57 protein-coding genes (1 of these 57 only partly in view) are annotated in these 55,338 nt (G+C 69.0%); 21 read left to right on the top strand and 36 right to left on the bottom strand.

Annotated features, from left to right (window positions below):
* Positions 1-1,661, bottom strand: partial view of a transglycosylase domain-containing protein gene (locus ABZ382_RS33485; RefSeq protein WP_357097494.1) — the 5' portion only. Its footprint begins 514 nt before the window's first position; the window shows 1,661 of its 2,175 coding nt (coding positions 1-1,661); the start codon lies at positions 1,659-1,661; the stop codon falls past the left edge of the window.
* Positions 1,662-2,441: 780 nt separating this feature from the next.
* Positions 2,442-2,855, bottom strand: coding sequence for a DUF5318 domain-containing protein (locus ABZ382_RS33480; RefSeq protein ID WP_357097436.1), 414 nt, complete (start codon positions 2,853-2,855; stop codon positions 2,442-2,444).
* A 194-nt stretch (positions 2,856-3,049) separates the two neighbouring features.
* Here ABZ382_RS33480 and ABZ382_RS33475 point away from each other — a divergent pair, with 194 nt between their 5' ends.
* Both ABZ382_RS33475 and ABZ382_RS33470 read left to right on the top strand, forming a co-directional pair.
* Entirely contained in the window at positions 3,050-3,607 is a 558-nt protein-coding gene (locus ABZ382_RS33475; RefSeq protein WP_357097434.1) for a PadR family transcriptional regulator, read from the top strand.
* Positions 3,600-4,697 carry an inositol-3-phosphate synthase gene (locus tag ABZ382_RS33470; RefSeq protein ID WP_357097432.1) on the top strand — a complete coding sequence of 366 codons (1,098 nt, stop codon included), beginning with the start codon at positions 3,600-3,602 and terminating at the stop codon, positions 4,695-4,697. Before ABZ382_RS33475 ends, ABZ382_RS33470 begins: the two co-directional genes overlap by 8 nt.
* A gap of 129 nt (positions 4,698-4,826) precedes the next feature.
* Here ABZ382_RS33470 and ABZ382_RS33465 read toward each other — a convergent pair whose 3' ends face one another.
* The 6 genes from ABZ382_RS33465 to ABZ382_RS33440 form a co-directional block, all read right to left on the bottom strand.
* Complete coding sequence (locus tag ABZ382_RS33465; protein ID WP_357097430.1) at positions 4,827-5,252, bottom strand: GyrI-like domain-containing protein; 426 nt, start codon at positions 5,250-5,252, stop codon at positions 4,827-4,829.
* A gap of 7 nt (positions 5,253-5,259) precedes the next feature.
* Positions 5,260-5,715, bottom strand: coding sequence for an effector binding domain-containing protein (locus ABZ382_RS33460; protein ID WP_357097492.1), 456 nt, complete (start codon positions 5,713-5,715; stop codon positions 5,260-5,262).
* Between the two features lie 176 nt (positions 5,716-5,891).
* Positions 5,892-8,105, bottom strand: a complete 2,214-nt coding sequence (locus tag ABZ382_RS33455; RefSeq protein WP_357097428.1) for a transglycosylase domain-containing protein — start codon at positions 8,103-8,105, stop codon at positions 5,892-5,894.
* 126 nt (positions 8,106-8,231) lie between these two features.
* Positions 8,232-9,122, bottom strand: a complete 891-nt coding sequence (locus ABZ382_RS33450) for a carbohydrate ABC transporter permease (protein ID WP_357097426.1) — start codon at positions 9,120-9,122, stop codon at positions 8,232-8,234.
* Positions 9,122-10,057 (bottom strand): sugar ABC transporter permease, encoded by a 936-nt coding sequence (locus ABZ382_RS33445; RefSeq protein ID WP_357097490.1) that lies wholly within the window; start codon positions 10,055-10,057, stop codon positions 9,122-9,124. Before ABZ382_RS33445 ends, ABZ382_RS33450 begins: the two co-directional genes overlap by 1 nt.
* Positions 10,058-10,236: 179 nt before the next feature.
* Positions 10,237-11,541: an ABC transporter substrate-binding protein gene (locus ABZ382_RS33440; protein WP_357097424.1), complete on the bottom strand. Its 1,305-nt coding sequence runs from the start codon at positions 11,539-11,541 to the stop codon at positions 10,237-10,239.
* Positions 11,542-11,690: 149 nt separating this feature from the next.
* On the opposite strand from ABZ382_RS33440, the gene ABZ382_RS33435 reads away from it, so the two are divergent.
* Positions 11,691-12,533: a DUF2786 domain-containing protein gene (locus tag ABZ382_RS33435; protein WP_357097422.1), complete on the top strand. Its 843-nt coding sequence runs from the start codon at positions 11,691-11,693 to the stop codon at positions 12,531-12,533.
* 11 nt (positions 12,534-12,544) lie between these two features.
* Positions 12,545-13,057, top strand: a complete 513-nt coding sequence (locus ABZ382_RS33430) for a TIGR04338 family metallohydrolase (protein ID WP_357097420.1) — start codon at positions 12,545-12,547, stop codon at positions 13,055-13,057.
* Between the two features lie 8 nt (positions 13,058-13,065).
* Here the strand turns inward: ABZ382_RS33430 and ABZ382_RS33425 are convergent, their stop codons facing one another.
* Complete coding sequence (locus ABZ382_RS33425; RefSeq protein WP_357097419.1) at positions 13,066-14,043, bottom strand: o-succinylbenzoate synthase; 978 nt, start codon at positions 14,041-14,043, stop codon at positions 13,066-13,068.
* A 761-nt stretch (positions 14,044-14,804) separates the two neighbouring features.
* On the opposite strand from ABZ382_RS33425, the gene ABZ382_RS33420 reads away from it, so the two are divergent.
* On the top strand, positions 14,805-15,158 hold the full coding sequence (locus tag ABZ382_RS33420) for a hypothetical protein (protein ID WP_357097417.1): 354 nt from the start codon (positions 14,805-14,807) through the stop codon (positions 15,156-15,158).
* A gap of 56 nt (positions 15,159-15,214) precedes the next feature.
* Here the strand turns inward: ABZ382_RS33420 and ABZ382_RS33415 are convergent, their stop codons facing one another.
* Positions 15,215-16,384: a thiolase family protein gene (locus ABZ382_RS33415; RefSeq protein WP_357097415.1), complete on the bottom strand. Its 1,170-nt coding sequence runs from the start codon at positions 16,382-16,384 to the stop codon at positions 15,215-15,217.
* 98 nt (positions 16,385-16,482) lie between these two features.
* Between ABZ382_RS33415 and ABZ382_RS33410 the strand changes: the two genes are divergently transcribed.
* Positions 16,483-16,983 (top strand): helix-turn-helix domain-containing protein, encoded by a 501-nt coding sequence (locus ABZ382_RS33410; protein ID WP_357097413.1) that lies wholly within the window; start codon positions 16,483-16,485, stop codon positions 16,981-16,983.
* 30 nt (positions 16,984-17,013) lie between these two features.
* On the opposite strand, the gene ugpC is transcribed toward ABZ382_RS33410, so the two are convergent.
* Positions 17,014-18,084, bottom strand: coding sequence for a sn-glycerol-3-phosphate ABC transporter ATP-binding protein UgpC (gene ugpC / locus ABZ382_RS33405; RefSeq protein ID WP_357097411.1), 1,071 nt, complete (start codon positions 18,082-18,084; stop codon positions 17,014-17,016).
* A 117-nt stretch (positions 18,085-18,201) separates the two neighbouring features.
* Between ugpC and ABZ382_RS33400 the strand changes: the two genes are divergently transcribed.
* The 3 genes from ABZ382_RS33400 to ABZ382_RS33390 all read left to right on the top strand — a co-directional run bounded on the left by ABZ382_RS33400 (position 18,202) and on the right by ABZ382_RS33390 (position 21,576).
* A complete protein-coding gene (locus ABZ382_RS33400) occupies positions 18,202-18,978 on the top strand; it encodes an LLM class F420-dependent oxidoreductase (RefSeq protein WP_357097409.1) in 777 nt (258 codons plus the stop codon).
* Positions 18,979-19,060: 82 nt separating this feature from the next.
* Positions 19,061-20,854 carry an ABC transporter substrate-binding protein/permease gene (locus ABZ382_RS33395; protein WP_357097407.1) on the top strand — a complete coding sequence of 598 codons (1,794 nt, stop codon included), beginning with the start codon at positions 19,061-19,063 and terminating at the stop codon, positions 20,852-20,854.
* Positions 20,851-21,576, top strand: coding sequence for an amino acid ABC transporter ATP-binding protein (locus tag ABZ382_RS33390; protein ID WP_357097405.1), 726 nt, complete (start codon positions 20,851-20,853; stop codon positions 21,574-21,576). Before ABZ382_RS33395 ends, ABZ382_RS33390 begins: the two co-directional genes overlap by 4 nt.
* Positions 21,577-21,591: 15 nt before the next feature.
* On the opposite strand, the gene ABZ382_RS33385 is transcribed toward ABZ382_RS33390, so the two are convergent.
* Both ABZ382_RS33385 and ABZ382_RS33380 read right to left on the bottom strand, forming a co-directional pair.
* Complete coding sequence (locus ABZ382_RS33385; RefSeq protein WP_357097403.1) at positions 21,592-22,266, bottom strand: glycoside hydrolase family 25 protein; 675 nt, start codon at positions 22,264-22,266, stop codon at positions 21,592-21,594.
* 140 nt (positions 22,267-22,406) lie between these two features.
* A complete protein-coding gene (locus ABZ382_RS33380; protein WP_357097401.1) occupies positions 22,407-23,747 on the bottom strand; it encodes a glycogen debranching protein in 1,341 nt (446 codons plus the stop codon).
* A 226-nt stretch (positions 23,748-23,973) separates the two neighbouring features.
* Here ABZ382_RS33380 and ABZ382_RS33375 point away from each other — a divergent pair, with 226 nt between their 5' ends.
* The 3 genes from ABZ382_RS33375 (at position 23,974) to ABZ382_RS33365 (ending at position 26,401) form a co-directional block, all read left to right on the top strand.
* Positions 23,974-24,678, top strand: coding sequence for an SDR family oxidoreductase (locus ABZ382_RS33375; RefSeq protein WP_357097399.1), 705 nt, complete (start codon positions 23,974-23,976; stop codon positions 24,676-24,678).
* A gap of 85 nt (positions 24,679-24,763) precedes the next feature.
* A complete protein-coding gene (locus ABZ382_RS33370; RefSeq protein WP_357097397.1) occupies positions 24,764-25,564 on the top strand; it encodes a polysaccharide deacetylase family protein in 801 nt (266 codons plus the stop codon).
* A 54-nt stretch (positions 25,565-25,618) separates the two neighbouring features.
* Positions 25,619-26,401 (top strand): polysaccharide deacetylase family protein, encoded by a 783-nt coding sequence (locus ABZ382_RS33365; protein WP_357097395.1) that lies wholly within the window; start codon positions 25,619-25,621, stop codon positions 26,399-26,401.
* A 103-nt stretch (positions 26,402-26,504) separates the two neighbouring features.
* Here the strand turns inward: ABZ382_RS33365 and leuS are convergent, their stop codons facing one another.
* Positions 26,505-29,378, bottom strand: coding sequence for a leucine--tRNA ligase (gene leuS / locus ABZ382_RS33360; RefSeq protein ID WP_357097393.1), 2,874 nt, complete (start codon positions 29,376-29,378; stop codon positions 26,505-26,507).
* 161 nt (positions 29,379-29,539) lie between these two features.
* On the opposite strand from leuS, the gene ABZ382_RS33355 reads away from it, so the two are divergent.
* Positions 29,540-29,944 carry an SdpI family protein gene (locus ABZ382_RS33355; RefSeq protein ID WP_357097391.1) on the top strand — a complete coding sequence of 135 codons (405 nt, stop codon included), beginning with the start codon at positions 29,540-29,542 and terminating at the stop codon, positions 29,942-29,944.
* A 1-nt stretch (position 29,945) separates the two neighbouring features.
* Here the strand turns inward: ABZ382_RS33355 and ABZ382_RS33350 are convergent, their stop codons facing one another.
* The 5 genes from ABZ382_RS33350 to ABZ382_RS33330 are packed head-to-tail and all read right to left on the bottom strand — an operon-like array spanning position 29,946 to position 33,002.
* Complete coding sequence (locus ABZ382_RS33350) at positions 29,946-30,377, bottom strand: GNAT family N-acetyltransferase (RefSeq protein WP_357097389.1); 432 nt, start codon at positions 30,375-30,377, stop codon at positions 29,946-29,948.
* A gap of 14 nt (positions 30,378-30,391) precedes the next feature.
* On the bottom strand, positions 30,392-30,814 hold the full coding sequence (locus tag ABZ382_RS33345) for a hypothetical protein (RefSeq protein ID WP_357097387.1): 423 nt from the start codon (positions 30,812-30,814) through the stop codon (positions 30,392-30,394).
* Between the two features lie 27 nt (positions 30,815-30,841).
* Complete coding sequence (locus ABZ382_RS33340) at positions 30,842-31,192, bottom strand: hypothetical protein (protein WP_357097386.1); 351 nt, start codon at positions 31,190-31,192, stop codon at positions 30,842-30,844.
* Entirely contained in the window at positions 31,189-32,067 is an 879-nt protein-coding gene (locus tag ABZ382_RS33335; protein ID WP_357097384.1) for a DUF692 domain-containing protein, read from the bottom strand. The genes ABZ382_RS33340 and ABZ382_RS33335 overlap by 4 nt, the downstream gene beginning before the upstream one ends.
* Positions 32,064-33,002, bottom strand: coding sequence for a TIGR04222 domain-containing membrane protein (locus ABZ382_RS33330; RefSeq protein ID WP_357097382.1), 939 nt, complete (start codon positions 33,000-33,002; stop codon positions 32,064-32,066). Before ABZ382_RS33330 ends, ABZ382_RS33335 begins: the two co-directional genes overlap by 4 nt.
* Before the next feature lie 127 nt (positions 33,003-33,129).
* On the opposite strand from ABZ382_RS33330, the gene ABZ382_RS33325 reads away from it, so the two are divergent.
* Positions 33,130-34,098 carry a bile acid:sodium symporter family protein gene (locus ABZ382_RS33325; RefSeq protein WP_357097380.1) on the top strand — a complete coding sequence of 323 codons (969 nt, stop codon included), beginning with the start codon at positions 33,130-33,132 and terminating at the stop codon, positions 34,096-34,098.
* Here ABZ382_RS33325 and ABZ382_RS33320 read toward each other — a convergent pair.
* Genes ABZ382_RS33320 through ABZ382_RS33305 form a run of 4 tightly spaced genes read right to left on the bottom strand, consistent with a single transcriptional unit; the run spans position 34,052 to position 38,586 of the window.
* Positions 34,052-35,170, bottom strand: coding sequence for an aminotransferase class I/II-fold pyridoxal phosphate-dependent enzyme (locus ABZ382_RS33320; protein WP_357097378.1), 1,119 nt, complete (start codon positions 35,168-35,170; stop codon positions 34,052-34,054). The two genes, ABZ382_RS33325 and ABZ382_RS33320, sit on opposite strands and share 47 nt — an antisense overlap.
* Positions 35,167-36,210, bottom strand: coding sequence for a 3-oxoacyl-[acyl-carrier-protein] synthase III C-terminal domain-containing protein (locus ABZ382_RS33315; RefSeq protein WP_357097376.1), 1,044 nt, complete (start codon positions 36,208-36,210; stop codon positions 35,167-35,169). Before ABZ382_RS33315 ends, ABZ382_RS33320 begins: the two co-directional genes overlap by 4 nt.
* Positions 36,211-36,219: 9 nt before the next feature.
* Positions 36,220-36,879, bottom strand: a complete 660-nt coding sequence (locus ABZ382_RS33310) for an SRPBCC family protein (protein WP_357097374.1) — start codon at positions 36,877-36,879, stop codon at positions 36,220-36,222.
* Positions 36,880-36,882: 3 nt separating this feature from the next.
* Positions 36,883-38,586, bottom strand: a complete 1,704-nt coding sequence (locus tag ABZ382_RS33305; protein WP_357097372.1) for a thiamine pyrophosphate-binding protein — start codon at positions 38,584-38,586, stop codon at positions 36,883-36,885.
* A 192-nt stretch (positions 38,587-38,778) separates the two neighbouring features.
* On the opposite strand from ABZ382_RS33305, the gene ABZ382_RS33300 reads away from it, so the two are divergent.
* The 3 genes from ABZ382_RS33300 to ABZ382_RS33290 all read left to right on the top strand — a co-directional run bounded on the left by ABZ382_RS33300 (position 38,779) and on the right by ABZ382_RS33290 (position 41,139).
* The gene (locus tag ABZ382_RS33300) at positions 38,779-39,294 is read left to right on the top strand and encodes an EXLDI protein (RefSeq protein WP_357097370.1); all 516 of its coding nucleotides are present in this window, start codon (positions 38,779-38,781) and stop codon (positions 39,292-39,294) included.
* A 118-nt stretch (positions 39,295-39,412) separates the two neighbouring features.
* Positions 39,413-40,372, top strand: a complete 960-nt coding sequence (locus ABZ382_RS33295) for an ATP-binding cassette domain-containing protein (RefSeq protein WP_357097368.1) — start codon at positions 39,413-39,415, stop codon at positions 40,370-40,372.
* Positions 40,369-41,139: an ABC transporter permease gene (locus ABZ382_RS33290; protein ID WP_357097366.1), complete on the top strand. Its 771-nt coding sequence runs from the start codon at positions 40,369-40,371 to the stop codon at positions 41,137-41,139. The genes ABZ382_RS33295 and ABZ382_RS33290 overlap by 4 nt, the downstream gene beginning before the upstream one ends.
* Here the strand turns inward: ABZ382_RS33290 and ABZ382_RS33285 are convergent.
* The 3 genes from ABZ382_RS33285 to ABZ382_RS33275 are packed head-to-tail and all read right to left on the bottom strand — an operon-like array spanning position 41,136 to position 42,959.
* Positions 41,136-41,861, bottom strand: coding sequence for a zf-HC2 domain-containing protein (locus tag ABZ382_RS33285; protein WP_357097364.1), 726 nt, complete (start codon positions 41,859-41,861; stop codon positions 41,136-41,138). The genes ABZ382_RS33290 and ABZ382_RS33285 overlap by 4 nt on opposite strands.
* Positions 41,858-42,364 (bottom strand): sigma-70 family RNA polymerase sigma factor, encoded by a 507-nt coding sequence (locus tag ABZ382_RS33280; protein ID WP_357097363.1) that lies wholly within the window; start codon positions 42,362-42,364, stop codon positions 41,858-41,860. Before ABZ382_RS33280 ends, ABZ382_RS33285 begins: the two co-directional genes overlap by 4 nt.
* Positions 42,365-42,404: 40 nt before the next feature.
* Complete coding sequence (locus ABZ382_RS33275) at positions 42,405-42,959, bottom strand: YqgE/AlgH family protein (RefSeq protein WP_357097361.1); 555 nt, start codon at positions 42,957-42,959, stop codon at positions 42,405-42,407.
* Between the two features lie 183 nt (positions 42,960-43,142).
* Between ABZ382_RS33275 and ABZ382_RS33270 the strand changes: the two genes are divergently transcribed.
* Positions 43,143-43,904 carry a lysophospholipid acyltransferase family protein gene (locus ABZ382_RS33270; RefSeq protein WP_357097360.1) on the top strand — a complete coding sequence of 254 codons (762 nt, stop codon included), beginning with the start codon at positions 43,143-43,145 and terminating at the stop codon, positions 43,902-43,904.
* Between the two features lie 3 nt (positions 43,905-43,907).
* On the opposite strand, the gene ABZ382_RS33265 is transcribed toward ABZ382_RS33270, so the two are convergent.
* Positions 43,908-44,231, bottom strand: a complete 324-nt coding sequence (locus ABZ382_RS33265) for a GNAT family N-acetyltransferase (protein ID WP_357097358.1) — start codon at positions 44,229-44,231, stop codon at positions 43,908-43,910.
* Between the two features lie 98 nt (positions 44,232-44,329).
* Here ABZ382_RS33265 and ABZ382_RS33260 point away from each other — a divergent pair, with 98 nt between their 5' ends.
* Entirely contained in the window at positions 44,330-45,445 is a 1,116-nt protein-coding gene (locus ABZ382_RS33260) for a glycerate kinase (protein ID WP_357097356.1), read from the top strand.
* On the opposite strand, the gene ABZ382_RS33255 is transcribed toward ABZ382_RS33260, so the two are convergent.
* Complete coding sequence (locus tag ABZ382_RS33255) at positions 45,442-45,798, bottom strand: helix-turn-helix domain-containing protein (RefSeq protein WP_357097354.1); 357 nt, start codon at positions 45,796-45,798, stop codon at positions 45,442-45,444. The two genes, ABZ382_RS33260 and ABZ382_RS33255, sit on opposite strands and share 4 nt — an antisense overlap.
* Before the next feature lie 75 nt (positions 45,799-45,873).
* Between ABZ382_RS33255 and ABZ382_RS33250 the strand changes: the two genes are divergently transcribed.
* A complete protein-coding gene (locus ABZ382_RS33250; RefSeq protein ID WP_357097488.1) occupies positions 45,874-46,869 on the top strand; it encodes an NAD(P)-binding domain-containing protein in 996 nt (331 codons plus the stop codon).
* Here ABZ382_RS33250 and ABZ382_RS33245 read toward each other — a convergent pair.
* From ABZ382_RS33245 to ABZ382_RS33225, 5 genes are all read right to left on the bottom strand, one after another.
* A complete protein-coding gene (locus tag ABZ382_RS33245; protein WP_357097486.1) occupies positions 46,797-47,000 on the bottom strand; it encodes a helix-turn-helix transcriptional regulator in 204 nt (67 codons plus the stop codon). The two genes, ABZ382_RS33250 and ABZ382_RS33245, sit on opposite strands and share 73 nt — an antisense overlap.
* Before the next feature lie 28 nt (positions 47,001-47,028).
* The gene (locus tag ABZ382_RS33240) at positions 47,029-47,880 is read right to left on the bottom strand and encodes an ABC transporter permease (protein WP_357097352.1); all 852 of its coding nucleotides are present in this window, start codon (positions 47,878-47,880) and stop codon (positions 47,029-47,031) included.
* A complete protein-coding gene (locus ABZ382_RS33235; RefSeq protein ID WP_357097350.1) occupies positions 47,877-48,806 on the bottom strand; it encodes an ABC transporter ATP-binding protein in 930 nt (309 codons plus the stop codon). The genes ABZ382_RS33240 and ABZ382_RS33235 overlap by 4 nt, the downstream gene beginning before the upstream one ends.
* A 159-nt stretch (positions 48,807-48,965) precedes the next feature.
* Entirely contained in the window at positions 48,966-49,403 is a 438-nt protein-coding gene (gene aroQ / locus ABZ382_RS33230; protein ID WP_357097348.1) for a type II 3-dehydroquinate dehydratase, read from the bottom strand.
* 28 nt (positions 49,404-49,431) lie between these two features.
* The gene (locus ABZ382_RS33225) at positions 49,432-50,049 is read right to left on the bottom strand and encodes a hypothetical protein (RefSeq protein WP_357097346.1); all 618 of its coding nucleotides are present in this window, start codon (positions 50,047-50,049) and stop codon (positions 49,432-49,434) included.
* Between the two features lie 337 nt (positions 50,050-50,386).
* On the opposite strand from ABZ382_RS33225, the gene ABZ382_RS33220 reads away from it, so the two are divergent.
* Positions 50,387-52,063, top strand: coding sequence for an NTF2-like N-terminal transpeptidase domain-containing protein (locus tag ABZ382_RS33220; RefSeq protein WP_357097344.1), 1,677 nt, complete (start codon positions 50,387-50,389; stop codon positions 52,061-52,063).
* Between the two features lie 7 nt (positions 52,064-52,070).
* Here ABZ382_RS33220 and ABZ382_RS33215 read toward each other — a convergent pair whose 3' ends face one another.
* The 3 genes from ABZ382_RS33215 to ABZ382_RS33205 are packed head-to-tail and all read right to left on the bottom strand — an operon-like array spanning position 52,071 to position 55,160.
* Positions 52,071-52,454: a DUF3054 domain-containing protein gene (locus ABZ382_RS33215; protein WP_357097342.1), complete on the bottom strand. Its 384-nt coding sequence runs from the start codon at positions 52,452-52,454 to the stop codon at positions 52,071-52,073.
* Between the two features lie 38 nt (positions 52,455-52,492).
* The gene (locus ABZ382_RS33210; protein WP_357097341.1) at positions 52,493-53,638 is read right to left on the bottom strand and encodes a YbhN family protein; all 1,146 of its coding nucleotides are present in this window, start codon (positions 53,636-53,638) and stop codon (positions 52,493-52,495) included.
* 4 nt (positions 53,639-53,642) lie between these two features.
* Entirely contained in the window at positions 53,643-55,160 is a 1,518-nt protein-coding gene (locus tag ABZ382_RS33205) for an adenylate/guanylate cyclase domain-containing protein (RefSeq protein WP_357097484.1), read from the bottom strand.
* Positions 55,161-55,338 lie beyond the last annotated feature (178 nt).

Here is a 55,338-nt window from a genome sequence, read left to right as displayed (position 1 = left end):
CAGGCGTCCTTGTTCTCGATGGTGTCGCCCAGCTGGGCGGTACCGGTCTTGGACGCCGACTGGCGGTCACCCGCGAGCTGGTGCTTGTTCGAGTACTGCGCGATCGGCTTCATCGCGTCGGTCACGTTGTCGGCCACCGCCGCCGCGACTTTGCGCTCACCGGCCACGTCGCCGCGGTCCATCAGCACGGTGCCGTCGGAGGCGACCACCTTGGTCACGAAGTGCGGCGCGTGGTACATGCCCGACGCGGCCAGCGTGGCGTAGGCCGAGGCCATGTCCAGCACGCGAACGTTGTACTGGCCCAGCACGATACCGTTGTTCGGCGACGAGCCGTCCGGCTCCACCAGCGTCTTGCCGATGCCGTCGACGTTCGCGGGGATGCCGAGCCGGTGCGCCATGTCGGCGATTTTCTGTGGGCCGTTGCCCGGCATGTCCAGCATCATCCGGTAGAAGCTGGTGTTGTAGGACCGCTTGGTGGCCTCGGCGATGGTGCACATGCCGCAGTTCTCGTCGGCGACATTGTGGATCTCGATGCCGTTGACCTTGAACGGCGAGGAGCTGTCGTACATGGTCGAGAGCGGCTTGCCCAGTTCCAGGTTCTCGGCCAGGCCGAACACCTTGAACGAGGAGCCCGGCTGCAGACCGGCATTGGCGAAGTCGAAGCCCTGGCCGTCGGAACCGCCGTAGTAGGCGCGCACCGCACCGGTCTTGGGATCCACCGACACCACCGCGGCCTTCAGCTTCTCCGGCTCGCCGTCCATCACCTTGTTCACCGCGTTGACGGCGGCGTCCTGGGCCTTCTGGTCGATCGTGGTGGTGATCTGCAGGCCCTGGGTGTTCAGGTCGTGCTCCGAGATGCCCGCGGCTTCCAGCTCTTTGAGCACCTGGGTCTTGATCAGGCCCTCCGGGCCCGAGTCCAGGGTCTTGTCGTGCTGCGCCTCGGCGGCCGTGATCACCGGCGGGTACTGCATGTTGGCGCGGTCCGCGGCGGGCAGGTTGCCGCCGTCGACCATGCCGTCCAGCACGTACTTCCAGCGGGTCTGCGCGCCCTGCGGATTCTTCTCCGGGTCCAGGTTCGACGGCTGCTGGATGGTGGCAGCCAGGACCGCGCCCTCGGCCACGCTCAGATCCTGCACCGGCTTGTTGAAGTACGCCTTGGACGCCGCGTCGATGCCGTACGCGCCGCGGCCGAAGTAGATGGTGTTCAGGTAGGCGGCCAGGATCTGGTCCTTGGACCACTGCTTGGCCATCTTGGCCGAGATCACCAGCTCACGCAGCTTTCGGGTGAGCGAGTGCTCGTTGCCGACCATCGCGTTCTTCACGTACTGCTGGGTGATCGTCGAACCACCACCGGCGCTCGAATTGCCGGTCAGCTGACCGACGAACGCGCGGCCGAAGCCCTGGATCGAGAAGCCCGGGTTGGTGTAGAACGACCGGTCCTCGGCCGCGATGACCGCGTTGCGGACGTGCGGCGGGATCTGGTCGATCGTCACATCGGTCCGGTTGCCCTCCGGCGGAATGATCTTCGCCAGCACCGAGTTGCCGTCGGCCATGTAGATGGTGGCCACCTGATTGTTCTTCAGGTCGCCGGGCTGCGGCACGTTCACCGTCGAATAGGCGTACAGGAAGACCGTGCTGCCCAGGCCCAGCACCAGCGCCATGCCCACGTAGATGGTCCGGCGGATGATCCGCCAGATGGAGGTCTTGCGGGGCGTGCCCTTGCCGCCGCCCTTGCCGCCCCCGGAACCGTTGCCGCCCGGCCGCCGCGGCGGCGGGCCGGGCGGGGTGCCGCCCTGGGGACGCCGGGTGGCGGGCTGGCCGCCGGTCGGCGGTCGATTGCCCTCGGCCGGGCGGGTCCGCGTCGCCGCGCCCGCGCCCGCCGCGGCGCCCGCGCGGACCCCGTGATCGGCGACCCGCTGGGTGCGGTCCGAGGCGGCGCCCCGGGAGATGTGATTCGGAACCGCCTGTCGCGCGCCGGTGTTCACGCGCTGATCGGCGGCGGGGTTCGGAAGCTTCCGGGTCGCATCCGGATTGCCGGATCTGGGCGGCGGCGACCCGGGCGATCCGGGCCGACGGGCCGGCTGCCCGCCCTGCGGCGCGCCCCCGCGCTGCGGCTGGCCGTTCGGTCCGCGCGGCGGCATCCCGCCGGGACCGCCGCCGTTGCCGCGCTGCGGGCCACCGGGCCCCATGGGCTGACGCGCCCCGGGCGGCGGCCCCGCGGGCCGTCCTCCCTGGGCCGGCGGCGGGTAACCACCGGGGCCGGGTTGCGAACCGCCACGGGGGCGGCCGCCGTGCGGTCCGTCGTCATAGGGCGATGTCACAGCCTGGCTCTCCAATTACTTCTCGATACGGTCCGGGTCCCCGGGCAGGGCTCGATGCGGTCACTGTCGGTGTACCGCGGCGGGCATGGGTGCCCGCGGATCAGCAGTCGACGTGGCCTCTCACTCGGCGGCCGTACGACGGGTGCCGGTGCGGCGTCGGCCCGTCGGCGCCGGGGCTAGGCCCAGCACATAGGACTGCACCAGATGGTTCCAACTACAGGTCCGGCACACCTCGACCACATGCACCGAGAACTCTTCCCGAGTCTCGGCCAACCGGACCAGTTCCTCCGGCGCGCGAGCGGAGCCCGCCACGGCACCCAGGCCGTCGCCGTAGACCCACGAGACGAGTGTCAACTGCTCTTTCCTGCAGATAGGGCATGTGACCTCGCTTCCCCGCCCGTGGAACTTCGCCGCCCGCAGGAGGTACGGATTGGCATCGCACACATCCGCGACGTCCACCCGTCCCGCGTAGACGTCGGCCAGCAGGGACCGGCGCCGAAGCGCATAGTCCACTACCTGCCGCTGTATTCGCACGCGACCCAGAGTACTTGCGGTGGCCCTCGGCCCGCACGCCCCGGACGGACTCTGATCAATTCGCCACACGGCGTAACGCGGCTCACCGCACGCCGCATCGCGGTGGTTCGGTGCGCCGTTTATATCGGCGCGATATAGTTTGTAACTGCATCCATCGGTTAGGTCTGAACACAACAGTCAGGGGGTGAAGCCCGGTGCTGGAGTTGGCAATCCTCGGGCTGCTCCTCGAGTCGCCGATGCACGGCTACGAGCTGCGCAAGCGGCTCACCGGTCTGCTGGGCCCGTTCCGGGCCTTCTCCTACGGGTCGCTGTATCCGACCCTGCGGCGCATGCAGGCCGACGGCCTCATCGCGGAGGAGAGTCCGCAGGGCTTGGCAACGCGCCGTGCGCGGCGGGTCTACAACCTGACTGACCCGGGACGGGAGCGGTTCGCGGAACTGCTCGCCGACACCGGACCCCAGAACTACACCGACGACGGCTTCGGCGTTCATCTGGCCTTCTTCGGCCGCACCCCCGCGGAAGCGCGGATGCGAATCCTGGAGGGGCGGCGGAGGCAGGTCGAGGAGCGCCGAGAAGGACTGCGGGAAGCGATAAAGCGAGCCAGTGGGCAACTGGACCGCTATACCCGCCAGCTCCATCAACTCGGTCTCGAATCAAGCGAGCGCGAAGTGCGCTGGCTCAACGAGTTGATTGCTGCGGAGCAATCGACGAAGGCGGCACCACAGAAAGAGGGAAATATCGGCCATGAGTGAGATCAACACCGAAGTTCGGGTGGCCATCGTCGGCGTGGGTAACTGCGCATCTTCCCTGGTTCAGGGCGTGCAGTACTACAAGGACGCCGACGAGAATTCGACCGTCCCCGGACTCATGCACGTGAAGTTCGGTCCGTACCACGTCCGTGATGTGAAGTTCGTCGCCGCGTTCGACGTCGACGCCAAGAAGGTCGGCTTCGACCTGTCCGACGCGATCTTCGCCAGCGAGAACAACACCATCAAGATCTCCGACGTGCCGCCGTCGGGTCTGACCGTGCAGCGTGGACCGACGCTGGACGGCATCGGCAAGTACTACGCGCAGACCATCGAGCTGTCCGAGGCCGAGCCGGTCGACGTCGTCCAGGCGTTGAAGGATGCCAAGGTCGACGTCCTCGTCTCCTACCTCCCGGTCGGTTCGGAAGAGGCCGACAAGTTCTACGCGCAGTGCGCCATCGACGCGGGCGTGGCCTTCGTCAACGCGCTGCCCGTGTTCATCGCCTCCGACCCGGTCTGGGCCCAGAAGTTCATCGACGCCGGCGTGCCGATCGTCGGCGACGACATCAAGTCGCAGGTCGGCGCGACCATCACCCACCGCGTGATGGCCAAGCTGTTCGAGGACCGCGGCGTCGTGCTGGACCGCACCTACCAGCTCAACGTCGGCGGCAATATGGACTTCAAGAACATGCTCGAGCGTGAGCGCCTGGAGTCGAAGAAGGTCTCCAAGACCCAGGCCGTGACCTCCAACCTCGAGGGCCCGCTCTCGGGCAAGGTGTACGACCGCAACGTGCACATCGGCCCGTCGGACTACGTCGAGTGGCTCGACGACCGCAAGTGGGCCTACGTCCGGCTCGAGGGTCGCGCCTTCGGTGACGTGCCGCTGAACCTGGAGTACAAGCTCGAGGTGTGGGACTCGCCGAACTCGGCCGGCATCATCATCGACGCCGTCCGCGCCGCCAAGATCGCCAAGGATCGCGGCATCGGCGGACCCGTCCTCCCGGCCTCGGCCTACCTGATGAAGTCGCCGCCCAAGCAGTTGGCCGACGACGTCGCCCGCGCCCAGCTCGAGGCCTTCATCATCGACGCTGAATAACTCTCATCGCTCTCAGGGGGCTTCGCCCCCCGAACCCCCGATGGGAGACGTGGGGGCTCCGCCCCCACACCCCCGAACATAAAGGGCGGCATCGCAATCGCGATGCCGCCCTTTATTTGCTTTCCGACGTCAGTCGAGGGAGACGTAGACCTCGACGGATGTGGGGCCGGTATAGCGCTCGATCTCCGCGGCGTGGGAGCGGGTGATGGTGCCCGCGTTCTCGGCCTTGGCGACCTGGGCCCAGGCGGTGCGGAGCAGGTCGTAAGGCTTGTCCGAGACAACGAATTTCGCGTAGCGGCCCGAGGGGATGCGGGTCATCACGTCGCCGGTGTCCAGGTCGGGCAGGCCCGAAAGCTCGTATCCGAGAACGGCTACCGCGTGATCGTTCTGACCGATGTAGGCGGCGACGCGTTCGGCCTTCTTCTCCCGGGCCAGGTAGCGGTCCCAGGTGAAGTTCACCAGGTCCAGGTCGCGGGCGGTGACCTCGCGGCCCGCCAGGGGGATGGTCAGTCCGCCGACCAGGAATTCCTCCAGGGTGACGATTTCGAAGTCCACTGCTCCCCTACCCCTCCGCGCTCGGATTCAGCGCGACGAAAACCTCCACCGTCCGGTTGTCCGGATAGTGCTCGAAATCCCCGGTGTAGGCGCGCACCAGGCTGCCGGCCGCCTCGAGGTCCCAGACCGTCCGCCAGATCGACACGATCACGTCGCCGAGATTGTCGCCGCTGCGAATGAAGCGGGCGAAAACGCCGCCCGGGATACGCGCCAGTACATCGCCGGGCAATAGGTCGTCCGGATTCTTGCATTCGTAGCCGACGATATGGGTCAGATACGAACCGATCTCGGGTGCGTGATCCACGTACGCGGTCGCGGGCGGGCCCGGCAGATCGCGGGCGATCGTTCTTTTCCAGGCCTCCTCGACCTTCGCGCGGCGCGGCCCTTCGACCGCGAGTGCCGGGCTGCGTAGCACCGTTCCGGCTACCAGCGTTTCGTGGCGTTCAACAACATTGAATTCCACCGGCGTCGCCCCTAATGTCTCGTGCTGTCTCCGACCCCACCCTGCTCCCAACCCGCATCCTGCCACCGGCATTCGGAGTCGCTGAATCCGGTAGCGGGTTCCACAATATCCGCGGCCGCGCGCGGATGGAGCAGTAGGCACGAAACATGATCAACAGGACATGAATGTTATGAACGCTACCCGGGGACCGGGACGTTGATGCCGGGGAAGATCTCGACCTCGCGGGGCGTGGGAGCGGGCGGGATGACCAGGACCGGTCCCGGCGCGGGGGCCGGGGTCGGCGGGTTCAGGATGTCGTAATTGCTGTTGGCCGGGGGATTTCCGGCGACCGGCGCCGGACCGGGGAACTGGTCGACCGGCGTTCCGGCCAGCGCGGCGTCCATGGTCTGCTTCCAGATGTCGGCCGGCATGCCGGAACCGTAGATGGCGGCGCCGCGGGCGGTCCGGATCGGTTGGGGCTGTTCGGTTCCCACCCAGACCGCGGTGGACAGGGCCGGGGTGAAGCCGACCATCCAGGCGTCCTTGTTCTGGCCGGTCGTGCCGAGCTGGGTGGTGCCGGTCTTGGCCGCGGACGGGCGGCCTGCCAGGCCGTGGCCGTTGGAGTAGGCGGCGATGGGGAGCATGGCCTGGGCGACGGAGTCGGCGACGCCGGCCTGGATGCGCTGCTCGGACGGGCCGGGCGCGGCGTCGCGGTCGAGCAGCACCCGGCCGTCGCCGGTCACGACCTTCTGTACGAAATGGGGTGCGCGGTAGGCGCCGGAGGCGGCCAGGGTGGCGTAGGCCGAGGCCATGTCGATCGGGCGCACCGAGTACGCGCCCAGCACGATGGCGGGCAGCGGCGGGCCGCCGCCGTCCTCGGCCAGGGTCTTGCCGGACACGCCGGGGATCTGGTCGGGGATGCCGGCCTGGTGGGCCGCGTCGGCGATCGCCTTCGGACCCTCGAACAGGGTTCCGGACAGCCGGTAGAAGCTGGTGTTGAGCGAGCGTTTGAACGCTTCCCCGAGCGAGCAGGTGCCGCAGGATTCGCCGTCGACGTTCTGGATCTTCTCGCCATTGACGGTGAGTGGCGCGCTGTCGAGCTGGTAGCTCAGTGGAATTCCCTGTTCCAGCGCGGCGACCACCGCGAAAGTCTTGAAGGCGGAACCGGTTTGCAGCGGGGCCTGCGCGAAATCGAAGCCGATGCCGTCGGGGCCGCCGTAGTAGGCGCGCACCGCGCCCGTGCGCGGATCGACCGACACCACCGCCGAGCGCAGTTCGCCCGGCTGCCCGGCCAGCGCTCTGCCGACCGCGGTCAGCGCGCCCTGCTGGGCCTTGGCGTCGATGGTCGTGGTGATCTGCAGGGCGCCGGTATTCAGTTCGCGCTCGCTGATCCCGGAGGCGCGCAGTTCGCGCAGCACCTGGGCGCGGATCAGGCCCTCGGGTCCGCGCGAGGCGCCGTCGTCCACCGCCGTGGCCGGGATGACGATCGGGAACTGGGTGGCGGCGCGGTCGTCGCGGGTCAGCGTGCCCATCTCGACCATGCCGTCGAGCACGTAGGCCCAGCGGGCGCGCAGGTGGTCGAGGTGGGTCTCCGGGTCCAGCAGCGAGGGGGTGCGGATGACCGAGGCCAGCACCGCGCCTTCGGCCAGGGTGAGTTCGGGGGCGGACTTGCCGAAGTAGGCGTGGGCGGCGGCGGAGATGCCGTACGCGCCGCGACCGTAATAGATGGTGTTGAGGTAGGCGGCGAGGATCTCGTCCTTGCTCCATTCGCGGGCCATCTTGGCGGAGATGATGAGCTCGCGCATCTTCCGGCTCAGGGTGCGTTCCGAACTCAGGAAGGCGTTCTTCACGTATTGCTGGGTGATGGTGGATCCGCCGCCCGCGTCGTCGCGGCCCAGCAGGTTGTCGCGGGCCGCGCGCAGGAACGCCGAGGTGGAGTAGCCGGGATTGGAGTAGAAGTTGCGGTCCTCCGCCGAGAGCACGGCCTGGCGCACCGGTAGCGGCACATCGGTGAGCGGTACCGGCATTCGATTACCGTCCGGCGGAACGACCTTCGCGATGACGGTCGCGCCGTCGGAGGTGAAGATGGTGGCGATCTGGTTGGTCTGCACCGCGTTCGGGTCCGGGATCTCGGCGCTCCAGTAGGCGACGCCCAGCAGGGTGGTCGGCATGACCACCAGGACCAGGAACAGTGCGAGGGCTAGTCGCCGGATCTGTTGTCCGCGAGTGCGCTGTGTCGGAGCGCCCGGTTGATCGGGGTTGACGGGCGGCTTGGCCCGCCGCCGTGGGCGGCTCGGCGAGGGATACCGCTGCCGATGGGATGCGCTGGCCGCCAGCTCGTTCCACTCCGCCCGGGTGACGGACGCCTCCGGTTCTCCTGCCTGCCGGTCGTGGGACGAGCTCACGAGCATCTCCTTCCGGAGCGTCGACAAAGCGCGGTTCGACCCCACCCGGGTGGGGAGCACACGAAAACCCCGCAGCACCGGCCGCGGTGGGACTCATGCTAATCGACGTCCCCCGCGGCTCCGCCCATTTGCCTAGCTCTTGACGCCGCCCGCGGTGAGGCCGGAGATGATGCGGCGCTGGAAGAGCAGCACCATGATGACCAGCGGAATGGTGACGATGGTGCCCGCCGCCATGATCGCCGTGTACGGCTGGACCAGCGGGTTGTTGCCCGAGAAGCGGGCCACCGCGACGGTCACCGGTTCGGTCTTGTCACTGGAGAGCAGTCGCGCCAGCAGGTATTCGTTGACCGCCGCGATGAACGCGAGGATGGCGGTGGTGAACACGGCGGGCGCGGCCAGCGGCAGCATGATCAGGCGGAACGCCTGGAACCGCGACGCGCCGTCGATCCGCGCGGCTTCTTCGAGTTCCCAGGGGAGTTCGGCGAAGAAGGACGCCAGGATGTACACGGTCATGGGCAGCACGAACGAGATGTTCGGGATGATCATGGCCTGGTAGTGGCCGATCCAGCCGAGGTCGGTGAACAGCTGGAACAGCGGGGTCACCAGCACCACCACGGGGAACATGGAGGCGGACAGGATGAGTCCGGACACCAGGTACTTGCCCTTGAAGGTGAGCCGCGCCAGCGCGTAGGCGGCCATGATGCCGATCAGCAGCGCCACCACCGTGGTGGCCGCGCCGATGATCACGCTGTTGCCCAGTGCCCGGCCGAAGTTGTTGCCGCGGCTGGTGTCGAAGGCGTTGCGGAAGTTCTCGAACGTGACGTGGGTGGGCCACGGCGTGTTGTCGAAGGTGTAGGCCGGATCGCGCAGCGCGGTCACGACCATCCAGTAGAACGGTCCCAGACCCCACACCAGCACGATCAGCGCGCCCAGGTAGACGCGGCCGGACGCGAGTCGCTTGCTCCACGGAACCGCTTGCGGCGCGGGCTTGTTCGCGGCCCGCTCGACGACGTTGGTGCTCATCAGTGGGCCTCCCGCTGTTCTTCCTGGGTGCGAACGGCGTTCGCGCCCAACACCTTCACCAGGAAGAACGCCACGGTGAAGATGAGCAGGAAGGTGATCACCGACAGCGCCGACGCGCTGTTCGGGCCCTGGCGCACCTGATCCACCACCAGCATGGAGATGGTGCGGGTGGCCGGGTTGGACTGGGTCATGATCGCGGGCAGGTCGTACATGCGCAGCGCGTCCATGGTGCGGAACAGCACCGCCACCAGCAGCGCCGGCTTCAGCAGCGGCAGGGTGATGTGCCGGAAGCGCTGCCACGCGGACGCGCCGTCCACGCGCGCGGCCTCGTACACGTCTTCCGGAATCACCTGCAGGCCGGCGAGGATCAGCAGCGCCATGAACGGGGTGGTCTTCCACACGTCGGCGGCGATGACCGCGAAGCGGGCGGGCCACGGGTCGGCGGTCCACAGGATGTGGGTGCCGAAGATGCGGTTCACCACGCCGTCGTACTGGAACATGAACTCCCACAACCGCGCCGTGACGGCGGTCGGGATGGCCCACGGGATGAGCACGGCGGCGCGCAGCAGGGCGCGGCCCTTGAAGGTCTTGCCCATGATGACCGCCATGCCGAGGCCGATGGTGGCCTCCAGCGCGACGGTCACGACGGTGAACAGCAGGGTGACGCCGATGGCGGCCCAGAACTGCGAACCCAGGTTGCCGGTCGGGCAGTCCACCGTCTCGCCGAGCGAGTTGGTGCACTGCTGCAGCAGCCAGTGGGTGTAGTTGCTGAAGCCCGCGCCGCCGCCCTCGACGAACATGCCGGTGGACTTGTCCAGGCCGGAGTCCTTCTGGAAGGACATGATCAGGGCCCGGACCACCGGATAGCCGATGACCACGGCCAGGGCGAGCAGCACCGGCGTGACGAACACCCATGCCCGGGCGGAGACGCCCAGCCGATCACCCCGGCGCTTGGTCTGCGGCGCGTTGTTCTGTGGCGCTACGGATTTCACGCTCGGCTCCGTACGGTCGGGCGACTCGATATCGGTCGCTCCCGAAGGACGTGACACCTGTTCTCTTCTCCTACGGGACTCAGCCCTTGATCGTTCTCCGGGGCTTCGCCGTCGAGCACGCCCTACGATCCGGCGGTCTCGATGCCCTTCTGCATGCCCGCGATGGCATCGTCGACCGACTTGTTTCCGGTCAATGCAGCATAGGCGTTGTCCTGGATGGCCTTCGACACCGCGGGGTAGAAGGGAGTCACCGGCCGCGGCACCGCGGAGGCGATGGATTCCTTCAGTGCGGGAAGATACGGCATCTTGGCGATCAGCGCCGGGTCGTCGTAGACCGAGGCGCGGACCGACGGCAGCGCGCCGGAGGCCACGATGTGCTGGGCGTCCTCGCTGATCAGGAAACGCAGGAAGTCCAGCGCGGTGGCCTTGTTCTTGGAGAAGGCGCTGATCGCGGCGTTGTAGCCACCGAGGGTGGAGGCGCCGACGCCGTCCTTGCCGGGCAGCGGGGCGACGCTGAACTTGTCCTTCACGGCGGAGGCGTCGGAACCGGCGTCACCGAAGGTGGACGGCCAGCCGCGCATGAACATGAGCTTGCCGGTGACGAAGGCGTTCTGCGACTCCGGCTCCTTGAAGGAGATGCCCTCCTTCGGGATGTCGCCGTTCTTGTACGCGTCGACCAGGGTCTGCAGACCGGCCTTGGACTGCGCGCTGTTCACGGTCGGGGTCTTGCCGTCGGCGCCGACGAAGCTGCCGCCGAAGGCGTTGATGACCTCGGCGGTGTTCACCGTCAGACCCTCGTAGGGGGCCAGCTGGCCTGCGTAGCAACCGATTCCGGCGTCCCGGGCCTTCGGGCACATGGAGATCATCTCGGCCCAGGTCTTGGGCGGCTCCGGCGCCAGGTCCTTGCGGTAGAACAGCAGGCCGCCGTTGGTGTTGCGGGGCGCCGCGTACAGGGTGCCGTTGTAGGTGGCCGAGGCGACCGGCGGCGACAGCAGGGTGGAGGTGTCGATCTGGAAGGAGTCCTTCAGCGGCTGGATCCAGCCCTTGGCGGCGAACTCCGCGGTCCACGGCACGTCCAGCGCGACCACGTCGTAGTCCGACGCCTTGGCCTGCATGTGCTGCTTCAGGTCGTCGTACTGCTGGGAGGCGTCGTTGGACTGCTCCTTGAACGTCACCTTCTCGTCCGGGTGGGCGGCGTTCCAGCGCTCGACCAGCTGCTTCACCGCACCGGTCTCGGTGGTGTCCTTGCCCTCCACATAGGTGATCGGGCCACGGCCGGTGAGGTTCTCACCGATCGATCCGTTGCCGCTGGAGCTGCTCGAGCAGCCGCTGGCGAACGTCGCGGTCAGCAACGCCGCCGAGGTGACGGCCAGCACGGCACGCGGCACCAACGTCGAACGTAGAGAGGACACCTTCTTCAAAGCCATCGCGGATACTCCAGGGTCGAGACGTGAGCGGCGGCACACCCAGCCGGTTGCACAAGGGAAGATACATGGTGGCCGTTCCCCGTGCCGGGAGTACCTGGTCCGATCGCGCGTGACCACGGCGATCACCGATACCGCTACGCTGGGTCGCGATGTCTTCACAGGACAAGATGCTCACGCGGATCGGGGGGCTGCTGCGGCAGGCCGAATCGACCGATAACGAGCATGAAGCCGAGGCCTTCCTCGCGGCCGCGCAACGGCTCGCGACCGGCTCGTCGGTGGATCTGGCGGTGGCGCGGGCGCATATCGCGAACCGGGAACGACGCCCCACGCCGACGCAGCGGGTGATCCCGATCGGGGAACCCGGAAAACGTGGTCTGCGCACGTATGTTCAGCTGTTCGTGGCCATCGCCGCCGCCAATGACGTGCGCTGTGACGTGGCCCGCAGTTCGACGACGGTGTACGCCTACGGTTTCGACACCGATATCGACACCTGTTCGGCGCTGTACACCAGCCTGCTGGTGCAGATGGTGCGGGCCTCCGACCACTACATCAAGTCGGGCGCGTACAAGACGGCCACCGCGCAGAAGGTCGTCGTCGAACGAAAATACGGCCGTGTCTACCACCATCCGGTGGAGGTGCCGGTTGCGGCGGTGACGGCCCGCCTGAACTTCCAGATGGCCTTCGCCGCGCGGATCGGCCGCCGCCTCGGCGAGGTGAAGGCGGAGGTCGAGAAGGAAGCGGTGCGGGCCGATGCCGCCGGAGCCGCGCCCACGGGCACCGCGCTCGCGTTGCGGGACAAGGAACTCGCGCTCACCGACTACTACTCCCGCACGTCGGAAGCGCGCGGCACCTGGCGGGGCCCGCAGGCCTCGGCCGGGTACTCGGCGGCCGCCCGTCGGGCCGGGGACCGGGCGGGCAAGGCCGCGCGACTGGGCGGGGCCGCCGAACTCGGTGGCGCGCGCGGGCAGCTGCCGCGCGGTTCGGTCGAATAGCGAACGCGCGCATGGCTGTCCGGGATGCGCAGCGGTCCCAGGTGTACGACGCCGAGGGGCTGGTGCGCGGAATGTTCGACCGCGCCGACGAATTCGGGACGCGGACGGTCGAGGTGCACGGATCGCATCTGACGCTGCCCGTCGAGCGGCGGTTCGGGTCGGTGGAATCGGTGCAGAGCTACGCGGACCGGGTGTTGGCGCTGAACTGGGTGCGTGCCCGGTGGGATCGGGCGGGGGTGCCGGTGACGGTGCGCGCCCGGGCCGGGACCAAGGCCGCGCACTACGAGTCGGCCGGAGCCGTGCTCGCGGTGCCGCTGCACGCCGGTGGAAGTGCCTGGGCGCTGCGCGAATTGGTGATCCTGCACGAGCTCGCGCACCATCTGGACCCGGAGCTGACCGAGGCCGCGCCGCACGGCCCCGCGTTCTGCGCCCGGTATGTGGAGTTGGTGGACGGTGTCATCGGGCCCGAAGCCGCACTGCTGTTGCGCACCACGATGTACTCGTGCGGCGTTCGGATCGCCTGAGCGGCGCGCTAGGGCAGCATTTTCCGGACTCGGGCCAGGCGCTGACGCCACCACTCGGTGCGTTCGGCGTCGGGGTGGCGGTACCGGTCCAGGAGTTCGGGATCCGGGGCCGGGGGAGTGCGCGGCACGTCCAGCCAGCCGTCGACCGGCCGCAGCGGTGTGGTGACCACATCGCCGGTGAGCAGTGACAAAGTGTCGAGGCCGCAGGCGAAATCGAGGTGGGGGAGGGCGCCGGCCAGCGCGATCTGCGCGGCCAGTCCGACGCTGGTCTCCAGCGCCGACGACACCAGGCACGGCAGCCCGGCCGCCTCGGCGACCTCGAGCGCGCGCCGCACCCCGCCCAGCGGAGTGCATTTCAGCACCGCCACATCAGCGGCGCCCGCCACCGCCACTCGCAGCGGGTCCTCGGCGCGTCGGATGGACTCGTCGGCGGCGATGCGGACCTCCACCCGCTTGCGCACGGCGGCCAGTTCCTCGATGGTCCGGCAAGGCTGCTCGACGTATTCCAAACCGCCTGCGGCCCGGTCGATCCGCCCGATCCGGTCGATCGCGGTGTCCACGTCCCAGAGGCCATTGGCGTCGACGCGCACGGCTCCGTCCGGTCCGAGCGCGTCGCGGACCGCCGCCACCCGTTCCAGATCCTCACCGAGCGATTCCGGATGGTCGGCGACCTTGACCTTCGCGGTCCGGCACCCCGACGCCGTCACGATCTCGTGCGCCCGCTCGGGCCCGACGGCCGGCACGATGCAGTTGACCGGCACCCGATCCCGCACCGCCTCCGGCCATCCCACCGTGGCCTGCTCCACCGCCGTGGCCAGCCACGACGCCGCCTCGCGATCGTCGTACTCCGGGAACGCGCAGAACTCGCCCCACCCGGCGGCTCCGGGAATCAGCATTCCCTCGCGAACGGTGATCCCCCGGAACCGGGTTCGCATCGGAATCGCGTACACCACCGCCGACTCGAAATCCACCGCGCTCTCGTTCACTCCCGGCACCCTACCCACCGCGCACGGCGACCCGAGGGTGGCGGCGCGGCCCGCCCCCGGCGACAATGCGAAATGAAGCCATTCTCGGCTTCGTGGACCTGCGCCCGGGGGAGACCGCAATCATGAACCCGCCCAACGAGCCCCGTCGCCCCGCGCCGGACAACCATCCGCCCGCGGGTTTCGGCGGACCGGACGGTCGCCGGAATCCGCCGGCCGGACCGCCGCGCGCGATGCCGCCGCAGCGCCCGCACCCGCCCGGGCCCGCCGGACCGTTCCCGGGCGGCCCGTCCGACCTGGCGGGACCGGAAGGCCCGACGCTGCCGGGCCCCGGACGGCAGGCTCCCCCGCCGCCGCCACCCCAGGCGCCCGCTGGACCCCGCCCGGGCCAGGTCGATCAGGCCGCGCCGACCCTGCCGAAGGGCGGCAACCAGCCCCCGCCACCCCGGGTGCCCCCGCAGGCTCCGGGTGCCGCACCTCGGTCCCCCGCCGGTTTCGGACAGCCGGGCCAGCCGCCCGCGAGCTCAGCTGGGCCACAGCAACAGTCGCTGCGAGGCGGCGGCCCGAACTTCGCCCCGCCGCCTCCCGGCGGACCCGCACAGCCGATACACGCCGAGATCGCGCCCGAGCCTTGGACTTCGGGTGCGCAGAGTCATGTCGCGAGCGGTCCGGGACTGTCGGAGGATGCGACAATGCCCGCGCCGTTGCCGCCGTCGGCGGTCGCGATATCCGACTCGCCCGCAGCGGGATCGGACCGTAAACCCTTGAACCGCAGGGACATCGCGGTAACGGCCGGACTCTATCTGGTCAGCGTCATCGCGGCCTTCGGATGGGCCTACGACCTGTTCGCGAAGTTGTTCGACCTGGTCCACAACCGCTGCACCGCGAAGCGGGACTTCTCCGTGCAGTGCATCGTGATCCGCCCGCCCGCCTCGGCCCTGTGGGGCTTGCTGATCGGCGGGGGCGGCATGTTCCTGGCGCTGGTGGGGGCCATGGTGCTCGCCTCGGTGGCGGCCATGACCGGTCGTCGCGCGTGGATCTGGACGGCCGTCGCGCTGCCGGTGATCCTCGTCGCGGGCGGTGCGGGGCATGTCCTGGTGGCCACGGCCATCAGCTGAGTGCGCCGCGCTCGGGTGAGTCGCCGCCCCGGCGGTTGGCGGGGCGGCGTTCGGATTCAGAGGCGTTCGTAGATGGTGGCGTTGGCGAGACCGCCCGCCTCGCACATGGTTTGCAGGCCGTAGCGGGCGCCGCGGTCGTGCATGGCGTGGACGAGGGTGGTCGCCAGCCGGGCTCCGGAGGCGCCCAGCGGGTGGCCGAGGGCGATGGCGCCGCCGTTCACATTGACCTTGGACAGGTCGGCTCCGGTTTCCCGGGCCCAGGCCAGGACGACGGAGGAGAAGGCCTCGTTGACCTCGAACAGGTCGATGTCGGCGAGGTCGAGTCCGGAGCGCTGCAACACCTTCCGGGTCGCGGGGATGACCGCGGTGAGCATGAGCAGCGGGTCGTCGCCCGCGACGGCGAAGCTGTGCACCCGGGCCAGCGGGCGCAGGCCCAGCTGGGCGGCGCGTTCGCTGGTCATGATGAGGGTGGCGGCGCTGCCGTCGTTGATCTGGCTGGCGTTGGCGGCGGTGATGTTCCACCCGATCTGCGGGAAGCGGGCCGCCATCTCCTCGCTGTAATACGCGGGGCGCAGCGCGGCCAGGGTCTCGAGGGTGCTGCCCAGGCGGATGCCCTCGTCCTCGGTCAGTCCGTTGAAGGGCGACAGCTGGGCCTCGAAGGCCCCGTTCTTGGTTGCGGCGGCGGCCTTCTCGTGGCTGGCCAGGGCGAACTCGTCGAGCTGGGTGCGGGTCAATCCCCACTCGGCGGCGATGAGCTCGGCGCTGATGCCCTGCGGTACCAGGCCCTCGGGATACCGTTCGGCGAAGCCGACCCCGGCGATGTCCTCGGCTCCGATCAGGTTGGCCCCCATGGGAACCCGGCTCATGGACTCCACGCCCGCGGCCACCACGATGTCGTAGGCCCCCGCGATCACGCCCTGGGCGGCGAAGTGGATGGCCTGCTGGCTGCTGCCGCACTGCCGGTCCACGGTGGTGGCCGGGACCGATTCGGGATATCCGGCGGCCAGGGCGGCGCGGCGGGTCAGGTTGGAGCCCTGTTCGCCGACCTGGGTGACCACGCCGCCGATCACATCGTCGATCAGCGCCGGATCGATCTCGGAGCGCCGCACCACTTCCCGCAGGCTGTGCGCGAGCAGGTCGGCGGGGTGCACGCCGTGCAGGGCGCCGGTGGCCTTGCCCTTGCCGATGGGAGTGCGGACGGCTTCGACGATGACTGCGTCTCTCATTGACGTTCCCTTCCGAGGTGACACCTAACTAGATGTCTCTAAAGCCAGGGTAGGAGCTGGCCATAGTGGGGGCAAGTCAGCAAGGTATGATGTACGCCATGTCGGCAGTACTGGAGGGAAAACTCAGCGACCTGAGCTCGTGGCAGCCCGAGGAGTGTTCGATCGCCAAAGCGATGGACATCGTCGGCACCCGCTCGGCCGTGCTCATCCTGCGGGAGTCGTACTACGGCACCACGCGCTTCGACGGCTTTGCGGCGCGGGTGGGGATCACCGACGCGGCGGCCTCCAGCGCCCTGCGCAAACTCGTCGATGCCGGACTACTGGCGAAACGGCCCTACCAGGAAGAGGGCAAGCGCACCCGCAACGAATACGTGCTCACCCAGATGGGACGGGACCTGCTGCCCGCCGTGGTCGCGCTCTGGCAGTGGGGTGACAAATACCTGCAGGACGGGCCCGCGCCGCTGGAACGTCTGGAGGACTCCAGCGGCGAGCCGGTCCGCGCCGAACTGCGCAGCGCCTCCGGCAACGAAGTGCCGCTGGAGAACCTGCGCATCCGGGTGAACGACGAATGGCGGCGGAAAGCCCGCCGCCATTCCTGAAACCTGAACCGTCGGTGCGAACCTGACCGGTCAGTGCAGCCGGCTGCCGTCCTCCGGGTGGAAGAAGTAGGTGTGCGCCGGGTCCGCGACCAGCGAGAGCTGTGCGCCCTTGGTCGGCGGGTTGCGCCAATCCGCGCGCGCCACAATCGATTCCCCCTCACCGAAGGTGCGGCCGTAGATGTAGGCGTCGGAGCCCAGCTCCTCGACCACGTCCACCTCCATGGCGATGCCCGCTCCGGTGCCGACCAGGTCCAGGTGCTCGGGCCGGACGCCGACCACGACCCGCTCGCCGGTGGCCGCCGCCACCGAGCGCGGCAGCGGCAGCGGGCAGCCGCCCAGCGTCACCGAGCCGTTGCCGACCGGCAGTGTGAACAGGTTCATGGCGGGCGAGCCCATGAAGCCCGCGACGAACAGGTTGGCCGGATCCCGGTACAGGTCGCGCGGGGACGCGCACTGCTGCAGCAGCCCGTCCTTGAGCACCGCCACCCGGTCGCCCATGGTCATGGCCTCGACCTGGTCGTGGGTGACGTAGACGGTGGTGGTGCCGAGCCGGCGCTGCAACTGGGCGATCTGGGTGCGGGTCTGCACGCGCAGCTTGGCGTCCAGGTTCGACAGCGGCTCGTCCATCAGGAACACCTGCGGGGACCGCACGATGGCGCGGCCCATGGCGACACGCTGGCGCTGACCGCCGGACAGGGCCTTGGGCTTGCGGTCCAGGTAGGGCTCCAGGTCCAGCAGCTTGGCGGCCTCGAGCACACGCTGCTGCCGCTCTTCCTTGGAGACCTTGGCCATCTTCAGCGCGAAGCCCATGTTCTCGGCCACGCTCATGTGCGGGTACAGCGCGTAGTTCTGGAACACCATGGCGATATCGCGTTCCTTGGGCTCGGCGTGCGTGACGTCCTTGTCCCCGATCAGGATTCTGCCGTCGCTCACCTCCTCGAGCCCCGCGAGCATGCGCAGCGAGGTGGATTTGCCGCAGCCCGAGGGGCCGACGAGCACCAGGAACTCGCCGTCGGCGATCTCCAGGTTCAATGCGTCGACGGCGGGCTTGCCCGAGCCGGGGTACAGCCGGGTGGCCTGGTCGAAAGTCACCGTTGCCACGGTTAACACTTCCCTTCACCGGCAGGAACGTGCCGGACGATCCGAGTTCGAGGGTCGGCCCCAGAGCGTAGCCGAGGGCAGAATGGGCGGCAGTGATCACTGAGACCAGGAGCATTCATGAGCCGACCGGTTCGTATCGGAGTCCAGCTTCAGCCGCAGCACGCGCCCGACTACGGGTTGATCCGGGACGCGGTGCGCCGATGTGAGGACATCGGGGTGGACATCGTCTTCAACTGGGACCACTTCTATCCGCTGTACGGCGATCCCGAGGGCGCGCACTTCGAGTGCTGGACCATGCTGGGCGCGATCGCCGAGCAGACCGAGCGGGTGGAGCTCGGCGCGCTGGTCACCGGCGGCGGCTACCGCAATCCGGACCTGCTCGCCGATATGGCGCGCACCGTGGACCACATCAGCAACGGGCGGCTCGTGCTCGGTGTCGGCGCGGGCTGGTTCGAGAAGGACTACGACCAGTACGGGTACGAATTCGGCACGGCCGGAAGCCGTCTCGCGCTGTTCAAGGAGTCGATGGCCCGCATCACCGACCGGCTGGCCAAGCTGAATCCGCAGCCGGTGCGCGATATCCCCATCCTGATCGGCGGCGGCGGTGAGCGGAAGACGCTGCGCCTGGTCGCCCAGTACGCCGACATCTGGCACAGCTTCTCCGACCTCGACGTGCTGCGGCGCAAGACCGGCATCCTGGACGAGCACTGCGCCGAGGTCGGCACCGACGCCGCGGCAATCGAGAAGTCGGTGTCCTGGCCGGGCCTGGACCAGGCCGGCGACTATCACGCGGCGGGCGTGACCCTGTTCACCGTGAGCTCCGGCGGACCCGACTACGACACCGCACGGATCCAGGAGGCGGTGGCCTGGCGCGACCGCGTCAATCAGGGGTAGATCGGGCGCGGAGGGTGACTCTTCCGAATCGGCGTGAGGCTAAACCTGGAGTGGCAAACATCCGGCACTAGGGTGATTTGCCATGGTTTCCTTGCGGCACCTGGCGGGTGTCCTGCTGATAGGGCTGGTCGGCGTCGCCACGCTCGGCGTGGGCGGCGCGGCGGCCGACGACCGTGATCTGTGTTCGCCGCCCGGTCCGGCGGCGGCCAGCGCGGCGCCGACCAACCTGGCCGCGGGGCAGCAGAACCGGAGCGCGGACCGGTTCACGACGCCTGCCACGGTGCCGCTGAACACGATCGACGTCACCAAGCTGGGGCTGCTCACGCCCGGCAAACTGAGCGTCGGAACCCTCTCGGACGCCCCGCCGAGCATCTGCGTGAACTCCAAGGGCACGTTCACCGGCTTCGACAACGAGCTGCTGAAGGCGATCGGCGCGAAACTCGGCCTGCAGGTGGAGTTCACCGGCACCGAGTTCGCGGGCCTGCTGGCCCAGGTCGCCAACGGCCGCTTCGACATCGGCTCGTCCAGCATCACCACCACCGACGCGCGGCGGCAGCTGGTCGACTTCACCAATGGCTACGACTTCGGCTACTTCTCCCTGGTGGTGCCGAACGGCAGCGCCATCCACGGCTTCGGGGACCTGAACCGGGGCAAGCGGATCGGCGTGGTGCAGGGCACCGTGCAGGACGAGTACGTGGTCAACGAACTGCACCTGGATCCGGTGAAGTTCCCCGACTACAACACCGCCTACGCGAACCTGAAGTCCGGGCAGATCGATGCCTGGGTGGCGCCCTCGCAGCAGGCCATCGGCGCGATCAAGCCGGGCGACCCGACCTCGATCACGCAGAACACGTTCAGCGTCAACAACTTCACCGCCTGGGCGGTGCGCAAGGGGCATCAGCCGCTCACCGACGCGCTCAACGCGGGCCTGGACGCGGTGATCGCGGACGGCACCTACGCGAAGCTGTACGAGAACTGGGTGCCGCGCGAACTGCCGCCGGGCTGGAAGCCGGGCTCCAAAGCCGCGGCCGCACCGCAGCTTCCGGACTTCGCGAAGATCGCGGCCGAACACGCGGGCGACCGGTCCGGTGCGGGCACGGCGCAGCCGAAGTCGACGCTGCGGCAGCTGAAGGACACGTTCTTCGATTGGTCGTTGTATCGCAAGGCGTTCCCGGACCTGATCAAGACGGGTCTGCCCAATACCTTGATCCTGGCGCTGGTTTCGGGCCTGCTGGGCACCGTGCTCGGCATGCTGCTCGCGGTGGCGGGGATCTCCCGCACCCGCTGGCTGCGCTGGCCCGCACGGGTTTACACCGATATCTTCCGCGGCCTGCCCGCCGTGGTGATCATCCTGCTCATCGGTCTGGGCGTGGGACCGGTGGTCAAGGGCATCACCGGCAACAACCCGTACTGGCTGGGCGCGGTGGCGCTGGCGCTGCTGGCCTCGGCCTACATCGGTGAGATCTTCCGGTCCGGCATCCAGTCGGTGGAGGCCGGGCAGCTGGAGGCGGCCCGCGCCATCGGATTCGGCTACCGGCAGGCCATGACGCTGGTCGTGATCCCGCAGGGCGTGCGCCGGGTGCTGCCGGCGCTGATGAACCAGTTCATCGCGTTGATCAAGGACTCCTCGCTGATCTACTTCCTGGGCCTGCTGGCCTCCCAGCGCGAACTGTTCGCGGTGGGCCGGGATCTCAACGCGCAGACCGGGAATCTGTCGCCGCTGGTGGCCGCGGGCCTGGTGTACCTGCTGCTGACGGTTCCGCTCACGCACCTGGTCAACTACATCGACAAGCGCATGCGCGACGGCCGCCCCGCCGGCGGCGATCCCGCCGAACCGGTCGAACAGGCCGTCATCACGGAAGGGCGTGGAGCATGAGTGCCTCCCTCACCGGCACCGGCCTGCGATTTACGCTGGGCGGCACCGAGATCCTGCGCGGCGTGGACGTGCACGTGGACGCGGGCAAGACCACCACGGTGATCGGGCCGTCGGGGTCCGGCAAGTCGACGTTGCTGCGGGTGCTGAACCGGCTGCACGAACCCGACTCCGGCGACATCCTGCTGGACGGCGCGTCGGTGCTGGGTGAGAACCCGGACCGGCTGCGGCAGCGGATCGGGATGGTGTTCCAGCACTTCAACCTGTTCCCGCACCGGACCGTCGCCGACAATGTGGCGCTCGGTCCGCGCAAACTGCACGGGCTGTCCAAGGAACAGGCGCGGACGCTGGCTCTGCAGCAGCTGGAGGCGGTCGGGCTGGCGGGGAAGGCGGACGCGCGCCCCTCGTCGCTGTCCGGCGGTCAGCAGCAGCGGGTCGCCATCGCCCGGGCCCTGGCGATGAAGCCGGACATCATGTTCTTCGACGAGGCCACCTCGGCGCTGGATCCGGAGCTGGTGAAGGGCGTGCTCGCGCTCATGTCGGAGCTGGCGAGCGGCGGCATGTCGATGATCGTGGTCACCCACGAAATGAGCTTCGCGCGTTCGGTGTCCGACCAGGTCGTGTTCATGGATCACGGCCGGGTGGTGGAAACCGGCACACCCGAGGCGCTCTTCGAGAACGCGGAAACCCCTCGGCTGCGCCAGTTCCTGTCCCAGGTGCTGTGACCGGCTCTCGGTCGGTCAGCTGCTGCCCGCGAAGGGCAGGTTCGCGTAGCGGGCGAAGTCGCCCTGGGCTCCGCTGTAGATGTTCATGTCCACGCCCGCGGCGATGCCGGGGATCCGGCCGGCGTCGGTGGTCTGCCAGAACGTCCAGTGCGGCCAGCCGCCCGGGACCTCGGGCTGGTCGTTGCCGCGGTAGTCGGCGATCCACAGCGGGTAGGCGGTGAACTCGTTGGAGTCGGCCATGGCCGTCTGCCAGAAGCGCGGATAGGTGTAGATGATCGGCATCCGGCCGGTCAGGGCGCGGACCGTGTTGAGGTAGCGGTGGGTCCAGTCGATGAGCGCGGCCGGGGGCAGACCGCCGGAGTCCTCGAGGTCCAGCACCGGCGGCAGGTCCATGGGCCCGTTCTGGCCCAGCACCAGGGCCGAGTAGAACGCGGCCTGCGCCTCGGGGAGCAGGTTCGGGCGCGCGAAGTGGTAGGTGCCGCGCGCGACGCCGGCCACCCGCATGGACAGGCTGTCCTGCACGAAGTACGGGTTCACGTAGTTGAGGCCCTCGGTCGCCTTGAGCATGGCGAACGAGTATCCGGCGGCGCGCACACCGAACCAGTTGATGCTGCCGCCGCCGGGGTGCTGCCATGAGGCCACGTCCGGGCCCTCGATATCGGCGGCAGCCACCCCGGCGGGGGTAGCCATGAGGATGCCTGTAGCCGCGACAGTTAGCACTTTCATCAGTGTGCGTCCGGTCATGCGTGAAAACGCTAGGCCGAACCGCCGCCGGAGCGGTGAAGGCGCGACTGTCTAATTCGCCAATCGTTAGCCGATTCGTGCGTTGGTCAGCCGAGCCAGTCCAGCACCGACGCCGCGGTCCAGGACTGCTGCATGCTGCCCAGGGGCTCACCGGTGAACGGCTCGTAGTACTCGGCGAAGCTGCCGTCACTGGCCTGGCGCAGTCCCTCCGCGCGCAGCATGAACGAGCGCTCGGCCCAGCCGCGGCGGGCGAACACCCAGGAGAACAGCCAGCTGATCACCGGCCACACTGGCCCGCGCCAGTACTCGCGGGACCGGAAGTCCCGCGCCACCGGGGAGGTCGACGGCGGCAGCGCGTAGCGCAGATCGGGGTGCCCGCACCAGCGCGGGCCCTCGAACAGCCGCAGCAGCCGCCGTTCGGCGTCGCGGGGGAGTCCGCCGCTGAGCAGCGGCGCGAAGCTCGCGAGGGTCTCGGTCTCGATCCATTTGTCCGCGCGCACGTCGAAGTCCCGGGCCACGCCGGTGCGCGCGTCGGTGGTGGCGATCACGCCCGCGCGGAAGTAGTCGGCCCACTCGTAGAGTTCGCGCACGTCCGCGTGCGGCTGCTTGTAGTCCTCGCCGATATTGGCGAGCACGTCGCAGGCCAGCGCGAAGATGGCGGTCACGAATACGTCCTCGACCGCGAAGCTCATGGTGGAGGCCAGCTGGTAGTCGTCGTACCCGGCGCGGCGCATCTGCTCGACCAGCCACAGGTACCGGTCGTACTCGCGGTCGGAGGGACGCTGGGTGGGATCGCCCACCACCTGGGTGTCGGCGCGCTGGTACGGCGGCAGGTCCGGACCGGGAATCACGTTCTCGTAGGCGCGATCCCAGCGCGGCGAGTTGTCCATGCCGGATTCCCAGCCGTGGTAGAGCGTGATTCGCCCGTGCTGCTTGGGATCTCGCGCGTAGGCCAGCCAGCGGTGCCAGCGCATCAGGTCGGGCCAGCGCCGGTTCAGGAAGTCCTCGGCGACCGCACGGGTACTGCGCCCGTGCCGGCGCGAGTGGTCCAGAATCCGTTGCACCGCAATGGCATGCACGGGGGGCTGGGTGATTCCCGACGTGTCGGGGCCGTCGGGCGCGTCGGCGGCGAGGCGGCGGCATTCCCAGCGGGCGGGCCCGGGGAAGTAGCCGTCCACCCCATTGGCGAAGACGATGTGCGGGATCATCCCGTTGCGCCACTGCGCCGACAACAGGGTGTCCAGTTCCAGGGCCGCGCGTTCGACGCTGAGCGGCGCCAGACCGACCGCTACGAATGCCGCGTCCCAACTCCACATGTGTGGATACAGCTTGGGCGCGGCGCTGGTCATGGTGCCCAGGTCGTTGCCGCGCAGCAGGTAGGCCGCGCGGGCCGCGAGCTGGGTGGGCGTGAATCCCGGGTGTGTCATCGCCCTATTCTGCGCCGGTACCCGTAGGTATGCGCGATAGGGCGAGGCGGTGTGGCTCGACGCTCGGTGGATCGTGGATGACGCGTGGACAGTGGACTGCGCTGGGTCGCCCGTGGACGACTCCGGATCGCCAGATTGCACTTCGTTCGCCTTCTCATGAATCAGCTAGCGGTGGTGTGCCCGTCCGGAGCATCGCCGGACCGGCGCGGCCGGTTACGGTGATCACATGGCGAATTCCGCGAGGCCCGAATCCGACCGGCCGACAGCGTTGATCACCGGGGCCAGCCGGGGGCTGGGGGCGGCGATTGCGCGGGAACTGGCTCCGGCACATCGATTATTGCTGGGCGCGCGCACGCAGCAGGCCCTGGAACCGGTGCTGCGCGAGCTGCCCGGCAGCGCCGGATGGCCGGTCGATCTCACCGATTACGCGGCGGTGGCGCGCGCGGTGGACGGCATCGAACGGCTGGATGTCCTGGTGCACAATGCCGGGATCGCCGACCTGGGAACGATAGCCGATTCGTCGGTGGCGCAGTGGCGGAATACGTTGGAAGCCAACCTGATCGCGGTCGCGGAGTTGACCAGACTGTTGCTGCCCGCGCTGCGCGCCGCCAATGGCCATGTGGTGCTGATCAATTCGGGCGCCGGCCTGCGGGCCAATCCGGGCTGGGGCGTGTACGCGGCCAGCAAATTCGGTTTGCGCGCCTTCGGTGACGCGCTGCGGCTGGAGGAAACGGCCTTGCGGGTGACCTCGGTGCATCCGGGGCGGATCGACACCGACATGCAGCGCGAGATCATCGCGGGGGAGGGCCGCGACTACGACCCGAACGAGTTCCTCACCGCGGAGACGGTGGCGCGAGCGGTCCGCAATGCCGTGGAGACCCCGCGCGACGCCCATCCGACCGAGATCGTGCTGCGTCCCATCGCCCGCTGAGAGGAACCTGAATTTACGCGCTGAATTGCGATCATTTCGCACAGAATTCGTGCCCGGTTCACGCCCTATGGATATAACGAACGCGATGGACAGACGACAGCTGCTCGCGATGCTCGCCGCGGGCACTGCGGCCGCCTTGACCGGGTGCTCTTCGGAGGGCCCCACCCCGAAGGTGACCCCGCGGATCAGTGGACCCGTCGCGACGCCTACGCCGTCCGCGGCGCCGAAGTCGATCGCCGGGCCGCCCGCCGCCCAGAAGTCCGCGATTCCCGCGGGCACGATCACGGCGCTGCCCGGACACGGCAACAGCCTGGCCCTCACCGTCGACGACGGCGCCAGCCCCGAGGTGGTCGGGGCCTACGTGAAGTTCGCCAAGGACACCGGGGCTCGCTTCACCTTCTTCGTCACCGCGTACTACGACTCGTGGACCACCCACAAGGCCGCCCTGCGGCCGCTGGTGGAGTCCGGTCAGATCCAGCTGGGCAATCACACCTGGGACCACCCGGACCTGACCAAGCTGTCCACGACCGAGATCGCCGCCCAGCTGACCAAGACGAAGTCCTTCCTGCACAACAACTTCGGCGTGGACGGGACTCCCTATTTCCGGCCCCCCTTCGGCCGCCACGATGCTACCGTCGACAAGGTGGCAGCCGATCTCGGTTACACCGTCCCCACCATGTGGTACGGCTCGCTGTCCGACTCCGGTGTCATCACCGAGGACTATCTGATCGAGTGCGCGCAGAAGTACTTCAACGCGCAGGCCATCGTGATCGGCCACGCCAACGCCCCCGCCGTGACGCACTGCTACGACCGTCTGGTCGAGATCATCCGTGCGCGCAACCTTTCGCTGGTGACGCTCAACGACGTGCTGGTGTCACCGGCCTGACGGCTGCGCCGGGGGGCGCGGGAGTTTCGTTCGGAAGAGTGATTGAAGGTCGAGATGGACAGACGTCGGCTGTTGACGTTGCTGGCTGCGGGTGGGGTCGCCGGATTGCTGGGAGCGGGGGAGGCCCGCGCCGAATTCCCCTTCGATACCGGGTCTTCCGGGATCGTGCCGCCATTGCCCGGGGTGACACCGGATTTCGGGCCCAAGACGCCGATCGGGCGGGGCACCATCCAGGCGCTGCCCGGCGACGGAAACCATATGGCGCTCACCATCGATGACGGCGCCAGCTCCGAAACCATCGGCGGATTCATCGATTTCGCGCGCAATACCGGCGCGCGGCTCACCTTCTTCGTCACCGCGTACTACCCGGGCTGGCTCGATCACCGGGATGCGTTGCGCCCCATGGTCGATTCCGGGCAGATCCAGCTCGGCAACCACACCTGGGACCATCCGGACCTGACCCGGCTGTCCGGCGGCGCGATCGCCGACCAGCTGAACCGGTGCAAGGACTTCCTCTGGGATCAGTACGGTGTGGACACCACGCCGTACTACCGCCCGCCCTTCGGCAGGCACAATGCCGGCGTCGACGCGGTGGCCGCGGACTGCGGCTACACCGTCCCGACCATGTGGTACGGCAGCCTGAGCGACACCAATACGGTGATCAACGAGGGCATGCTGCTCGACGCCGCCCACCAGTGGTTCCGGGCGCAGTCCATCGTCATCGGCCACGCCAACCGGCCGACCGTCACCCACATCTACGACCAGCTCATGGACATCGTCCGTGAGCGCAACCTGCAACTGGTCACCCTCAACGACGTTCTGATCCCGCCGCGGTAGCTCCAACTCTCGGAGGCTCTCAGGGGCTTCGCCCCCGAACCCCCGAAAAAGTCAGGCCCGCATGCGCACTGCGCATGCGGGCCCGAAATGTTCGGGAGTCGGGTCAGGCGACGATGTTCACCAGGCGGCCGGGCACGACGATGATCTTGCGCGGCGGCTTGCCGCCCAGCAGCTCGGCGATCTTCTCGTCGGCCAGGGCGGCAGCCTGGACCGCGGCCTGATCGGCGTCGGCAGGGACGCTGATCCGGCTGCGGACCTTGCCGTTGACCTGGATCGGGTACTCGACCGAATCCTCCACCAGCAGTGCGGGATCCGCCTTCGGGAAGGGGCCGTGGGCCAGGGCGGTGTGGTGGCCCAGGCGTTCCCACAGTTCCTCGGCCACGTGCGGGGACATCGGGGCCAGCATCAAGACCAGCGGCTCGACCAGCCGGCGGGGAGCGCCGTCCCCGTAGTTCTTGGTCAGGTAGTTGGTCAGCTCGATCAGCTTCGCGCCCGCGGTGTTGTCGCGCAGGTTGGCGTAGTCGTCGTCGACTCCGGCGATGGTCTTGTGCAGCAGGCGCAGCGCCTCGGCCGAGGGCTCGGCGTCGGTGACCTTCAGCGCGCCGGTCTCCTCGTCCACGGTCAGTCGCCACACGCGCTGCAGGAAGCGGTGCGCGCCGACGACGTCCTTGGTCGCCCACGGGCGCGAGGTGTCCAGCGGACCCATCGACATCTCGTAGAAGCGGAAGGTGTCCGCGCCGTACAGGTCGCACATCTCGTCGGGGGAGATGGCGTTCTTCAGCGACTTGCCGATCTTGCCGTACTCCTGGAACACCCCCTCCTCGGTGCCGGAGGCATTGGTCCAGAAGAACTTTCCGTCCCGCTCCACGACCTCGGCGGCGGGCACGTAGGCACCGCGCTCGTCGGTGTAGGCGAAGCCCTGGATGTAGCCCTGGTTGAACAGGCGGCGGTAGGGCTCGAAGCCGGACACGTCACCCAGGTCGAACAGCACCTTCTGCCAGAAGCGCGCGTACAGCAGATGCAGCACCGCGTGCTCCACGCCGCCGACGTACAGGTCCACGCCGCCCGGATCCTTCGGACCGTGCTCGGCGGTCCGGGGGCCCAGCCAGTACTTCTCGTTCTCGGGGGCGCAGAAGGCCTCGGTGTTGGTCGGGTCCGCGTAGCGCAGCTGGTACCAGGAGCTGCCCGCCCAGTTGGGCATGACATTGGTGTCGCGGCGGTACTTCTTGGGGCCGTCGCCCAGATCCAGCTCGACGTGCACCCATTCGGTGGCCTTGGCCAGCGGCGGGGACGGCTCGGAGCCGGCGTCGTCCGCGTCGAAGGTGACCGGCGCGAAGTCGTCCATCTCCGGCAGCGTCACCGGCAGCATGGATTCCGGCAGCGCGTGCGGCGCGCCGTCCTCGTCGTAGACGATCGGGAAGGGCTCGCCCCAGTAGCGCTGGCGGGCGAACAGCCAGTCGCGCAGCTTGTACTGGACGGTGCCCCTGCCGTGGCCGTCGGACTCCAGCTGGGTGATCACCTTGGCCTTGGCGGTGTCGATGTCCAGGCCGTCCAGGTATCCGGAGTTCACCAGGGTGCCGTCACCGGAGTAGGCGGCCTGCGAGATGTCGCCGCCCGCCACGACTTCCACGATGGGCAGGCCGAAGGCGGTGGCGAACTCCCAGTCGCGCGGGTCGTGGCCGGGGACGGCCATGATGGCGCCGGTGCCGTAGCCGGACAGCACATAGTCGGCGATGAAGATCGGGACGCGGGCGCCGTTCACCGGGTTGGTGGCGTAGGTGCCCAGGAAGACGCCGGTCTTCTCCTTGTTCTCCTGGCGCTCCAGATCCGACTTGGCGGCGATCGACTTGCGGTACGCCGCAACGGCTTCGGCCGGGGTGTCGGCATTGCCGAAGGTCCAGCGGGCCTGGGTGCCGGACGGCCAGGTGTTGCCGGTCAGCCGGTCCACCAGCTCGTGCTCGGGCGCGACCACCACGTAGGTGGCGCCGAACAGGGTGTCGGGGCGGGTGGTGAAGACCTCGATGATGTCCGAGCCGGCCTCGAACTTGACCTGCGCGCCCCGCGAGCGGCCGATCCAGTTGCGCTGCATGGACTTCACGTTCTCCGGCCAGTCCAGCTCGTCCAGGTCGTCGACCAGGCGATCGGAGTAGGCGGTGATGCGCATCATCCACTGCCACAGGCGCTTGCGGAACACCGGGAAGTTGCCGCGTTCGGAGCGGCCGTCGGCGGTGACCTCCTCGTTGGACAGCACGGTGCCCAGGCCCGGGCACCAGTTGACCATCGAATCGGTCTGGTACACCAGGCGATGGGAGTCGACCACGGCGTTGCGCTCGACCGGGGACAGGTCGGCCCAGGCCCGGCCGTCGGCGGGCGACCGCTTGCCGGAATCGAATTCGGCGATCAGCTCGGTGATCGGGCGCGCCTTGTTCAGGCCCTCGTCGTACCAGGCGTTGTAGATGCGCAGGAAGATCCACTGCGTCCACTTGTAGTACTCGGGGTCGGTGGTCGCGAACGACCGGCGGCGGTCGTGGCCCAGGCCCAGCCGGTCCAGCTGCCGCTGCATGGTCGCGATATTCGACATGGTGGTGTCGCGCGGGTGCGCGCCGGTCTGCACCGCGTACTGCTCGGCGGGCAGGCCGAAGGCGTCATAACCCAGCGCGTGCAGCACATTCCGGCCGTGCATGCGGTGGTAGCGGGCGAACACGTCGGTGGCGATGTAGCCCAGCGGGTGCCCGACGTGCAGGCCCGCGCCAGACGGGTACGGGAACATGTCCTGGATGAACAGCTTGTCGGCGGGAACGCCGGCGGCCAGCGGGCCCACCGGGTTGGGCGCGAAGAAGGTGCCGCGCTCCTCCCAGTTGCGCTGCCACTTGCGTTCGACGCGGCCGGCGAGGTCGGCGTTGTAGCGGTGTGCGGGAACGTCGCCGCCCCCCGCCGCGGTCGCGGTGGGTGTTTCGGTTGCACGGGTGTCCTGCACGGTCCTGCCTTCGCTTGTCCAGCCAATCCCCGATAAAGGTCGCTCACCAGGGTAAAACGTCGGTACCTCGGGCCCCAAAAAGGGTCGAGGCTGCTCCCGCCACCGGTGTCCGGAGCAGGCCCGCGGCGGGTCCCCACCGGCCTGACAGGTACCGTGGCGGGGTGTTCGTCGTGGCGCTGATCCTCTTTGTCCTCGCGGCTGTGGCCGTGGTCACGGGCGTGCTCGGACTCACCGGCACCCTGCCCGGCAACCGCTATTTCGGGGTGCACTCCGACGCGGCGCTGAAGACCGAGGAGGCCTTCAAGCTGGCCAACAAGGTGGCGGGGCCGACCTCCATCGTCGCGGGTCTGCTGCTCGCGGCGAGCGGCGCGGTGGCGCTGGTGTCCGGGGGCGTCCCGGCCCTGGTGCTCGCGGCGGTCGCCCTGGTGATCGCGCTGTTCACCATGGGTGCGGGCGCGGCGGCGGCGGAGAAGGCCATCGCGAACGCGTTCCCGGAGGAGAAGGTCGGCGGGTGCGGCAGCGCCTGTGGCGGGTGCTCGCTGCGCGACACCTGCGAGACCGCCTGACTCAGTCGGTGAGCGAGCGCCGCATCCAGATGTGCGGGATGCCCGCGTCCATGCCGATCTCCCCGAACCGCCGGTAGCCCAGCTTCTCGTAGAAGCCGGTGGCGTGGGTCTGCGAGTGCAGTTCGATCGCGACCAGTCCGCGGGCCCGCGCCCGCTCCTCGATGGCCCGGACCAGGGCCGCGCCGAGTCCGGTGCCGCGGGTCTCGGCCAGCACGGCCAGCCGCCCGAGGATCCCGATCCCATCGCGCACGATGAGCCGCCCGGCCCCCGCAGGCCGGCCGTCCAGCAGTCCCAGGAAATGATCGGCGACCTCGTCGAGCTCGTCGATCTCGATCTCCTCCGGCACGCCCTGCTCGGCGACGAAGACCTTCAACCGCACGGCGTAGGCGTCGGCGAGTTCCCGCTCGGTGCTGACGGTGACGACCTCGATCATGAACCCAGCATGCCTCAGTGCGCCGGATCGCTCGCCGAGGGTTCGCCCGCGCAGGGCGGGGTCGGAATGCCCCGCGAGAGCGGGCTGCCCTTCGGATTCACGTAGAACACGGTCAGCATGACGGGCCGCCCGCCGCTGTTGCGCGCCAGATGCGCGTGCGCGGCACCGCTGGGTTCCCGGAAGACTCGCCACGGCCGCACCGTGACGGGCGTGCAATCCGCCCGCGGATGGTCGAGTGCACCACCGGTGACCAGAACGAACAGGGTTCCGTCGTGGTAGTGCCAACCGGTCCGGCCGCCCGGCTGGAGGATCGTCTGTCGCAGCACGAATTCCCACCGCGCCACACCGAATCGGAACAGCACCCGACTGGCCGTCCCGGCCGCCGGTGCGGGATTGGGCCGGAAGCCGTGTCGCGGATCACGCCGGAAGAAGACCACGATCCATCATTGCCGATCCGATCGGCGTCAGCGCCGACCGCGGCCGAGCAATCGCGCCCGCAGGCCGCGGCGCGGGCGCGGGTCGGGCAGGCCGGCGGATGCGGCGAAGGCGGCCGCGTCCTCGGGGGTGCTGGTCTTCGGCCGGGTGCGCGCCCACTCCAGATACCGGGCGCGGAAGTTGGGTCCGGCGGCGACGGCCAGTCCCGGGAAGCGCCGCGCGACCTCGTCGGCCCGCTTGTGCAGCAGGCCGTGGGCGGTGGCCGCCAGGTCGCCGGTGTCGAAGCCGGGCGGCGGACTGTCCCCGGCGACCAGGGCACGCACGATCGCGGCCTGCTGTTCGGCGAGGGTGCCCGCGGCGCGCTCCGATTCGATGGTCATGCCGGAATCGCCTCCGGGCGCAGGGTGATCGGAGCGCGGCCGGAAGCCGTGGCGATGGCGTTCAGTTCGGCGGCGAGTTCGGTTGCGGGCGGGTAGTTTCCGTCGCGTTCCAGCATGAGCGGGACCGATCGCCCGGTGGCGAACTCGGCCACCAGGTCCAGGACCTCGGCGGGGACGCTGTGCACGTGCGTGTCGATGTAGCGCCCGTCCGACTCGTGGCCGCCCGCCACGTGGCAGTAGGCGACCCGTTCGGCGGGCAGTCGCAACAGCTCGGTCAGCGGGTCACGTGACGTATTGCGGGCATTGGCATAGACATTCGCGATATCGAGCAGCAGATAGACGCCGGTGCGCTCGACCAGCTCCTGCAGGAATTCCGCCTCGGTGTAGTCGGCGTCCGGCCATTCGAACAGCGCCGCGATGTTCTCCACCGCCAGCGGCACGTCCAGCTGCCGGTTCGCACGGAAGATATTGCGCTCCAAGGCATCCAGCGCCTCCCGGGTGCGAGGCACCGGCAGCAGGTGACCGGCTTCCAATCCGCCCGCGCGCACGAAGGCGATGTGCTCGCTCACCAACGGCGAACCCAGGGCCCGCGCGCAGTCGGCCAGATGCCCGACCCGGCGGTCGTCCACCGCTTCCGCGCCGCCCAGGGACAGTGAAACACCGTGTGGAACAGCCGGTATCCCGCGCGCCACCAGCGCGGCGAGTTCCTCCGGCACCACGGCGCTCCGCCCGCGCCGGCGCCCGGAACCGCTCGGCGCCAACGTCTCCGCGATGACCTCGCAGAAGCCGATACCGTCCAGCGCGGCGACCATGCCGCAGATCTCGCGCCGCCAGCCGATGCCCAGCGCGCCCTCGGGAAGCGGTGATCCGGTCATCCGCCGCAGCCTCCTCCGCCGCAGCTGCTGCCGCAACTGCTGCTACTTCCGCAACTGCTGCCACCTCCGCTGTCGCTGGTGCCGCAGCTGGATCCGCTGCCGCACGAACTGCTTCCGCCGCCACTGGCTCCGGCCGCGAGATCGGCGGCCCCGGCGAGCGCCGGGTCCAGGGTCCACAACACGAGCGAGCCGTAGAGCGCGACCGCGAGGGCGGCGCTACCGGCGCCGTACGCCGCGTAGGCGGGCGCGTTGGCGGGTCGCAGATGCAGGTTGCTGTTGCGGGCGTGCTCGATGGTGTCGCGGCCGCGTCGGGTCAGCCGCGGCGCGCGACCCACCACGACGGTGACGACGCTCAGCACGATCATGACGACCACCAGGAAGCCCACCGAATGATGGCTCGCCACACCGGCGATCAGCCGGGCCAGTCCGAGCAGCAGCACGGCGAAGAGCGGAAACCGGGCCGTCCGCAGCGCTTTTCGCTGCTGGTCGCCGCAGAGATAGCCGCGGTAGCTGAGATCCTTGCGCATCCGGTCGGTGACGCCGGCGGTCGCGACCAGCATCGATGTCATGTTCAGCTGGTCCGACCGGCTCAGGCTCGCCCACAGGGTGCGGGAGATCTGATCCAGGTCCGAGGCCTCGCCGGCGCTGTAGGGCCGGACCGGTCTGCCGCTGGAATCGATGATCCCGTGGCCGCGCAGCTGTGCGAGCGCCGCCAGCACCGGCCGCCGGTCGTCGACGAGCAGGGCGGTCTCACTGGGCGTCAGGGGTCCCGCGGGCGGCCAGGCCGGGTCGATCCGCCGCAGCACGCTCGCCCGGATCGCGAATCCCGCGGCGATCGCCAGCAATCCGGCGAGGACATAGAGCAAGAGGAAGGCCGGGCCGGATATCCCCCAGGTGTTGGTCGCGGCCGCGGCCGTGACGGTCCCATGGACCATGGCGATTCCCCTCGGGAGTCGTCGTGACAGTCGATCAACTCCAGTATCGCGGCTGCGCGGGTGCCGTGTTATCCGAGCGACCGCGGGGTGGTCATCCGCGGAAACTTTCGGTGATTAGCCTGATCCGGTGCGATTTCTCAGCAAGTTCTACATCGATGGGTTCATTCTGTCGATCCTCGGCATGGTCGTCCTGGCCAGCATCCTCCCGGCCCGGGGCGATGCCGCCGAGGTCGTGAACTGGCTGACGAAGATAGCCATCGCGCTGCTGTTCCTGCTCTACGGCACCCGCCTGGCGCCGCACGAGGCGATCGATGGTCTCAAGCACTGGCGACTCCACTTGACGGTGCTGGCCTGCACGTTCATCGTGTTCCCGCTGATCGGCCTGGCCGCGCGGGTGCTGGTGCCGCACATCCTCACCCCCGACCTCTACACCGGTGTGCTGTTCCTGTGCCTGGTGCCGTCGACGGTGCAGTCCTCGATCGCGTTCACCTCCATCGCCAAGGGCAATGTGGCGGGCGCGATCGTGAGCGCCACGGTGTCGAACCTGCTGGGCGTGTTCCTGACCCCCGCGCTGGTGATCCTGCTCATGAACACCACCGGCCAGGCGAGTGTGGACCCGTCCGCGGTGGTGGACATCGTGCTGCAGCTGCTGGTGCCGTTCTTCGTGGGCCAGTTGATCCGGCCCAAGGTGAAGGGCTTCCTGTCCCGCTACGCCGAGCCGACCAAGCTGGTGGATCGCGGGTCCATTCTGCTGGTGGTCTACAGCGCGTTCAGCGCGGGCATGGTGGAGGGCATCTGGCACGCCATGTCGCCGTGGCGGATTCTGGGGCTGGCTGTGGTGTGCTGCGTGATCCTGGCGATCGTGCTGGCGGCCACCGGTTTCCTCGGCGAGGCGGTGCGGTTCGATCGCGCCGACCGGATCGTGGTGGTGTTCTGCGGTTCCAAGAAGAGCCTGGCCACCGGGCTGCCCATGGCGACGGTGCTGTTCGCCGGTCACTCGGTGGGCCTGGTCGTGCTGCCGCTCATGATGTTCCACCAGATTCAGCTGATCACCTGTGCCGCTCTCGCAGGACGCTGGGCTCGTACCGCGCCGTGAGCGAGAGCAGCCGGCTGTCCTCCCGCCGCAGCGCGCGCCGCAGACCGGCGGCGGGCCGGTCGGCCAGGGCGTGCAGGACGGCGCGGTGCGCGCCCGGGTCGCCCACCGCGATGCGGGCGCTGCCGTCCGGGTAGCACTTGGCCGCGATCCCGGCACGGGCCAGCGCGGGCGCGACGTCGCGACCGGGCAGGTACAGGAAGTTGGCGCTCGAGCGCGGCACCCGGATGCCCGCGCGGCGCAGGTCGATCCGGAGCAGCTCGCGTTCGGTCGTGATGCGCAGAATCCGTTCGCCCAGTTCGGCTTCCGCGGCATAGGAGGCCCGCACCGCCGCCACCGCCGGGCCGGGCACCCCGAACGGCAGTTGCAGCCGCCGCACCCGCCGCACCGGCTCCGGCGCGCCGAAGGCGTAGCCGATCCGCAGCCCGGCCAGCCCGTACGCCTTGGAGAAAGTGCGCAGGACCAGCACATTGGGATGCCTGTGGATAAGTTCGAGGGGGTCCATCGCGTCGGCCGCGCCGAGGAATTCGACGTACGCCTCGTCGAGGATCACCGGCACCCGGGCCGGGATCGAGCACAGGAACGCCTTCAGCTCGCTGGCCCCGACCACGGTGCCGGTCGGATTGTGCGGGCGGCACACCGCGATCAGCCCGGTGCGGTCGCCGACCGCTCTCGCCATGCCCCACAGGTCCTGACGGCCGTTGGCGTCCAGCGGCACCGCCACCGGCCGCAGTCCCACCATGTTCGCCATGATCGGATAGCCGTCGAAGGTCGGTGTGGCGTAGACGAATTCGGAACCGCGACGGGGGAGGGTCTGCATGATCTGCATGGCGACCCCGGTCGCGCCCGCCCCCACCACGATCCGGTCGGCGTCCACCCCGAGATGCTCGCCGATCAGCCGGGGTAGCCGCTGCGGCAGGAATTCCGGGTACCGATTGGCCCCGCCGAGACTGGTGTCGATCGCGGCGATGACGGAAGGCAGTGGCGGAAAGGGATTCTCGCTCAGGCTCAGGTCGAAGCGGACGGCGCCCGAGTCGCCGCGCAAGCCCGTCGGCCACGGCACCGGGCGCGTCATCGGGCGGCTCCCCAGCGCACGGCGGCGGCCCCCGCGAAGTCGCCCGCGTGCGCGAAGGCGGCCATCAGCACCACCGATCCGTTGCGTAGCCGTCCCGCCCGGTTCTCGGCGTCGAGGGTCACCGGAATGCCCGCGGCGAACAGGTTTCCGCAGCTGTCGAAGGTGTCGGGATGGCGTTCGGGCGGCAGTTCCATGGCCTCGTTCCAGTTGCGCAGGAACAGCCGGTTGGGCTGGTTGGTGACGAAGGTGTCGAGATCGCTGGACTTCACGCCGATCCGCTTGCACACCGCCTGCGCGACCTCCGGCACCAGCCGATTGCCGCGCGTCATCACCTTGGCCACTTTGGATTCGGTGAAGCTGACGCAGCCCTGGCCCTCGCCCGGCTCCCAGTACTTGCGGTCGCCGTTGGTACTGAATTCCATATCGCCCGCGAACTCGGGATAGGTCCGGCATTCGATGTCGAGAATGGGCGCGGAGCTGTCCTTCACCAGCAGCCCGACCCCGCAGCCGTCGCCGGGGACGGGGGCCTGCGCGAGCCCGCGGATATCGGGCTGGGTGAACACCGGGCCCGCGCAGTTCTGGGTGCAGGCGATGAGCGCGGTGCGGGCGTCGGTGGTCTGCAGGATCATGCGGGCGGTCCACATCATGTGCACGAACGCCGCACAGCCGCCGTTGTGGATGTCGAAGACCCAGCGCGGCTTCATGTTCAGCCGCCGCGCCACCTCCGGCCCCGCCCCCAGCACCGGATTGTCGGGCAGCTGGGTGTGGGTGAGCAGCACGTCGACGTTCGAGATCTCCTGTGCGCCATGGCGTTCGATGAGCGGGGCGACAGCCTGCTCGACCATGTCCACGGCGGTCTCGTCACGGCTCACGTGGTGGCGACCGCGGGGAGCGCGGAACATGACGTTCTTGGCCATCCGGTCCGAGCGCGAGAACTGCGTGAAGTACTCGGTGCCGACCGGATCACCGGGCAGGTACCCGGCGACGTCGACCAGACTGACCGCCGGCGGCATCCGCAGGGCGGGATCGGTGAAGTCCATGGCGCATCCTCACTTCATCCAGGCGGGCTTGATGGGCAGTCCGTGCGAGGCCCGGTACTCCGCGATGACCCGGAGGTTGTCGAGCTCCAATTGGTGCCCGGCGGAGAACATCTCCCAGAAGTCGCCCACCCACACCTTGCGCTTGTCCGGCGCGGTGTCCTTGTAGGGGTTCTTGTCGTAGAACGGGTGATGGCAGTTCGTCCACAACACCACCGAGCCCGGCTTGTCGAACACCACCTGGGCGTCGACCACCCGCATCAGATAGACCATCCACAGGTGCTCGCGCTGATCCCAGGCGCAGTGGTAGTCCACGGTCATGGCCTCGGGATTGGCCACCGTGCGGGTGTAGATCCGGGTGCTGTCGCCCAGCCGGTCGTAGGACTCCCACAGTCCGGGTTCCTCGGTCTCGGTGAATCCGCGCAGGCTGTAGGTCCACTCCTCCAGGCATCGGGTGTCGGCGAGGTACTCGTACAGGTCCCGGGGCGGGGCGTCGATATAGCCCTGCACCGGGCAGAAGTCGCCGAAGATCTGGTCGTGGGGATACACCGAGCGGAGCATGTCCAGGATGATCGGGGTGGTGGCGTCGCGATCGGAGTTCTCGATCCGCAGCACGCCGGGCACGACTCCGTCCGGAATGTCACTGAGGGCGGGCAGAGCACTGGTGGTCACGGATTACCTCCCGGGTGGCGTCAGGAACGGTGTGAACGGCGGGATTTCGTCGGGATCGCAGTCGATCGCGACGAACGACGGACCCGGGCGGTCGAGGCAGTGCCGCAGCGCCGCGGCGAGCTCGGCCCGGTTCTCCGGTGCGTGGGTGCACAGATCCGGGAACATGGCGGCAATCCCCGCGCCCGGATACGCGGGACGAAATCGGTTGAAGCTGTACCGATCCCCGTAGTACAGCTGTTCGCGCGTGACGCACATGGCGTGCGCGTTGTTGTTGAGGACGATGAAGGTGATCGGCAGCCGGTGCTCGACGGCGGTGTGAATCTCCATGCCGTGCATGAAGAACGCCCCGTCCCCGGCGATCACGAAGGTGCGCCGCGCGCCGCCGTCGGGGCGGCGGTGGCGGGCGAACGCGGATCCGATGCCCGCCCCGAACGCGTACCCCATGCCGCCCATGCCGAGCGCCACCGTGAACCGGCCGCCGCGCGGCAGCCGCAGGTGATGCACCACGGCCGCACCGGTATTGCCCGCGTCGGCGAACACGTCCGCGCCCGGCGGCAGCGCGTCATTGATGATCTCGACCACCTCGCGATACCGCAGTCCGGGACCGTGTGAGGGCGGCACGGGCAGCGGCGTGAGGGCGGGCTCGCGGTGCGGGTGCGGTCGCAGCGGAATGATCCGGGCCGTGTCCTCGGCCGGGCCGGAATCCAATTCGGCGGTCAGCTCGTCGAGCGTCTTGGCCAGATCGTTGCTGTGGGCGTGGGCGGCGGGCAGGAACGGCGGCAGCGCGCCGACGCTCGCCAGCGGCACGGCCGCGAGCGCGTCCTCCATACCCGCCCGCGCGGTGACCGGCATGCGGGTGCCGATCAACAGGCACAGGGCGGCGCCCTGCAGCGCGTCGAGCAGTTCCGGATTGCCCATGCTGCCGGAGACGCCGCAGAACCCCGGGTCGGCGTGGTGGTAGACGTCCTTGGCGTCGGGCGCGACCCCGACGGCCGCGTCCAGCCGGGCGGCGAAGCGGGCCAGTTCGTCGCGGGCGTCGTCGCGGGCCACCTGGTCCCCGGCGATGATCACGATCTTGCCGAGGGCACGGGCGCCGCGCACGATGTGCACCACTCGCCACAGGCTCTCGATCTCCCGGCGGTAGGCGCGCGCGGGCGGCGCGAAATCCGGGGTGACCAGGTCGGCCTGCTGAATGTCCTTGGGCAGCAACAGCACCGCGGGGCCGCCGCGGCGGGCGGCGGTGACGGCGCGGGCCAGGTGCGCGGGCAGGTCGGCGGGGGCCGCCACGCGCGCGCAGTACCGCGAGATCGGCGAGTACAGCGCGACCGCGTCGAAGCTGCCCGCCTGCCCGCTGGAGTCCTGGAACGCGCCCTTGCCCTCCAACGCGGTCGGGGGCTGGCCGATCAGGGCCAGCACCGGCACCCGGGAGGCGAAGGATTCGGCGAGCCCCGCGACCAGGTTCACGGCCCCGCCGCCGGAGGTCGCGCAGACCACCCCGAGGCCAGAGGTGGAGCGCGCGTAGCCGTCGGCCATGGTGGCCGCGCCGAACTCGTGCGCGGCGACCACCGCGGTGATGAGATCGCGCTGTTCGTAGGCCGCGTCGTACAGATCCTCGATATTCGCGCCGCCGACCCCGAACAGGTGCCGGACGCCCAGCGTCGAGATCGCCTGGACCAGCCGGTCCGCGACCCGTGTACCGCTATGCATGGGCGATTCCTTTCGGTGGTCGCCACCGGTGACCGAGTACCGCTCACTCGGGATACGTAATCCGGGCAGTCAGCGGTTCAATGCCACTGTGTGAGCGCCGGTGTTCCTGGGGTTTCAGGGGCGAAGCCCCTGAAAGTCCCGAGAGTTCGGCAAACCTTGCCGTGTATGTATACGTCTACGTATAGTTGGGTCATGCCGAACAAGACGATCTACGTTTCCGATGACGACCTCACACTCTTTCAGCGGGCTCAGGAGCTGGTCGGGGGCAATCTCTCGGGGGCGATCGTCACGGCATTGCGGCGCTTCATCGAGCTCGAGGAGGGCCGCCGGCAGGGCTACGACGAGGTGGTCCTCAAGGTCGGCAAGGACGGGATCCGACAGGTTCGATTCTCCGCCACCCTGCTGACCGACTGGCACCAGGTGACCAATGAGCGCATCGAGGACATCCGGGTGTACCGCACACGCAAAGGCGCGTACGCGGTACACAGCCACTTCTCCAACTGGTCGGAATTCCCGGCCGACACCAACATCCTCAAGGACTGGCGGCAGTGGCGGCGCTTCCTCGGTGTGGGGGAACAGAATTGGGGGGATTTCACCCTCGAGGTCTTCGACACCGTGCCGGAGCTGAAGGGCAAGATCCCGGATCGGCTCTACGCCCGCGTCATCGACGCAACCGAACATCCGAACGTCGAGGACCTCGACATCTGATCCGACAATCCTTGTAGCACAACCGAACAGCTGTAACCGGCAACCTTGACCGCAAGCCTCGGCGGTCACGGTGTAGATAACCCATGCATTCATGCCTATTAATTGATGAGAGGGAGACATGAACGTCGACCCCGGTCCGGCGGCCATCAGCGTCACCGGCCTGTGCAAATCCTTCGGCGAGCAGATCGTGCTCGACCGCATCGACTTCACCGTGCCCGCGGGCAGCGTGTTCTCGCTGCTCGGACCCAATGGCGCGGGCAAGACCACCACCGTGGAGATCCTGTCCACGCTGAAGCGGCCCGACGGCGGCGAGATCAGGGTCGGCGGGCACGATCCGGTCACCGATGCCGACGGGGTGCGGTCGGTCATCGGGGTCACCGGCCAGTTCTCGGCCGTCGACGAACTGCTCACCGGGCGGGAGAATCTCCTGCTGATGGGCGACCTGCACCATCTGCCGCGCGCCGAGAACCGCAGGCTCGCAGCGGAACTGCTGGCCACCTTCGATCTGGAGGAGTCCGCCGACAAGATCGCGTCCAGCTACTCCGGCGGCATGACGCGGCGACTCGATCTGGCCATGACGCTGGTCGGCGATCCGCGCATCATCTTCCTCGACGAACCCACCGTCGGATTGGATCCGCGCAGCCGCCGGGCCATGTGGGACATCATTCGCGACCTCACCGCACGCGGCGTCACCATCTTCCTCACCACCCAGTACCTCGAAGAAGCCGACCAGCTGGCCGATCGCATCGCCGTGCTGCATCAGGGGCGGCTGGTGGCCGAGGGCACGGCGGACCAGCTCAAGCGCATGGTGCCGGGCGGATACATCCGGCTCGACTTCCTCGAACGCGGTGAATTCGACTCCGCCGCACAGTTGTTCGACGACTCGGCGCAGGTCAACGGCGATCTCACCCTGGCCATTCCGAGCGACGGCGCGGTGCGCTCGGTCCGCGAGGTGCTCGACCGGCTGGACGCCGCGCGGGTGGAGCCCGCGGGACTGTCCGTGCACACCCCCGATCTCGACGATGTCTTCCTCGCCCTCACCGGTGGCCACACTCCCGCCAAGGAGAACCTGAAATGAGCACTCTCACCACGTCGTTCGCCGATTCCAAGACGATGCTGCGGCGGAATCTGGTGCACGCCAAGCGGTATCCGGGCATGACCTTCGCGCTGGTCATCATGCCGGTGGTGCTGCTGCTGTTGTTCAACTTCGTGTTCGGCGGCGCGCTGAAGTCCGCCACCGGCGGCCGGTACATCGACTACCTGACACCCGGCATGATGCTGCTGATCCCGGCCTACATGGTCGCGGGCATCGCCGTCGGGGTGTCCACCGATATGACCAAGGGCATCATCAATCGCTTTCGCACCATGCACTTCTCGCATCCGTCGGTGCTGACCGGGCACGTGGTGGGCACCTGGATCCAGGGCATGGCCGGGGTGGTCGTGATGACGCTGGCCGCGCTCGCCATCGGCTTCCGGCCGCACGCGAACGCGCTGGAATGGCTGGCGGCGTTCGGGCTGCTCGGGCTGATGGTGTTCGCGGTGAACTGGCTCGGGGCGGGCTTCGGCCTGGTCGCCCAGACCCCGGAGAGCGCCTCCAACCTGCCCATGCCGATCATGCTGCTGCCGTTCCTCGGCAGCGGGCTGGTGCCCACCGACACCATGCCCGCCGGGGTGAAGCAGTTCGCCGAGTACCAGCCGTTCACGCCGATCACCGAAACGCTGCGCGGGCTGCTGATGGGCGGGCCGATCGGGCACAACGGGCCGCTCGCCATCGGCTGGTGCGTGGTGATCACCGTCGTCGGATACGTCTGGGCCACCACGACTTTCCGGCGCAAGACCGCCTAGAGCCCGGCCGCCAGCAGGACCTTGCCGGACATATTGCGGATCTCCACGGTCTTCAACTGCTCCGGTGAGGCCGACGCGGTGCCGTCCAGGGTGAGGGTCTGGCCCGCCTTGACCGTCCATTCGGCGAGTTTGGACTGCACGCCGTCGTCGCGGGTCACCCACATCGACAATGTCCAGGTGTAGGACTCGTACTTCTCGTCGGACGGCGGGTAGGTGCACCACATGTCGACCCGGGTCTGGCCGTTGATCGACACCACCTTGAAGGTGGCCTGGATCGGGGTGTCGGTCTGCGGCTTCAGCGGTCCCTGCGCCACCACCTGCTGCACCACCGCCGGACGGTCGGAGCGGTCGACGGTGGCGGTCACCGGCACCGCGATCGCCACCGCCGCGGCGGCCGCCGCCACCGCCGCGCCGATCGACCACCGGCGGCCGCGCCGGCGGCTCGCCAGCGCCCGGTCCGCCAGGGCGGGCAGCAGGCGTTCGGGCGGCGGCGGCACGCTCGCGGCCGGATCCTCCTGCGCCGCAATCGACAGCGCGGTCTCCGCGTCGACCAGGGCCAGCAGGCCGGGCAGTCCCGCCAATTTCGACACGGCCGCGCGGCAGGAATCGCATCCGGTCAGATGCTCCTCGTACTCGCGGCGGTCGTCCCGGGCGAGAGCGCCGAGCACATACGCGCCGTCCCACGTGGTGTAGCCATCGCACAGCTCATGGCCCTCGGTCATCTCGTCACCCCCATCTCCTGCAGCACCAACCGCAACGCCCGCATGCCGTAGTGCATGCGCGACTTGACCGTGCCCTCCGGGATCTCCAGTTCCCCCGCGATCTGATGCGTGGACAGACCCCGGTAGTAGGCGCGCACGATCACCTCGCGGTGATCGACGCTCAGCCGCGCCAGCGCGTCCGCCACCAGCCAGCCGTCCAGCGCCCGATCGGTCTTGTCCGGTTCGGGCACCTCCGGCGGGTGATCGGTGCGGAACTCGCGCCGGCTGCGCGCGCTGCGATGCTCGTCCACCGCCAGGTTACGGGCGACTGTGAACAGCCACGCCCGCGCGGAACTGGTGGACTGATCGAGCACATGGGGCCGCTGCCAGGCGCGCAGCAGGGTCTCCTGCACGATGTCCTCGGCCCGGCCGGGATCCCCGACCAACCCGTAGGTGTAGCGCCACAATGCCGCCGCGTGCTCCTCGTACAGCGCGCGGAGCAAGGCGGCCTGGTCCTCCGGCATGTCACCTCCGCATCGATCACGACACAGGCGTGCAGACGGTTCAGTTGCGCTCGAGCTCGATCGGGTGCGTGGCGAGGAGGGCGAGGGGGAGGGGTTGGCGGCGCAGGACGTGGGCCCAGAGGTCGACGCGGCCCGCCAGGGGGTCGGTGGGCAGGGCCGAGAGGACGATCCAGTCGCCGCGGTCCAGTTCGCCTTGCAGCTGGCCGAAGGTCCAGCCCGCGTAGCCCGCGAAGACCCGGATGCCGTCGACCAGTCCTTCGATCTGGTCGGGGTCGGAATCCAGGTCCACCAGGGCCACCCGGCCGTCGACCCGCCGCACGCCGGCCACCCCGGCGATGGACGCGCCCACCTTGATGGTGGCCAGGCAGAGTGCCGCATCGCGTTTCACGGGGCCGCCGATGTACAGGGCGCGCGGCCCGGCGGCGAGTTCGGACCAGTTGGGGAGCACATCGTGCAGGGCGGTGTCGCTGGGCTTGTTGAGCACCACACCCCAGGTGCCGCCGTCATTGTGCTCGAGGATGTAGACCACCGAGCGCCGGAAGGACGGCTCGGTCAGATCGGTTGCCGACACCAGCAGAGTTCCTGGCCGAACCACCTGGTCCTCATGCCGGAATTCGCGTCGAGATCGGTCACCGTGTTCCTCTGCACGTGCCACTCAGTCATCATCGCACTGAGACACGGTAATTGCGTTGCTTAATTTGCCGGTTACCCTTTTGTGCCGTCGGGGGCGGAAGAACTTGTCCCGCATACCTTGCGGTTGGTAGCTAGGGTGGGCGCTATGGAACGCCCCGAGGTCATCCTCGAGAACGCCGACACCGTGTACGACTTCTACCGCGATCATCAGCAGAACCTGCTGAAGGCGAAGGCGGCCTACTGGCTGCTCGGTCGTCGCTACCGGCCCCGGGTCACCTACGCGGCCGGGGCGCGGGAGAAGTTGCGCGAGTTGATCTCCCAGCGGCGTCCGCTGCTCATCGCGGTGAACCACCTCTCCCAGCTGGATCCGTACACGGTCGCCGCCGCGGCCTGGCGCAGCGCCCTGCGGCCGGTGATCGGGCGCACCCGGGTGCTGGCCAAGGACGAGCTGTTCATCGAGCCCAAGCTGCGCGAACGCATCGACATGATGGGCGGGATCCCGGTCTTCCGCGGCAAGGACCACGGGCTGCGCGCGGTCAACGCGGCCGGGCAGCGCATGATCGACATCTGCGCCGAGCGCATGGCGCGCGGGGACGGGATCGCGGTGTTCCCGGAGGGGACCTGCAACGATGTCGACCCCTCCCAGGTGCAGACCATCGGAAGCGGCATCGGGCACATCGCCTTCCGGGCCAAGAAGCTCGGCGCCGAACCGGCGCTGGTGAGCCTCGGGCTCAGCTACGGACCACGTCTGGATCCGGCGGTGGAACCCACCAAGGAGGAGGCGTACTCGGCCAGCTTCCACTTCGGGGTGCCGGTCGCCGAACTGCCCGCCAAACCCGCCGAGATCACCCGGGTGGTCCGTGACGAACTGCAGGTCGCGCTGGACGGAGCGGTGAAGGCGTACTAGTCGTCAGTGCTGCGGCAGGTTGAGCCGTTCCCGGGACCAGTGCGGCACCAAAGCCAGGTATTCGGGCCGGGATTCGACGAAGTGGTGCACCATCGGGCACAGCGGCAGGATCCCGAACCCCGCGTCCCGGGTCTGATCGAGCGCGCCCTGCACCAGCTTGCGCCCGTACCCCTGCCCCTCGAACTGGGGATAGATCTCGGTGTGCACGAAGGCCCGCTCGTTGGCGGTGTCCTGATACGCCGCGACCCCCGCGAGGTAATCGTCGATGTACAACTCGAACCGCTCCAGCGCGGAATTCTTACGGACCTCGATCGACTGACTCGGCATGCTTGCGACGCTAGTTCCCCGGCCCTGGCAATTTGTCCCTTTGACCGAACGGCACCGCCTGGCGTGTCGCTTTCCGGCGCAGCGATCACACTGGACGCATGACGGACCCACGGCCGCGCCGGGTGCTGCTCGCCCCGGACAAATTCAAGGGCTCACTGACCGCCGCGCAGGTGGCGGACGCACTCGCGGCGGGAATCACCCGCGCCGACCCGGGTGCCGAGGTGCGGCGCTCACCGGTGGCCGACGGCGGCGACGGGACCGTGGACGCCTTCGTGGCGGCGGGCTGGGAGCGGGTCGAGGTCGAGAGCTTCGGGCCCACCCTCGCACCGGTGACCACCTCCTACGCGGTGCGCGGGCGGACCGCCGTGGTGGAGCTGGCCGCGGTGAGCGGGTTCGCGAAACTACCGGACGGGCAACCGGATCCCCTGCACGCCAGCACCTACGGCGTCGGTGACGTGATCGGCGACGCGCTCGACCGGGGTGCCCGCGACATCGTGCTCGGATTGGGCGGCAGCGCCTCCACCGATGGCGGCGCGGGCCTGCTGCAAGCGCTCGGCCTGCGCATCCTCGACGTCGACGGCAACGAATTGCCCTGCGGGGGAGCGGCGCTCGCGCGCGCCGTGCGGGTGGACCGCGGCGATCTGCATCCCGGACTGGCCGATGCGACCGTGACCCTGGCCAGCGATGTGGACAACCCGCTGCTCGGTCCCGACGGCGCGGCCGCCATCTACGCCCCGCAGAAGGGCGCGGACGCCGAGCAGGTCGCCACTCTCGAAGCGGCACTGAAGAATTGGGCCGCCGTGCTCGGTCCGGAATGGGCGGACCGGGCGGGCGCGGGCGCGGCGGGCGGCGCCGGATTCGGGGCGCTGGCCGCCCTCGGCGCGCGGCTGCGCCCCGGCATCGAGTTGATCCTCGACCTCATCGACTTCCCGGCCCAGCTGAAGGACGCCGACCTGGTCGTCACGGGGGAGGGCTCGCTGGACGCCCAGAGTCTGTCCGGCAAGGCCCCGATCGGGGTCTGCCGGGCGGCCCGGGGGGCCGACCTGCCGGTCATCGCGGTCGCGGGCCGCGTGCGACTGACCCCGGACCAGGTGCGGGACGCCGGATTCGAGGCGGCCTACGCCCTGTCGGAACTGGAGCCCGACCCGGCCCGCAGCATGGCGGACGCCGCGGACCTGCTGGAACGGATCGGTGAGCGGATCGGCGGAGCCTAGGCGGACGGGGTGAGCGCGCGGCCGGGAATCCGGTTCCGATTGCGGTCGCCCCACTCCTCCAGCGGTCGCAGCGCCACGCTGAGCTCCTGGCCCAGCTCGGTGAGCGAATATTCCACGCGCGGTGGGATTTCCGGGAAGATCTCCCGGTGCACCAGGCCGCTCGCCTCCATCTGCCGCAGGTTCTCGGTGAGCACCTTCTCGCTCACGCCGGTCAGCAGCTGCCGGATCTGCCCGAAACGCTGCGTGCCCTCGGCCAGCACCCACATCAGGTGCAGTTTCCATTTGCCGCCGACCGCGCCGATGGCGATGGACATGCCGCACACCTCGTGATCCCCGTCACCGCCGGTAGTCATCGCGCCCTCCTGACCAGATTGCCAACCTCCAGGTAAGCAACCGCACCCGCGAGTGCGGTCTTCCCGAGGCTACCGATCCCGGACCACCATCGATTCCGGCGCGCCACCGCAGAACAGCCGAAATCGAAGGGGTACAGCATGTCCGATCAGCGCAATTCCGTCACCGTCATCGGCCTGGGCCCGATGGGCCGGGCCATGGTGCAGGCCTTCCTGAAGGCCGGGGTCGAGGTGACGGTGTGGAACCGCAGCCCCGAGAAGGCGGACGACATGGTCGAGCTCGGGGCGACGCGCGCGGGCACCGTCGCCGAGGCGCTCGACGCCAACGAGGTGGTGGTGCTCAGCCTCACCCACTACGCCGCCATGTACGACGTGCTCGGCCCGGCCGCGGATCGCCTGCGCGGCAGGGTGATCGCCAACCTGTCCTCGGATTCGCCCGAGCAGGCGCGCCGGGGCGCGGCGTGGGTGCGGGAGCGCGGCGCCGAATTCCTGTCCGGCGGCGTCATGTCGGCGGGCAACAATATCGAGCACCCGGCGTCGTACATCTTCTACAGCGGCCCGCGCGCGGTGTTCGACGCCCACGCCGAGCTGCTGCGCCCGCTCAGCCCGCAGGAGTACCTGGGCGCGGACGACGGTCTGGCGCAGGTCTTCTACCAGGGCCTGCTCACCATCTTCCATCCCTGGCTGCTGGCCTTCGACCAGGCCACGGCCATGATCGCCCGGGCTGGCCACGACATCGAGCAGTTCGTGCCGTTCGCGATCCGCTCCAATGCCGCCTTCCCGTACTTCATGGAGCAGTTCTCGGTGCGGAACGCGAGCGGCGGCTGGGCCGACCTGGCAGGTCTGCGCATGATGGACGCGGGCGCGCAGCACGTCATCGACGCCAGCGAGGAGGCCGGCGTCGACGCCACGCTCTCGCACACCGCCCAGGCGTTCTGGCGCCGGGCGGTGGCCGCCAGCCTGGCGGCCGGGAGCCCGATCTCGACCTACCAGCTGATGGCTCAGGCGGTTTCGGAGCCGATGCGCGGGAACGGGGCGGTGGAGAAGATGACCTCCACCGGCACCTCGAAGTAGGTCGCCAGCCGCAGCGCCAGATGCAGGCTCGGGCTGTACTCGCCGCGCTCCAGATAGCCGACCGTCTGGTAGTGCACGCCCAGGGCCTCGGCCAGTTCCCGCCGCGAGATACCCCGCTCGGCCCGCAACATGGCGATCCGGTTGTAGATGACCTCGCTGTTAGTAGGCACGCGCCATGGCCCTCTCGCGGCGGGCCGCCACGGCCGCACCGGATTCGCGGCGGGCCATGCGGCGCAACACCATCGGCGCGATCAGGACGCCCGCGACCGCCCACGCACCCAGCACCGCGACGGTTTCCAGGTGCCGCCACGAGTGGGTCAGCTCCACCACCGAAGCACTGTCGGGCAACATGGCCGAGCGCATGCCCAGGCCCATCCAGTAGATGGGGAACACCTGCGCCACCGCCTGCAGCCAGCCGGGCAGGCCGGTGATGGGGTAGAAGATTCCGGAGATCGCCACCAGACCCATGATGGGGAACGACACGAAGCCGATGCTGCGCGGGCTGTCGAACGCCGAGCCGATGATCGCGCCCAGCGGCAGGCAGGCCAGCAGGCCGAGCGCCAGGACGCCGATCAGGGTGGCCCACGCGCCAACGCTGTCCAGGCTCACCCCGCCGATGGCGACCAGGCCGAAACCGAGGATCAGGGCCACCTGCACCACGGTGACGCCGGAGACCGCGGTGACCTTGCCGATCAGATAGCCCAGCATCCCGTTGGGAGTGGCCTTGGCGCGCAACAGGGTCCCGTCCTCGCGGTCCATGGCCAGGCCCTGGGCGATGCCGAACATGCCGGTGAAGGCGACCAGCATGCCGAGCACACTGGGCAACGCCAGCGCGCCCAGTCCGACGCCGGTGCCCTCGAAGTCGCCGTGGCGCATGAAGAACACCGCGACCATGGTGGCCACCGGCCAGAAGAACTGGGAGAAGATGTCCATCCCGTTGGTGAGGGTCTGCACCAGTTCGATGCGCCCGCGCCGGAGCCCGGCCCGGATCGCCACGGTCGTCGGGTTCATCGGGCCACCTCTTCCAGGCTGTGCAATTCGATGTCGCCCTGGCCGGATTCGAACCGCTGGACCAGGGTCATGTAGCTGTCCTCGAGCGAGGCGCGGCGCACCTCCAGCTCCTCGACGGCCTCGCCGAACTGCTTGAACAGCTCGTGGACGAACTTGGTGGACTCGGTGGTGGTGTGCACGAACCGTTGCCCGTCGCGGGTCCACTTCACCTCGGCCTCACCGGCGATGCGGCGGGAGAGCTGATCGGCGGAGCCGTCGGCGATGATGCGCCCGCCGGCCAGGATCAGGATGCGGTCGGCCAGCTTCTCGGCCTCGTCCAGATCGTGGGTGGTGAGCAGGATGGTGGTGTGGTCGTCGTCGGCGAGACGGTGCACCAGATCGTGGAATTCGCGGCGGGCCTGCGGATCGAAGCCCGCGGTGGGCTCGTCCAGGAACAGCAGTTCGGGGCGGCCGACGATGCCGATGGCCACGTCCAGGCGGCGGCGCTGGCCACCGGACAGGGTCATCACCTTGGCGCCCGCGTGTTCGGTGAGGCCGACGGCGGCGATCAGTTCGTCGGTGTCCCAGGGCCGTCGGAGGGCGGGGGTGGAGTAGGGCGCGTAGTACATGCCCAGGTACTCGAGGAGTTCGCGCACCCGCCATTTGCCGTGGTCGCGCCACGATTGCAGCACCACGCCCAGGCGCGCCCGCCAGGCCTCGCCGCCGTGCGCGGGGTCCGTCCCGAGTACTTCGACCCGGCCCGCCGAGCGCATGCGGAAGCCCTCGAGGATCTCGATGGTGGTGGTCTTGCCCGCGCCGTTGGGCCCGAGCAGGGCCACCACCTCGCCGCGATGCGCTTGGAAACCGACATCGTGCAGTACGTCGCGCGAGCCGTAGCGCATACGCAGATTCTCGACGTCGATTACGACGTCCTCACCGACGGTCATGGCACCCCTCCGTAGTAGAAGCCGGATTGGATGTAGCATAACTACTACATTTTGAGGTGCTCAAGCTATTTATCCAGAACGTGAAAAAGGGCCCGGCTCTGGGGAGAGCCGGACCCTTCCGTGAAGGATTCGCACCGGTCGGCGCCTGGGCGGAACCGGTCAGCGCGTGCTGAGGAACTCGACGGCCGCCGCGTAGCCCTGGATGCCCATGCCCGCGATCACCGCGGTCGCGATCGGGGACACGAACGAGTGGTGCCGGAACTCCTCGCGGGCGTGCACATTGCTGATGTGCACCTCCACGATCGGCACCTCCGGGATCACCAGCGCGTCCCGCAGCGCCACCGAGGTGTGGGTGAGCCCGCCCGGATTGATGACGATGCCGGACTCCACGCCGCGGGCGGCGTGGATGCGATCGATCAGCGCGCCCTCGTGATTGGACTGGAACGCCACGATCTCGCGATCGAACCGCGCCGCGGTCTTGCGGCACAGTTCGACCACATCGTCGAGCGTGTCGGCCCCGTACACCTCGGGCTGACGGGTGCCCAGCATGTTCAGATTGGGGCCGTTGAGCACCAGGATCGGGCCGGTAGCAGGCATGCGCCCACTCTATCGGCCGGTCGGGCGATCACAGGCCGCGCGGTCCCTCCGTCCGCAGGTCGTCGACTTTGCGCATGGCCGTGCGCAATTCCCCGAGCCACTCCTCGGCGTGCTTGCCGGCCAGCTTGACCGTCCAGGCCAGCGCGTCGGAGCGGGAGCGGGCGACCCCGGCGTCGACCAGGGTGTCGAGCACCTTGCGCTCGGGCTGGCGCAATCGGGTCATGACCGGTACGGCCAGATGGGTGAACATGATTCGCTCGCCGTCCACGAGCACGCCCCAGGCGACATTGCGGCCGTAGCGGGCCTGCGCCTCCTGGGCGATCTGCATGCGGGCGGGCCGGGTGGACTCCCGGAAGCGGGCGAGCAGGCCCTCGCGGGTGGCCTGCGGGACGCCGGCCGGGGCCGCGTCGGCGGCGGGGGCGTCCGCGCCGGGTTCGGCGGCGGGGGTGGATTCGGCTGGGGGGAGAGGGAGTTCGCCGAGGACGACGATTTCGTCGCGATCGACCTCGAGGGTTGCGGGACCGGTGAACCAGTCGGCTGGCAATCTGCCAGCGAACCAGTCGGGGGCGTCCGAGACGTCGGGGAGGTCGGCCTGCTGCCAACCGCCGGTGCGTCCGAAGCCGGGTCCACGATGTCCGTGTCTCATGTTGGTCACACTCACTTACGGCATGGAGTTGTAATGCTGATTACAACGTTACGTCGAAATTGGGTGCGTGGGTTCCGCTCTGGGAGAACGGGGTCTCGAGGCTTGGTCACGAATCGCGCGCGGGGCTGTCACCAGTGAGAACCGAACGGTCTGCCGAGTCGCGAATACGCCAGTGCTGTAACCGACCGGTGATCATGTAACTGGTCCCTACTGAAGGATTTCGGCACTATGGTGATGCTCAGTACGTGCGCTCCTGGTGGAGAAGGTGGCGCCGCGGCGTTCGGAGCGCGGTACCGTGGACCTGATGCTGATGTGGCCAGAGTGAAGAGTGGGCGATATGGATGTGTGGGGATCCCGCCGCTTCCGAGTTCGGGGTGCGATCGCACTCGCGGGTGTGGCGGCCGTCGCGATCGCGATGGGGTCGTGTGGGTTTCGGGACAAATCGACGGGCGCGGAGAATGTTGTCGACCAGTTCACCTCGCTGATCGACAAGAAGGACTATGACGGAGCGTCGCGACTGACCTCCTATCCGGCGGGCGCCTCGGCAACGCTGAAGCAAGTCTTCGAGGGCCTGGGACCGGGTAAGCCCGAGTACCGGGTGACCCAGTTCATCAAACTGGACGGCACGACCGGCCTCTTCTCCATGACCGGCGCCTGGAACTTCGGCGAGAACCGGAACTGGAAGTACGACCTCAACGGCACCGTCCGCAAACTCAGTGTGGGCTGGCGCATCTCGTGGGATCCCGCCCTGGTCATGCCGCAGCTCGACGCCAAGCGGACCGCCAAACTGGTCCGCACCGAAGCCCATCCCTCCCCGCGGGTGAACGACATCGTCGGCCAGCCGCTCATGACCGAGCAGACCATCAATGTGGTCAAGCTGGACCCGGCCAAGATCACCGACCCGGTCGCCTCCACCAACGCGCTCGCCGCCGCCATCGCCCCGGTCGCCCCGCTCATCGACGGACCGGCCCTCATGCAACAGCTTTCGGCCGCGCAGGGCAAACCCATCACCGCGGTCAACCTGCGCGACGGCGACTTCGCCATTCTCGAACCGCGCATGGCCCCGATCCCGGGTGTGGTGCTGGAGAAGCAGCCCAAGCTCATCTCCGCCGACCGCCGGGTGTGGTCGCCCATGCTCGACGCGCTCACCAAGGTGTGGGACGAGAACCGCGACAGCCACTCCGGCTGGGGCGTGCAGCTGTTCGAGCCCGACGGGGCCATGGTCACCCAGCTCGCCGGGGAACAGGGCCCGCCCGGACCCGACGTCCCGGGCACCATGGACCAGCGCCTGCAGCGCGCCGCCGAGGACGCCGCGGTGAGCACCGGCTCGCCGACCTCCATCGTGGCCATCCAGCCCTCCAGCGGGGCCCTGGTCGCGGTCGCCCAGAACAGCCAGGCCAGTGAGCGCGGCAATATCGCCTTCACCGGGCTGTACCCGGTCGGCGGCATGATCGAGCTGTTCAAGAATGTCGCCGCGGTCACCAAACACAAAGCGCCGCAGGATGTCTCGGTCGGCGACGCCGCCGACGCGGCCAGCCTGCTCGGCATCGGCATCGACTTCCGGGTGCCCGGCCTCGACGAGACCACCGGCCGCCTGCCCACCGGCAAGAACACCGCCGAGAACGTCAGCCGCGGCGGCGCCGCAGACTCGCTGATGGCGAGCCCCTGGGGCATGGCCATCGCCGCGGCCGCGGTCGCGCGCGGGCAGGTGCCCAAGCCGATGATCGCCATCGGCCAGCCCGCCACCACCGAGGCCGACCTGCCCGCGTTGCCGCCGGAGGCCACCGACCGGTTGCGCGCCATGCTGCACGACGGCGGCGGCGCGCCGGAGATGGCCGCCCTCGGCCGGTATCGCGATGTCCAGGTCTACAGCGCCACCACCGGCAACAACGGGTGGCTGGTCGCGACCCTCGGGGATCTGGCCTTCGCCATCCACATCGACGACCCCGACAGCAGCGACCTCACCGCGCGGGTGGCCGCCCGGCTGTTGCAGTCGCTGGCCACCCCGGACTAGCGGCGGTTCAGCGGGAGGACAGCGCCTGCGCGGCCGCGCGCCAGCCGACCAGGAACAGGCCCAGGAAGGTCGCGGCCACGATCACGAAACTGACCGCGACGCCCTGACCCGACACCGCGCGCAGCAGCATGCCGCCCGCCAGCGTGCTCAGCCACACGATCACGCCGGTCGGCCACACCGTGCGGCCGTCGAAACGACGTGCCGCCGAGACGCCTTCCCGGCCCGCCGTCACCGCCATCGACAGCACCCAGCCCAGCAGCAATCCGGTGCCGAACGGCCAGAACGTGCGCAGCAGGCCCGCGACGATCGCCTCGTCGTGACTGCGCCGCCCGATCGCGCAGAACACGATCACCAGCGCGGCATCCACGACGAAGGGCACGAGTGTCTTCACGCGGCACAGGGTATCGGGCGGCCCGGCGGCGAGGATGATCAGGCGGAAGCGGCGTCCGGGTCCGCCGGCGGCGCGGCGCGGCGGCGGTCGGTGACCAGCGAGTTGCCGCGCTCCTCGAACTCCTTCTCCAACTCGGCGTCACCGGCCTGCGGCTTGCGGAAGAGGAACAGGAAGACGATCCAGCCGACGATGGCCACCAGGATGAAGCTCACCAGCCGGTAGAGGAAGGCGGCGGCCACGGCCTGCGCGGCGGGCAACCCGGCCGCGGCGGTCAGCGAGTAGATGAGAGTGGCGTCCACGTAGACGATGCCGCCCGGCGCCAGAGGAATGGTGCCCACGGCCTTTCCGGCCGCGAAAGCCAGCATGAGCGCCGCCCAACGGGGGTCCGCGCCCACCGCGTAGCAGGCGAATCCCAGGCAGGCGACGTCGGCGAGCCGGTGTACCAGCGCCCAGGCCGCCACCCACGCGCCATCGCGTTTGCCCAGGTCCACCGATTCCAGCTGGGACATGATCTCCTCGATCTTGTCCATGCCGTCGTCCGCGGGTCTGCGTCTGATCCGGTTGATCAGGTGCAGGATTCGCTGCAGCAGGCCCTGCACCCCGTCGGGGTGGCGGGACACGTAGTTCACCGCCCAGATCAGCAGTGCGACCGTGCCCAGCGTCAGGATCACCTTGGCCGGACCCACCCGGTCCCCGGCCAGCACCGTGCCGAACAGGCCCAGCAGCGCCAGCCCCGCCGCCGCCACCACACCCGACATCACCAGCTGCCAGGACGCCACGATCGGGCTCGCGCCCCAGCGCCGGGTCTGGCGGTAGGTGAAGGCGGTCGAGAACACCTGACCGGCGGGCAAGGTCAGCGACATGCCGGTGGAGCCGTACACCACCGACACCGACTTGCGCTGACTCACCTCCACGCCGCCGGCGTGCAGCAGCTGTCTCTGGATGCGACCGAACCCGGACATGGAAACCGCCTGCATGAGGATGCAGGCGGCGACCCAGCCCCAATGGATTTCGGTGAGGTTCTTCCAGGATTCGTGCAGGCGCGGATATAGGTAAATGCCCTCGGTAATCAGCAGTCCCACGAGCGCGGCGCCCAGCACCCATTTGGCCCACCAGAATCTGCCACGGCGCGCGTTGTCCGCGGGCGGCGCGGGTTCGCCGTCCAGCTCACCATGGGCCGTCACGTGGTCAGCCTAACGAACTCGCCGCCGCCTCGTCTGCAGCAGCGGGGTCGGTGCTTTCGCGCGGCCACGCCAACCGGGTTTTCCGGCGGCGGCCACGGAGTTGCACTTCTTCTCCGGTCTGCCAATGCCGCTGCTCGTTCTCATCGGCGAAGAACAGGGCACTCGACGAGGTCAGGACGCGTTCGGGGCGGTCTTTCGCGAGTTCGGTGAGGCGCGACGCCTCGTTCACCGGATCGCCGATCACGGTGTATTCGAAACGATTTGCCCCGCCGATATTCCCGGCCACCGCGAGTCCGGCCGAGACGCCGATACCAATATCCAGGCCGACCACTTCGCGCAGGGCTTCGCGCAGTTCACGGGCCGCGGCCAGGGCCGCGGTCGGCGCGTCGGGGCGATCCAGCGGCGCACCGAAGATGGCCAGCGCGGCATCGCCCATGAATTTGTTGATGAGCCCGTGATGGCGGTCGATCACATCCACCACGACCCGGAAGAACTCGTTGAGCAGGCTGACCACTTCGGTCGGCGGGCGTTCCGCCGCGGTCGCGGTCGAGCCGACCATATCCACGAACAGGACCGCCACGAATCGGGTTTCACCACCGAGTTCGGTGCCGTACTCCAGGGCGCGCCGCGCCACATCCTCGCCGACGTGCTGACCGAACAATTCCTGCAGTTCCCGGCGTTTCGCGGCCTCGCCCATCATTCGGTTGAAGCCAACCTGCAGCAGCCCGATCTCGGAACCGTCGAAAACTTCCACCTGCACATCGCGGGCGCCTTCCTGCACCCGGTCGATGGCCTGGCTGAGCTGGCGGATCGGATCGGAAATGGAGGAGCCGGTGAGCATCGAAAGCGCCAGCGCCTGCATGATCACCACGCCGCACAACAAGAGAATCGAGACCGCCAGCGACTGCGCGGAAAACTGGACGCGAGAAGAAATCTGGGTGACGCACAGCAGCACGATGGCGATGGTCGGCGCGAAGGTGCCCATCCCCCAGGTCATGGCCATCCGGGTGCCGACACCCGCGGTCAGGGTGTGGTCGAAGGCCCCCACGGTCAGCGCCTCGGCCGCGACCGGCCGCAGGATCCGTTCCCCCAGCATGTAGGTGAAGCCGAAAACGATGGTGGCGGCCATACATTCGGTGACGATCACCGCCGCCGCCAGCTCCGGGGTGCGCACGATGATCAGCGAGGCCAACACCGCGCCACCGACCAGCCACAACACCAGGTGCACGATGGCCTGCCGCAACGGGGCGTGCAGCGCCGCCATCTGCTCCTGCCGCGACGGCGGCCCGCCCCGCATCTGCCACCGCATCACCGGCCGCAGCATCAGCGCCGACGCCGTCACGCTCAGGAATCCGCCGATCACGAAGACCAGCGCGGGCACCAGCAGCCCGGTCTCGCGGGTAGCGCTGGTGCCGCCCTCCGGCACCGGCAACCCGTACTCGATGAACGCCCACACCAGGACAGCGCCGAACGCGTTGGCCGCGAGCATCGAAGCTAAGTACAGCGGCCAGCGGGTATGCATGGTCTGTTTGACCGCTTCCAGGGGCGCTGACACGAGCTCCAATCTAGCGGTGCTCGATTGCCCTCCGCTTCGCTGCGGGCGGGTTCGCGGCGCAGGAGGTCTCGTTCTTCCCTCCCTCCGCTCCTCCGCTTCGCTCCCCCGCTCCACTCGGTCCAGAACGAGACGCGCCGCGAACCAC

It is taken from the genome of Nocardia sp. NPDC005825, from assembly GCF_040630175.1.
Classification (GTDB): Bacteria; Actinomycetota; Actinomycetes; order Mycobacteriales; family Mycobacteriaceae; genus Nocardia.
Note: the sequence above shows the minus strand (reverse complement) of the source record. Positions and strands in the feature narration are given on the sequence as shown.

Excerpts from the sequence above, each read along its gene's own strand:
- ABZ382_RS33390 (WP_357097405.1), top strand. The coding sequence starts at position 20,851 with ATGAGTGCCTCCCTCACCGGCACCGGCCTGCGATTTACGCTGGGCGGC.
- ABZ382_RS33245 (WP_357097486.1), bottom strand. The coding sequence starts at position 47,000 with ATGTTGCGGGCCGAGCGGGGTATCTCGCGGCGGGAACTGGCCGAGGCC.
- ABZ382_RS33365 (WP_357097395.1), top strand. The coding sequence starts at position 25,619 with ATGGACAGACGTCGGCTGTTGACGTTGCTGGCTGCGGGTGGGGTCGCC.
- ABZ382_RS33380 (WP_357097401.1), bottom strand. The coding sequence starts at position 23,747 with ATGACACACCCGGGATTCACGCCCACCCAGCTCGCGGCCCGCGCGGCC.
- ABZ382_RS33470 (WP_357097432.1), top strand. The coding sequence starts at position 3,600 with ATGAGTGAGATCAACACCGAAGTTCGGGTGGCCATCGTCGGCGTGGGT.
- ABZ382_RS33260 (WP_357097356.1), top strand. The coding sequence starts at position 44,330 with ATGACGGACCCACGGCCGCGCCGGGTGCTGCTCGCCCCGGACAAATTC.
- ABZ382_RS33295 (WP_357097368.1), top strand. The coding sequence starts at position 39,413 with ATGAACGTCGACCCCGGTCCGGCGGCCATCAGCGTCACCGGCCTGTGC.
- ABZ382_RS33225 (WP_357097346.1), bottom strand. The coding sequence starts at position 50,049 with ATGAGACACGGACATCGTGGACCCGGCTTCGGACGCACCGGCGGTTGG.
- ABZ382_RS33290 (WP_357097366.1), top strand. The coding sequence starts at position 40,369 with ATGAGCACTCTCACCACGTCGTTCGCCGATTCCAAGACGATGCTGCGG.
- ABZ382_RS33400 (WP_357097409.1), top strand. The coding sequence starts at position 18,202 with ATGAGCCGACCGGTTCGTATCGGAGTCCAGCTTCAGCCGCAGCACGCG.
- ABZ382_RS33335 (WP_357097384.1), bottom strand. The coding sequence starts at position 32,067 with ATGACCGGATCACCGCTTCCCGAGGGCGCGCTGGGCATCGGCTGGCGG.
- ABZ382_RS33395 (WP_357097407.1), top strand. The coding sequence starts at position 19,061 with ATGGTTTCCTTGCGGCACCTGGCGGGTGTCCTGCTGATAGGGCTGGTC.
- ABZ382_RS33435 (WP_357097422.1), top strand. The coding sequence starts at position 11,691 with ATGTCTTCACAGGACAAGATGCTCACGCGGATCGGGGGGCTGCTGCGG.
- ABZ382_RS33340 (WP_357097386.1), bottom strand. The coding sequence starts at position 31,192 with ATGACCATCGAATCGGAGCGCGCCGCGGGCACCCTCGCCGAACAGCAG.
- ABZ382_RS33235 (WP_357097350.1), bottom strand. The coding sequence starts at position 48,806 with ATGACCGTCGGTGAGGACGTCGTAATCGACGTCGAGAATCTGCGTATG.
- ABZ382_RS33330 (WP_357097382.1), bottom strand. The coding sequence starts at position 33,002 with ATGGTCCATGGGACCGTCACGGCCGCGGCCGCGACCAACACCTGGGGG.
- ABZ382_RS33450 (WP_357097426.1), bottom strand. The coding sequence starts at position 9,122 with ATGAGCACCAACGTCGTCGAGCGGGCCGCGAACAAGCCCGCGCCGCAA.
- ABZ382_RS33300 (WP_357097370.1), top strand. The coding sequence starts at position 38,779 with ATGCCGAACAAGACGATCTACGTTTCCGATGACGACCTCACACTCTTT.
- ABZ382_RS33315 (WP_357097376.1), bottom strand. The coding sequence starts at position 36,210 with ATGGACTTCACCGATCCCGCCCTGCGGATGCCGCCGGCGGTCAGTCTG.
- ABZ382_RS33370 (WP_357097397.1), top strand. The coding sequence starts at position 24,764 with ATGGACAGACGACAGCTGCTCGCGATGCTCGCCGCGGGCACTGCGGCC.
- ABZ382_RS33320 (WP_357097378.1), bottom strand. The coding sequence starts at position 35,170 with ATGACGCGCCCGGTGCCGTGGCCGACGGGCTTGCGCGGCGACTCGGGC.
- ABZ382_RS33455 (WP_357097428.1), bottom strand. The coding sequence starts at position 8,105 with ATGCTCGTGAGCTCGTCCCACGACCGGCAGGCAGGAGAACCGGAGGCG.
- ABZ382_RS33220 (WP_357097344.1), top strand. The coding sequence starts at position 50,387 with ATGGATGTGTGGGGATCCCGCCGCTTCCGAGTTCGGGGTGCGATCGCA.
- ABZ382_RS33350 (WP_357097389.1), bottom strand. The coding sequence starts at position 30,377 with ATGATCGAGGTCGTCACCGTCAGCACCGAGCGGGAACTCGCCGACGCC.
- ABZ382_RS33255 (WP_357097354.1), bottom strand. The coding sequence starts at position 45,798 with ATGACTACCGGCGGTGACGGGGATCACGAGGTGTGCGGCATGTCCATC.
- ABZ382_RS33375 (WP_357097399.1), top strand. The coding sequence starts at position 23,974 with ATGGCGAATTCCGCGAGGCCCGAATCCGACCGGCCGACAGCGTTGATC.
- ABZ382_RS33385 (WP_357097403.1), bottom strand. The coding sequence starts at position 22,266 with ATGGCTACCCCCGCCGGGGTGGCTGCCGCCGATATCGAGGGCCCGGAC.
- ABZ382_RS33440 (WP_357097424.1), bottom strand. The coding sequence starts at position 11,541 with ATGGCTTTGAAGAAGGTGTCCTCTCTACGTTCGACGTTGGTGCCGCGT.
- ABZ382_RS33430 (WP_357097420.1), top strand. The coding sequence starts at position 12,545 with ATGGCTGTCCGGGATGCGCAGCGGTCCCAGGTGTACGACGCCGAGGGG.
- ABZ382_RS33305 (WP_357097372.1), bottom strand. The coding sequence starts at position 38,586 with ATGCATAGCGGTACACGGGTCGCGGACCGGCTGGTCCAGGCGATCTCG.
- ABZ382_RS33240 (WP_357097352.1), bottom strand. The coding sequence starts at position 47,880 with ATGAACCCGACGACCGTGGCGATCCGGGCCGGGCTCCGGCGCGGGCGC.
- aroQ (WP_357097348.1), bottom strand. The coding sequence starts at position 49,403 with ATGCCTGCTACCGGCCCGATCCTGGTGCTCAACGGCCCCAATCTGAAC.
- ABZ382_RS33205 (WP_357097484.1), bottom strand. The coding sequence starts at position 55,160 with ATGCATACCCGCTGGCCGCTGTACTTAGCTTCGATGCTCGCGGCCAAC.
- ABZ382_RS33285 (WP_357097364.1), bottom strand. The coding sequence starts at position 41,861 with ATGACCGAGGGCCATGAGCTGTGCGATGGCTACACCACGTGGGACGGC.
- ABZ382_RS33415 (WP_357097415.1), bottom strand. The coding sequence starts at position 16,384 with ATGAGAGACGCAGTCATCGTCGAAGCCGTCCGCACTCCCATCGGCAAG.
- ABZ382_RS33410 (WP_357097413.1), top strand. The coding sequence starts at position 16,483 with ATGTCGGCAGTACTGGAGGGAAAACTCAGCGACCTGAGCTCGTGGCAG.
- ABZ382_RS33280 (WP_357097363.1), bottom strand. The coding sequence starts at position 42,364 with ATGCCGGAGGACCAGGCCGCCTTGCTCCGCGCGCTGTACGAGGAGCAC.
- ABZ382_RS33270 (WP_357097360.1), top strand. The coding sequence starts at position 43,143 with ATGGAACGCCCCGAGGTCATCCTCGAGAACGCCGACACCGTGTACGAC.
- ABZ382_RS33265 (WP_357097358.1), bottom strand. The coding sequence starts at position 44,231 with ATGCCGAGTCAGTCGATCGAGGTCCGTAAGAATTCCGCGCTGGAGCGG.